At 29.0% G+C, this 57,671-nt stretch carries 49 protein-coding genes (1 of these 49 running past the window's edge); 32 read left to right on the top strand and 17 right to left on the bottom strand.

The genetic code is table 11. The features are described 5' to 3' along the window. The 3 genes in view from ABJG40_RS05045 to ABJG40_RS05035 are tightly spaced (at most 60 nt apart) and all read left to right on the top strand, a layout consistent with a single transcriptional unit that may run on beyond the window. Nucleotides 1–343: the 3' end of an MBL fold metallo-hydrolase gene (locus ABJG40_RS05045; RefSeq protein ID WP_348023483.1), read on the top strand. The gene continues 503 nt to the left of window position 1, outside the view; only the last 343 of its 846 coding nucleotides appear in the window; its start codon lies beyond the left edge, outside the window; it ends in the stop codon at nt 341–343. Nucleotides 344–356: 13 nt separating this feature from the next. Continuing rightward, nucleotides 357–2,024, top strand: a complete 1,668-nt coding sequence (locus ABJG40_RS05040; RefSeq protein WP_348023482.1) for a S8 family serine peptidase — start codon at nt 357–359, stop codon at nt 2,022–2,024. A gap of 60 nt (nt 2,025–2,084) precedes the next feature. After that, entirely contained in the window at nt 2,085–3,911 is a 1,827-nt protein-coding gene (locus tag ABJG40_RS05035) for a M1 family metallopeptidase (RefSeq protein ID WP_348023481.1), read from the top strand. 56 nt (nt 3,912–3,967) lie between these two features. Here ABJG40_RS05035 and ABJG40_RS05030 read toward each other — a convergent pair whose 3' ends face one another. The 6 genes from ABJG40_RS05030 to pflB all read right to left on the bottom strand — a co-directional run bounded on the left by ABJG40_RS05030 (nt 3,968) and on the right by pflB (nt 11,723). After that, complete coding sequence (locus ABJG40_RS05030) at nt 3,968–4,633, bottom strand: LysE family transporter (RefSeq protein WP_348023480.1); 666 nt, start codon at nt 4,631–4,633, stop codon at nt 3,968–3,970. A 98-nt stretch (nt 4,634–4,731) separates the two neighbouring features. Next, the gene (locus ABJG40_RS05025; protein WP_348023479.1) at nt 4,732–5,778 is read right to left on the bottom strand and encodes a ferredoxin--NADP reductase; all 1,047 of its coding nucleotides are present in this window, start codon (nt 5,776–5,778) and stop codon (nt 4,732–4,734) included. 10 nt (nt 5,779–5,788) lie between these two features. Next, nucleotides 5,789–6,778 (bottom strand): aspartate-semialdehyde dehydrogenase, encoded by a 990-nt coding sequence (locus ABJG40_RS05020; protein WP_348023478.1) that lies wholly within the window; start codon nt 6,776–6,778, stop codon nt 5,789–5,791. Between the two features lie 254 nt (nt 6,779–7,032). After that, a complete protein-coding gene (locus tag ABJG40_RS05015) occupies nt 7,033–8,535 on the bottom strand; it encodes a DUF3360 family protein (RefSeq protein ID WP_348023477.1) in 1,503 nt (500 codons plus the stop codon). A 60-nt stretch (nt 8,536–8,595) separates the two neighbouring features. Further along, entirely contained in the window at nt 8,596–9,309 is a 714-nt protein-coding gene (pflA, locus tag ABJG40_RS05010; protein WP_348023492.1) for a pyruvate formate-lyase-activating protein, read from the bottom strand. Between the two features lie 158 nt (nt 9,310–9,467). After that, a complete protein-coding gene (gene pflB / locus ABJG40_RS05005) occupies nt 9,468–11,723 on the bottom strand; it encodes a formate C-acetyltransferase (RefSeq protein ID WP_348023476.1) in 2,256 nt (751 codons plus the stop codon). A gap of 229 nt (nt 11,724–11,952) precedes the next feature. On the opposite strand from pflB, the gene ABJG40_RS05000 reads away from it, so the two are divergent. The 11 genes from ABJG40_RS05000 to ABJG40_RS04950 all read left to right on the top strand — a co-directional run bounded on the left by ABJG40_RS05000 (nt 11,953) and on the right by ABJG40_RS04950 (nt 24,300). Further along, nucleotides 11,953–12,984, top strand: coding sequence for a rhodanese-related sulfurtransferase (locus tag ABJG40_RS05000; RefSeq protein WP_348023475.1), 1,032 nt, complete (start codon nt 11,953–11,955; stop codon nt 12,982–12,984). A 4-nt stretch (nt 12,985–12,988) separates the two neighbouring features. Further along, nucleotides 12,989–14,236, top strand: coding sequence for a peptidase U32 family protein (locus ABJG40_RS04995; protein ID WP_348023474.1), 1,248 nt, complete (start codon nt 12,989–12,991; stop codon nt 14,234–14,236). Next, nucleotides 14,236–14,466, top strand: a complete 231-nt coding sequence (locus ABJG40_RS04990) for a ferredoxin (RefSeq protein ID WP_348023473.1) — start codon at nt 14,236–14,238, stop codon at nt 14,464–14,466. Before ABJG40_RS04995 ends, ABJG40_RS04990 begins: the two co-directional genes overlap by 1 nt. A 281-nt stretch (nt 14,467–14,747) precedes the next feature. Then, nucleotides 14,748–16,214, top strand: a complete 1,467-nt coding sequence (ricT, locus tag ABJG40_RS04985) for a regulatory iron-sulfur-containing complex subunit RicT (RefSeq protein ID WP_348023472.1) — start codon at nt 14,748–14,750, stop codon at nt 16,212–16,214. Continuing rightward, nucleotides 16,189–16,689 carry a gliding motility lipoprotein GldH gene (locus ABJG40_RS04980; RefSeq protein ID WP_348023471.1) on the top strand — a complete coding sequence of 167 codons (501 nt, stop codon included), beginning with the start codon at nt 16,189–16,191 and terminating at the stop codon, nt 16,687–16,689. Before ricT ends, ABJG40_RS04980 begins: the two co-directional genes overlap by 26 nt. 1 nt (nt 16,690) lies before the next feature. Beyond that, nucleotides 16,691–18,970: a transglycosylase domain-containing protein gene (locus ABJG40_RS04975; RefSeq protein ID WP_348023470.1), complete on the top strand. Its 2,280-nt coding sequence runs from the start codon at nt 16,691–16,693 to the stop codon at nt 18,968–18,970. A gap of 16 nt (nt 18,971–18,986) precedes the next feature. After that, on the top strand, nt 18,987–20,789 hold the full coding sequence (locus ABJG40_RS04970) for an AMP-binding protein (protein ID WP_348023469.1): 1,803 nt from the start codon (nt 18,987–18,989) through the stop codon (nt 20,787–20,789). Beyond that, the gene (locus ABJG40_RS04965) at nt 20,786–21,547 is read left to right on the top strand and encodes an exodeoxyribonuclease III (protein ID WP_348023468.1); all 762 of its coding nucleotides are present in this window, start codon (nt 20,786–20,788) and stop codon (nt 21,545–21,547) included. Before ABJG40_RS04970 ends, ABJG40_RS04965 begins: the two co-directional genes overlap by 4 nt. Nucleotides 21,548–21,591: 44 nt before the next feature. Next, on the top strand, nt 21,592–21,795 hold the full coding sequence (locus ABJG40_RS04960) for a hypothetical protein (RefSeq protein WP_348023467.1): 204 nt from the start codon (nt 21,592–21,594) through the stop codon (nt 21,793–21,795). Between the two features lie 2 nt (nt 21,796–21,797). Next, entirely contained in the window at nt 21,798–23,315 is a 1,518-nt protein-coding gene (locus ABJG40_RS04955; RefSeq protein WP_348023466.1) for a LysM peptidoglycan-binding domain-containing protein, read from the top strand. A gap of 4 nt (nt 23,316–23,319) precedes the next feature. Then, nucleotides 23,320–24,300 carry a DUF4837 family protein gene (locus ABJG40_RS04950; protein ID WP_348023465.1) on the top strand — a complete coding sequence of 327 codons (981 nt, stop codon included), beginning with the start codon at nt 23,320–23,322 and terminating at the stop codon, nt 24,298–24,300. 124 nt (nt 24,301–24,424) lie between these two features. Here ABJG40_RS04950 and trpS read toward each other — a convergent pair whose 3' ends face one another. Beyond that, nucleotides 24,425–25,393, bottom strand: a complete 969-nt coding sequence (gene trpS, locus ABJG40_RS04945; protein ID WP_348023464.1) for a tryptophan--tRNA ligase — start codon at nt 25,391–25,393, stop codon at nt 24,425–24,427. A 276-nt stretch (nt 25,394–25,669) separates the two neighbouring features. On the opposite strand from trpS, the gene ABJG40_RS04940 reads away from it, so the two are divergent. Together ABJG40_RS04940 and ABJG40_RS04935 are read left to right on the top strand one after the other, a co-directional pair. Then, nucleotides 25,670–26,356 carry a lysophospholipid acyltransferase family protein gene (locus ABJG40_RS04940; RefSeq protein WP_348023463.1) on the top strand — a complete coding sequence of 229 codons (687 nt, stop codon included), beginning with the start codon at nt 25,670–25,672 and terminating at the stop codon, nt 26,354–26,356. After that, nucleotides 26,353–26,991: a hemolysin III family protein gene (locus ABJG40_RS04935; RefSeq protein WP_348023462.1), complete on the top strand. Its 639-nt coding sequence runs from the start codon at nt 26,353–26,355 to the stop codon at nt 26,989–26,991. Before ABJG40_RS04940 ends, ABJG40_RS04935 begins: the two co-directional genes overlap by 4 nt. Before the next feature lie 172 nt (nt 26,992–27,163). Here the strand turns inward: ABJG40_RS04935 and ABJG40_RS04930 are convergent, their stop codons facing one another. Beyond that, complete coding sequence (locus ABJG40_RS04930; RefSeq protein ID WP_348023461.1) at nt 27,164–27,637, bottom strand: CYTH domain-containing protein; 474 nt, start codon at nt 27,635–27,637, stop codon at nt 27,164–27,166. An 86-nt stretch (nt 27,638–27,723) separates the two neighbouring features. Here ABJG40_RS04930 and ABJG40_RS04925 point away from each other — a divergent pair, with 86 nt between their 5' ends. Genes ABJG40_RS04925 through ABJG40_RS04915 form a run of 3 tightly spaced genes read left to right on the top strand, consistent with a single transcriptional unit; the run spans nt 27,724 to nt 33,265 of the window. After that, nucleotides 27,724–30,057, top strand: coding sequence for a hypothetical protein (locus tag ABJG40_RS04925; protein WP_348023460.1), 2,334 nt, complete (start codon nt 27,724–27,726; stop codon nt 30,055–30,057). Next, complete coding sequence (gene recO, locus ABJG40_RS04920) at nt 30,057–30,779, top strand: DNA repair protein RecO (RefSeq protein WP_348023459.1); 723 nt, start codon at nt 30,057–30,059, stop codon at nt 30,777–30,779. Before ABJG40_RS04925 ends, recO begins: the two co-directional genes overlap by 1 nt. After that, nucleotides 30,779–33,265: a TonB-dependent receptor gene (locus ABJG40_RS04915; RefSeq protein WP_348023458.1), complete on the top strand. Its 2,487-nt coding sequence runs from the start codon at nt 30,779–30,781 to the stop codon at nt 33,263–33,265. The genes recO and ABJG40_RS04915 overlap by 1 nt, the downstream gene beginning before the upstream one ends. Here the strand turns inward: ABJG40_RS04915 and ABJG40_RS04910 are convergent. From ABJG40_RS04910 to ABJG40_RS04895, 4 genes are read right to left on the bottom strand one after another with little or no spacing between them, the layout of a single operon-like run. Further along, nucleotides 33,262–33,612 carry an SdpI family protein gene (locus ABJG40_RS04910; protein ID WP_348023457.1) on the bottom strand — a complete coding sequence of 117 codons (351 nt, stop codon included), beginning with the start codon at nt 33,610–33,612 and terminating at the stop codon, nt 33,262–33,264. The genes ABJG40_RS04915 and ABJG40_RS04910 overlap by 4 nt on opposite strands. Nucleotides 33,613–33,614: 2 nt before the next feature. After that, nucleotides 33,615–34,481: an acyl-CoA thioesterase II gene (locus ABJG40_RS04905; RefSeq protein ID WP_348023456.1), complete on the bottom strand. Its 867-nt coding sequence runs from the start codon at nt 34,479–34,481 to the stop codon at nt 33,615–33,617. Beyond that, complete coding sequence (locus ABJG40_RS04900) at nt 34,471–35,658, bottom strand: peptidogalycan biosysnthesis protein (protein ID WP_348023455.1); 1,188 nt, start codon at nt 35,656–35,658, stop codon at nt 34,471–34,473. The genes ABJG40_RS04905 and ABJG40_RS04900 overlap by 11 nt, the downstream gene beginning before the upstream one ends. 1 nt (nt 35,659) lies before the next feature. Continuing rightward, on the bottom strand, nt 35,660–36,553 hold the full coding sequence (locus ABJG40_RS04895; RefSeq protein ID WP_348023454.1) for a metallophosphoesterase: 894 nt from the start codon (nt 36,551–36,553) through the stop codon (nt 35,660–35,662). Between the two features lie 122 nt (nt 36,554–36,675). Between ABJG40_RS04895 and ABJG40_RS04890 the strand changes: the two genes are divergently transcribed. The 8 genes from ABJG40_RS04890 (at nt 36,676) to trxA (ending at nt 45,078) form a co-directional block, all read left to right on the top strand. Next, nucleotides 36,676–37,140, top strand: a complete 465-nt coding sequence (locus ABJG40_RS04890) for a MarR family transcriptional regulator (protein WP_348023453.1) — start codon at nt 36,676–36,678, stop codon at nt 37,138–37,140. Nucleotides 37,141–37,150: 10 nt separating this feature from the next. Next, the gene (locus ABJG40_RS04885; RefSeq protein WP_348023452.1) at nt 37,151–38,260 is read left to right on the top strand and encodes an HlyD family efflux transporter periplasmic adaptor subunit; all 1,110 of its coding nucleotides are present in this window, start codon (nt 37,151–37,153) and stop codon (nt 38,258–38,260) included. A gap of 7 nt (nt 38,261–38,267) precedes the next feature. Further along, the gene (locus tag ABJG40_RS04880; RefSeq protein ID WP_348023451.1) at nt 38,268–41,468 is read left to right on the top strand and encodes an efflux RND transporter permease subunit; all 3,201 of its coding nucleotides are present in this window, start codon (nt 38,268–38,270) and stop codon (nt 41,466–41,468) included. Continuing rightward, nucleotides 41,455–42,774: a TolC family protein gene (locus ABJG40_RS04875; protein WP_348023450.1), complete on the top strand. Its 1,320-nt coding sequence runs from the start codon at nt 41,455–41,457 to the stop codon at nt 42,772–42,774. The genes ABJG40_RS04880 and ABJG40_RS04875 overlap by 14 nt, the downstream gene beginning before the upstream one ends. Nucleotides 42,775–42,841: 67 nt before the next feature. Continuing rightward, entirely contained in the window at nt 42,842–42,976 is a 135-nt protein-coding gene (locus tag ABJG40_RS04870) for a hypothetical protein (RefSeq protein WP_348023449.1), read from the top strand. A gap of 109 nt (nt 42,977–43,085) precedes the next feature. Continuing rightward, complete coding sequence (locus ABJG40_RS04865; RefSeq protein ID WP_348023448.1) at nt 43,086–43,727, top strand: Crp/Fnr family transcriptional regulator; 642 nt, start codon at nt 43,086–43,088, stop codon at nt 43,725–43,727. Nucleotides 43,728–43,818: 91 nt separating this feature from the next. Further along, nucleotides 43,819–44,772 (top strand): DUF3365 domain-containing protein, encoded by a 954-nt coding sequence (locus ABJG40_RS04860; protein WP_348023447.1) that lies wholly within the window; start codon nt 43,819–43,821, stop codon nt 44,770–44,772. Nucleotides 44,773–44,781: 9 nt separating this feature from the next. Next, entirely contained in the window at nt 44,782–45,078 is a 297-nt protein-coding gene (gene trxA, locus ABJG40_RS04855; protein WP_348023446.1) for a thioredoxin, read from the top strand. Between the two features lie 55 nt (nt 45,079–45,133). On the opposite strand, the gene nadB is transcribed toward trxA, so the two are convergent. From nadB to ABJG40_RS04840, 3 genes are all read right to left on the bottom strand, one after another. Next, complete coding sequence (gene nadB / locus ABJG40_RS04850; protein WP_348023445.1) at nt 45,134–46,717, bottom strand: L-aspartate oxidase; 1,584 nt, start codon at nt 46,715–46,717, stop codon at nt 45,134–45,136. Between the two features lie 11 nt (nt 46,718–46,728). Next, the gene (gene nadA / locus ABJG40_RS04845; RefSeq protein ID WP_348023444.1) at nt 46,729–47,721 is read right to left on the bottom strand and encodes a quinolinate synthase NadA; all 993 of its coding nucleotides are present in this window, start codon (nt 47,719–47,721) and stop codon (nt 46,729–46,731) included. A 161-nt stretch (nt 47,722–47,882) separates the two neighbouring features. Further along, a complete protein-coding gene (locus ABJG40_RS04840) occupies nt 47,883–50,621 on the bottom strand; it encodes an outer membrane beta-barrel protein (protein ID WP_348023443.1) in 2,739 nt (912 codons plus the stop codon). A 188-nt stretch (nt 50,622–50,809) separates the two neighbouring features. Between ABJG40_RS04840 and ABJG40_RS04835 the strand changes: the two genes are divergently transcribed. Next, nucleotides 50,810–51,391 carry a methyltransferase domain-containing protein gene (locus ABJG40_RS04835; protein WP_348023442.1) on the top strand — a complete coding sequence of 194 codons (582 nt, stop codon included), beginning with the start codon at nt 50,810–50,812 and terminating at the stop codon, nt 51,389–51,391. Nucleotides 51,392–51,431: 40 nt separating this feature from the next. On the opposite strand, the gene ABJG40_RS04830 is transcribed toward ABJG40_RS04835, so the two are convergent. Continuing rightward, entirely contained in the window at nt 51,432–53,534 is a 2,103-nt protein-coding gene (locus ABJG40_RS04830) for a TonB-dependent receptor (RefSeq protein ID WP_348023441.1), read from the bottom strand. Nucleotides 53,535–53,597: 63 nt separating this feature from the next. Further along, nucleotides 53,598–53,906 (bottom strand): hypothetical protein, encoded by a 309-nt coding sequence (locus tag ABJG40_RS04825; protein WP_348023440.1) that lies wholly within the window; start codon nt 53,904–53,906, stop codon nt 53,598–53,600. A 281-nt stretch (nt 53,907–54,187) separates the two neighbouring features. On the opposite strand from ABJG40_RS04825, the gene ABJG40_RS04820 reads away from it, so the two are divergent. From ABJG40_RS04820 to ABJG40_RS04805, 4 genes are all read left to right on the top strand, one after another. Continuing rightward, entirely contained in the window at nt 54,188–54,916 is a 729-nt protein-coding gene (locus ABJG40_RS04820; RefSeq protein ID WP_348023439.1) for a peroxiredoxin, read from the top strand. Between the two features lie 110 nt (nt 54,917–55,026). Then, complete coding sequence (locus ABJG40_RS04815) at nt 55,027–56,358, top strand: cytochrome ubiquinol oxidase subunit I (protein ID WP_348023438.1); 1,332 nt, start codon at nt 55,027–55,029, stop codon at nt 56,356–56,358. Between the two features lie 5 nt (nt 56,359–56,363). Further along, nucleotides 56,364–57,440: a cytochrome d ubiquinol oxidase subunit II gene (gene cydB / locus ABJG40_RS04810; RefSeq protein WP_348023437.1), complete on the top strand. Its 1,077-nt coding sequence runs from the start codon at nt 56,364–56,366 to the stop codon at nt 57,438–57,440. A gap of 20 nt (nt 57,441–57,460) precedes the next feature. Then, nucleotides 57,461–57,671: hypothetical protein (locus ABJG40_RS04805; RefSeq protein ID WP_348023436.1), on the top strand; the 211-nt coding region annotated here is incomplete at its 3' end.

Genomic DNA, 57,671 nt, shown 5'->3' with positions numbered 1-57,671 from the left:
TTATAGCAATTATAAAGATCAAATAGGTTTTGATATACTTTTTATGGATGGTCATACAGAAAAACAAATGTTACCAATGATAAACTATCAAGGTAAAACAATTGTTTTTATGGCAGATTTGCTACCAACTATTGGGCATATACCTTTGCCTTATGTTATGGGGTATGATACAAGACCACTAATAACAATAAAAGAAAAAGCTGCATTTTTAAATCAAGCTGCAGATAAAGAATACTATCTTTTTTTAGAACACGATGCGTACAATGAACTTTGTACTGTTAAGCATACAGAAAAAGGAGTAAGATTAAAAAACACACACAAATTTATAGATATATTTAATTAAGATAAGAGAGATTATGAAGATTTTAAAACCTATTTTTTATACAGCAGTTGCAGGTTTATTTTTAACTAGTTGTAAGTCAATTTCTAACATTCCTGTTCCTGTTGGTTCAGATATTGTTATTAATGCAACAGCTAAAAAAGCAAAATTAACAGATATAGAAAAAGATAACTGGCAACATTTAGATTTAATTAAAGACTCTATTCCTGGAATGAGTGTAGATAAAGCTTACGAGTTTTTAAAAGGAAAAATAGGAGTAGAAGTAGTTGTTGGAGTTGTGGATTCTGGTACAGATTTAAAGCACGAAGATTTAATAGATGTTGCTTGGGTTAATAAAGAAGAAGTTGCTGGAAACGGAATTGATGATGATAAAAACGGTTATGTTGATGATATTAATGGATGGAACTTTTTAGGAAGCTCATATAAAGAACATTTAGAATATGAACGTATTTTAATGAATCCTTCAATTACAGATGCAGAAACTTTAGCAGAAGTAAAAAAATACCATAAAGAAAAAGTTGACGGTGCTAAAAAAGCAAATGAAAATTTAATGCAAAATAAAGTAAGATATGAGCAATTATTGCAAGGAGTAAATAATGCTGATGCTGCTTTTACCAAGCATTTTGGTAAAAAAGATTATACTACAGCAGAAGTAATGTCTTTAAAAACTGAAGATGCAGAATTGTTAAAGAACATACAAGTGGCTAAGACTATTTTTGGTTTTGGTTTACCATCTTTAACTGTTGCAAAACAAGAAATAGAAAAAGGTGTTAATTATTTTATCAAACAATTAGCAAATAATAAAAAACTAATTGATGGAGATAATTTAAAAACTGATTATAGACTTGAAGTTGGTGATAATGCATATGATATAAATGATAAACCAGGTTCTGGTGATGCAAACACAGGGCATTCAACTAAAGATGAAGCTCATGGTTCTCATGTGTCAGGTATTATTGGTGCAACAAGAAACAATGGAAAAGGAATGAATGGAGTTGCAAATAATGTAAAAATTATGGCAGTACGTTCTGTTTCTGATGGAGATGAGTATGATAAAGATGTAGCTTTAGGAATAAGATATGCTGTTGATAATGGAGCAAAAGTGATTAATACAAGTTTCGGAAAAGCGTTTTCACCAAATAAAGAATGGGTTTATGAAGCAATTAAATATGCAGCAAAAAATGATGTTTTAATTGTAAATGCTGCTGGTAATGATGGTAAGAACATAGATATAGAAAAAACGTTTCCAAACGATTCTGAAGATTTAACAACAGAAATTTCTGATAATGTTTTAACAATTGGTGCAATGAGCGCTAATTATAATGAAAAATTACCTGCAAGTTTTTCTAACTATGGTAAAATAAATGTAGATGTTTTTGCTCCTGGAGTACAGGTAAATTCTACAACACCAGAAAATGGATATGCTAAATTTAGTGGTACTTCTATGGCTGCTCCAGCTACAGCTGGTGTTGCAGCTTTAATCCGTTCTTATTATCCTAAATTGTCTGCAAGTCAAGTAAAACATATTTTAATGAATTCTGGTACTAAAATTAATTTTGATGTAATTAAACCAGGCACAAAAGATGAAAAAGTTCCTTTTTCAGAACTATCAGTTTCTGGTAGGGTTGTAAATGCTTACAATGCCTTAAAGATGGCAGACAGAATGGTAAATGGGAAAAAATAATTATTAATAAAAACAGCAATTTTTAATTGCTGTTTTTTATAACTTTAAAATAAAAAATAAATGAGAAAAATTTATTTATTTGGATTGTCTTTAATTGTGTTAACTTCTTGTAAGGTTATAAAAGACACTACTTACGTAGCAAAAGATACTTATTGGCAACAACATGTAGATTATACTATGGATGTAGATGTAGATGTTAATAAGTATCAATACAAAGGAAAACAAACATTGATTTACACTAATAATTCTCCTGATGATTTAAATAAAGTATTTTATCATTTGTATTTTAATGCATTTCAACCTGGTTCTCAAATGGACGTTAGATCTTTAAATATTAAAGATCCAGATAAAAGAGTAAGAGATAGAATTAGTAAATTAAAACCAGAAGAAATAGGTTATATTAAAGTAAACTCTTTAAAACAAAACGGAGTTGCTGTTTCTCATGAAACTGTTGGTACAATTTTAGAAGTAGTATTAAATAAACCAATAAAATCTGGAGAATCTGTAACTTTTGAAATGGATTTTGATGCACAAGTTCCATTGCAAGTTCGTAGATCTGGTAGAACAAATAAAGAAGGTATAGCGTTATCTATGTCGCAATGGTATCCTAAATTAGCAGAATACGATTTTCAGGGTTGGCATACGCCTCCTTACATTGCAAGAGAATTTCAAGGTGTTTGGGGAGATTTTGATGTAACAATTCATATTGATAAGAACTATACAGTTGGTGGTACAGGATATCTACAAAACCCACAAGAAGTTGGTCATGGTTATGAAGACGCTGCTAAAGAAATCAATTTACCTAAAGGTGATAAATTAACTTGGCATTTTAAAGCACCAAGAGTTCATGATTTTATGTGGGCTGCAGATAATGAGTACGCTCATGATATTTTTAAAATGGAAAATGGAATAGATTTACATTTCTTATACAAAAAAACTTTAGATGCTAAATATCTAAAAAGTTGGAAAGATGTTCAGCCAAAAACAGCTGAGTTAATGACGTATTTTAGCGAAAATGTAGGTCAATACCCATATAAACAATATTCTGTAATTCAAGGAGGAGATGGAGGAATGGAATATGCAATGTCTACTTTAGTTACTGGTAAAAGAAGTTTTGGCAGTTTATTTGGCGTTACAGCTCATGAGATGGCACATACTTGGTTTCAGTTTTTATTAGCATCAAATGAAAGTCTACACCCTTGGATGGATGAAGGTTTTACAACTTATATTTCTACAAAAGCTTCTTATGATATTCTTAAGGCTGGTGATAAAAATCCAAATACTGGTCCTTATAAAGGATATAACAAAATGGTAAAATCAGGGGCAGAAGAAGTGCTTACAACACATGCAGATAGATATCATACAAATAGAGGTTATAGTTTTGGTAGTTATGGAAAAGGAAGTATGTTTTTATCTCAATTAGAATATGTAATTGGTGCAGAAAATACTGCAAAAGGATTAAAAAAATACTTTAAAGATTTTAGTTTTAAACATCCAACACCAAATGATGTTAAACGTTCTATGGAAAAAGTTTCTAGTATTCATTTAGGTTGGTATTTAAACGAATGGACACAAACTTTACATACTATAGATTATGGAATTAAATCTGTAGAAGGAAATAAAATTACTTTAGAAAGAATTGGTCAAATGCCAATGCCAATTGATGTAGAGGTTACTTTTACAGACGGAAGTAAAGAAAGTTTTAATATACCTTTAGAACTAATGAGAGGTAGTAAACCAACAGATGCAACTGTATTAAAAGATTGGGGTTGGGCATACCCAACATATTCTTTTACTACATCTAAAACTATTAAAACAGTAGCAATAGATAAAAGCTTATTAATGGCTGATGTTAATTTAGAAAACAATGTGTTTGAAGTGAAATAATCTTAAATATACAGTAATAAAAAAGCGAGGTTTTTACCTCGCTTTTTTATTACTTTTTAATGAATCAATTCATTAATACTTTCATTTGGGATTAAACCTTTTAGTATTAAAAAAACACCACAGATTAAAAGGATTATCCCCATTATTCTTTTTAAACGATAAATAACAATTGGTGTCATTTTATTTTTCAATTGCTTAGCAAGAAGAATTTTACCTAAATCTGTAACTGCATATCCTAAAATGATTGTGGAAAAATACCAAAAAATGGCACTTTCATTCATTTTTAAAGTGGGTCCAATTACTAAAACTGTACCTAACCAAAAAGCTAACACACCTACATTTATAAAGTTTAAGAAATAGCCTTTAAAAAATAGTTTGAGGTAATTATTTTTAATTGGAACTTCTGTAATTTTTGCAGATTCTAAAGCTTCTTTTTTATTCTGTTTATCAAAGTAGGTGATAAGGCCATAAATGATAAGAACGAGACCGCCAATAAAGAATAAACGTGGATCATCTTTAATTTTTTCTAATAAAGATCTACTTCCATAATAAGCAATTAAGATAAAAGTAATATCACCTAAAATAACACCTAAATCAAATGCAATTGCAGCTCTAGCTCCTTTTAAAATACTGGTTTGAATCAGCATAAAAAAAACAGGTCCAATCATAAAAGCCATGAAAAAACCTATAAGAAAAGCATTTTTAAAGTCGTAAAAATCCATAGTATAAAAATACTCTTTTTAATTTAAGGGCAAAAAAGAAAGGATGGAAAAACCATCCTTTCAAAATAATATATATTGTTTTTATTTAGATTTAAAATCTAAACATCATCAAAATCTATAGAAATTTTTGCTGTTGTAGGATATGCTTGACACGCTAAAACGAGACCTTCTTCAATTTCTTCATCAGATAAAATAGAGTTTTTAACCATAACAGCTTTTCCTTCTGTTACTTTACATAAACATGAGCTACAAACTCCACCTTGACAAGAGTAAGGAGCATCTAAATTATTACGTAAACTAGCAGCTAAAATATCATCTGTTTGTTGCATTGTAAAGGTAGTTTCTTCATCATCTAACAAAACAGTTACTTCAGTTGTGCCTTCTTTAATTTCTGATGCAGCTTCTTCATCAATAGACGCTGTAAACAATTCGAAATGAATATTTTCTTTACTAATTTTATTACTTTCTAAAGTTTTAGAAACCAATTGAATCATTTCTTCTGGTCCACATAAAAAAGCTTCATTAAAAGAAGTTTCTTTGTACATGTTTTTCACAAAATAATTGGTGACATTTTCGTCAATTCTACCTCGTAATTGATTTTTTACATTTTCTCTACTAAAGATAAAATGTAAATTAAAATTATTTGAATAAGTTTCTTTTAAAGACTTTAATTGGTCAAGAAAAATAGTGTCATCTTCAGATTTATTACCATAAACTAAAGTAAAAGTAGATGTAGGTTCAGTTTTTAAAACTGTTTTTACCATTGATAAAATTGGCGTAATACCAGAACCAGCTGCAAAACCAATATAGTTTTTGTTTTTATCAGGATTTAAAATAAAACGACCTTCTGGAATAGTAATTTCTATTTCATCACCAGCCTTTAATTTAGATGTTGCAAAAACAGAAAAAGTTCCGTTTTCTACTGCTTTTATTGCCACTCTTATATCCCCACTTTTTGGAGTAGAACAAATTGAATATGCTCTTCTTATTTCTTCTCCATTAATTTCTTTTTGAAGAGTGATGTATTGACCAGCAGTAAAATTAAATTCTGAATTTAAATTTTTGGGTATGTCAAATAAAACAGAAACCGCATTAGCGGTTTCTTGTTTTATTTCTTTTATGGTTACTTTATGAAATGTTGCCATTAAATATGTTTTATACCAAATTATTTTCTACTAAATATTCGGCAATTTGAACTGTGTTTGTAGCTGCACCTTTACGCAAGTTATCTGCAACTATCCACAAATTTAATGTATTTTCTTGAGATTCGTCTCTTCTAATTCTACCAACAAACACTTCATCTTTATTATGTGCATTTACAGGCATAGGATAAACGTTGTTTGCTAAATCATCTTCAACAATAACACCTGGAGTATCGTTTAATATTTGACGAACTTCAGTTAAATCAAAATCATTTTTAAACTGAACATTTACAGCTTCAGAATGCCCACCAGCTGTAGGAATTCTAACCGCAGTTGCAGTTACAGAAAAAGAATCGTCACTTAAAATTTTCTTTGGTTCTTTAACCAATTTCATTTCTTCTTTAGTGTAACCGTTTTCTAAGAAAACATCGCAATGAGGTAAAGCATTTCTACCAATTTTATGAGGATACGCCATTTCGCCTTCTATTCCAGCTTCTTCATTATCTAGTTGCTGAACTGCTTTTACACCTGTTCCAGAAACTGATTGATAGGTAGAAATTACTACGCGTTTCATGTTATATTTAGAATGTAATGGTGCTAAAGCCATTACTAACTGAATTGTAGAGCAGTTAGGGTTTGCAATAATTTTATCATCGGCAGTTAAAACATCGCCATTAATTTCTGGCACGACCAATTTTTTAGTTGGATCCATTCTCCAAGCAGAAGAATTATCTATAACAGTTGTACCAGTTTTTGCAAATTTTGGTGCCCATTCTAAAGAAGTATCTCCACCAGCAGAAAATAAAGCTACATCTGGTTTCATTTTTACTGCATCTTCTAAGGTAACTACTGTGTAGTCGTTTCCTTTGTATGATAATTTTTTACCAGCAGATCTTGCAGATGCAACAGGTATTAATTCTGTTATCGGTAAATTACGTTCTTCTAAAACTTGTAACATTACTGTTCCAACCATTCCAGTTGCTCCAACTACAGCTATTTTCATCAGTATTTATATTTAATGATTTTTATTATGCTGCAAAGATGCTAAAAAAAAGGGTGAAATAAATTACATAAAGTCTTCTAAGTCAATCAAAGTTTAAAAATTTAGCAAATAAAATTCTAATGTTTAAAATTAAACTAGTTGATATAATTTTAAATAAAAAAGAAAAACCACCCAGTTTTTAAATACTGAATGGTTTAATTATAGTTAATTGTTTATTGTTATTAAGGTGTTGTATTTTGTTGAAATTTAATGTTTTATAGGTATGGTAAAATTCCGTAACTAGATTCTAGCATTCCAACAGCAAGCATTGCTATAATGCAAATTACAAGAATACTAAGAGGAATTACCCATTTATCTATAAAAGATAATGTTTTTGGTCTTTCTTTATCTCCAATTAATCCATTATTATCTAAAAACATAGCCAAAGCCCAGGCTAAAACAGGGTTTGTAACCATTGCTGTAAAAATACATATACCTGCTGCTTGTGAACAAGAACTTTTTTTAACCATTTGTATACCAGCTTCAATCATAGGAAGAAAAACCCCTACTAATAGCGCTATAGCCCTAACTGGTGGCCAAACAGCAATATCCATTGGGCTACCTAAAATTGCTACAGCTATTACCATTAAACCTAATAAAATTGCACCAGCAGGAATTGGTCTTTTGGCAATTGCAGCAGGAATCATGTATGTACCCCAAGAGGATGTAATATTACCTCCACCAACAGCTGTACCAACCATTTGTCTAATAGAACACATGGTCATGGTATCATCAACATCCATTAAAACTTTTTCAGATTTTTTTGGATAATTCATTTCCTGAAAAATTCTATGCCCTAAAAAATCAGGAGACCACATAGCAACAGCTAATATTGCAAATGGTAAAGAAGCAATAAAATGTTGAGAATTTGGTAGTCCAAGCATCCAACCTTCTTCAGTGCTACCCCACCAATAAGCAGGGTTTAAGTTTGGTAAACCGAATTCTGTAGTAAATTGTAAATCAAAACTAGCACCTCCTATTAAGGCAACAATTAATGCTGTAATTGCACAAGCAGGTATTGCTAGCCAGCGTTTTTCAACTCTAGCAAGATAACTATATAGAATAACAGTAATTGCTAAAATTATTAGTCCTAAGTATCCCATAGATCCAGCTTCAACAGAAGTAGACTCTAAACCCATACTCCAATTTTGAATGGTTTTTATTTGAACTAAAGCACCAGAAAAACCTAAGAATATTAACAAACCACCAGCTACACCTTTACTAGTTAGGTTTACTAAACGAGATCCTCCTTTAACAATACTAAGTATAAGTCCAAAAACACCTATTAAAATTGCTAAGGCTAATGGATGAGCACCTGCAAGTGCAATACTTGCAATTAAAGGAATCATAGGTCCATGATTACCTGCTAAGTTAGCTCTAGGATTAAAAAAACCTGATGCCAAAATAACAAATAAGAATGCTGGTATTATCATTTCTACTCTAGAAACTTCAATTGCAAATTCTTTACCAAGTGTAATGTGATCCCAAGCTTCAGTTAAACCTTCTGCCCACGCCATCATTACAGAAGAATACATTGCAATAATACCTAATGTTCCAGCAAAAGCTGGGACTAAATCTTCCCATTCAAATCTAAAATCTCTTCCAGGAAGGTTTAATTTATATCTTCGAGGTTTCATGATTTGTAATTCATGATCTAAATATTCTGATCTACTTTCAAATTCTGAAGCCGGTTTGTGATTTTCTTTATAAGTTTTCATGCTTTAACATTTTTCTGCTTTTTAATAATTTTTAGATTGCAGAATTTTAGACAAAGTGATTTAATTTATTTTTACTTTTTTAAAGTATGTGCTTAAAATTTTAGAAGCATTTTCTAGTTCTTCTTTTGTATTTTCTCTTGCATCTTTCAATTCATACTCCCAACCTAAAGCATCCCATTTATGGATACCTAATTTATGGTAAGGTTGTAACTCTATTTGTTCTATGGTTTTATAATCTTTGAAATAGTTTCCTAATTCGTGTAATAGTTCTGGTGTATTGGTAATTTCTGGAATTAAAACATAACGTAACCACATTTTTTTACCTGAAGATTCTCTATGTTTTGCAAAATTAAAGGTAGTTTCTTTGTTTCTCTTACCTGTAATTTTTTGAAAACCTTCTTCTCTCATGTGTTTGATATCTAGCATGACTAAATCTGCATAGTTATCTAATAATTTAATTGTTGGGTGATTTAACAAACGACCATTAGTATCTAAATTGGTGTGAATTCCTTCTTCTTTTAGTCTTTTAAAGAAAGGTATTAGGTTATGAGCTTGTAACAATGGTTCTCCTCCAGAAACAGTAACACCTCCTTTATCTCCAAAATAAGATTTCATTTTAATAGCTCTTTTTACTAAATCTTCTATGTGGTATTCTTTACCTCCATGTGTATCTATAGTATCTGGATTGTGGCAATATTGACATTTTAATTTACATCCTTGTAAAAAAATAACCAATCTAATTCCTGGTCCATCATGAGTACCAAAAGACTCTATGGAGTGTACGTTTAATATGTTTTCTTTAGTTTTAATAACAAATAAATTTTAATGAATAAAAAAAGGGATTCGAAAAATAAAATTAATACTTTATTAAAAAGTAGGCTCTAAAAAGAGTCAATTTTATTTTTGAATCCCTTATTAATACATAAAAAGGACTACATAGATTCGTGGAAAGAACGCGAAATAACTTCCATTTGTTGTTCTTTAGTTAATCTAATGAAGTTAACTGCATAACCAGAAACTCTTATAGTTAATTGAGGGTGATTTTCTGGATGCGCCATTGCATCTAATAAAGTTTCTTTGTCTAATACATTTACATTTAAATGTTGTGCACCATGCTCAAAGTATCCGTTTAAAGTTGCTACTAAGTTGTCTATTCTGTCTTCTTGAGTAGAACCTAAAGATTTAGGAACAATAGAGAAAGTATTAGAGATTCCATCTTGTGAATCTTTATAATCTATTTTTGCTACAGAGTTTAAAGAAGCAATTGCGCCATTTGTGTCACGCCCATGCATTGGGTTTGCACCAGGAGCAAAAGGTACACCTTTAGCTCTACCATCTGGAGTTGCACCTGTTTTTTTACCATATACAACGTTAGATGTAATTGTTAATACAGACATTGTTGGTTCTGCATCTTTATACACTTTTAATTTCTTTAATTCATTGTTAAAGTCTTCTACACCATCGTGAGCAAAAATATCTACTCTATCATCATCGTTTCCGTATTTAGGGAAATCTCCTTCAATTTTAAAATCTACAGTTAATCCTTCTTCGTTTCTAATAGGTTTAACTTTTGCATATTTAATTGCTGATAAAGAATCTGCTAAAATTGATAAACCAGCAATACCATAAGCAATGTTAATTTGTGGATTTGTATCAATTAAAGCCATTTGCGCTTTTTCGTAGTAATATTTATCATGCATGTAGTGAATAATATTCATTGCATCATTATAAACTTTTGCTACTTGTTTCATGGCAATTTTATAGTTAGCCATTACTTTATCAAAGTCTAAATATTCACTATCATCAGCTTCAATACCATCAACCATTTGAGTACCTGTGATTTCGCATTTACCACCGTTAACCGCTAATAATAATGTTTTAGCTAAGTTAGTTCTTGCGCCAAAAAATTGAATTTGTTTACCGATTTCTTGGTAAGAAACACAACAAGCAATTCCGTAATCATCAGAACCTCTTAAGTTTCTCATTAAATCATCATTTTCAAACTGAATAGATGAAGTATCAATAGAAACTTTTGCACAGAAATTTTTAAAATTTTGTGGTAATAATGGAGACCATAAAACTGTAATGTTTGGTTCTGGTGATGGACCTAAGTTGTATAATGTATGTAAGAAACGGTAAGCAGTTTTGGTAACTTTTGTTCTTCCATCATTTAACATACCACCAATTGCTTCAGTTACCCAGGTTGGATCTCCAGCAAAAATTTCATCATAAGCAGCCATACGTAAGTGACGTACCATTCTTAGTTTCATCACAAACTGATCAATGTATTCTTGTGCTTCTATTTCTGTTATTGTTCCGTTTTTTAAATCTCTTTCAATAAAAATATCTAAAAAAGTAGAAACATTACCTAAAGACATAGCAGCACCATCTTGTTCTTTTACAGCAGCTAAGTAAGCCATATAAGTCCATTGTACAGCTTCTTGAGCATTTTGAGCAGGTCTGTTTAATTCTAAGTTGTAATGGTTACCCATAACAATCATATCTTTTAAAGCTTTAATTTGTTCAGAAACTTCTTCTCTTAAACGAATAACAGCATCAGACATTGGTCCTTCAATATTTTCTAAATCTGCTTTTTTAACTTCAATTAATTTATCTATACCATATAAAGCAACACGTCTGTAATCACCAATAATTCTACCACGTGCATAATTGTCTGGTAAACCTGTTAAAAATCCTAAAGAACGAAATTTTCTAATTTCTGCATTGTAGGCATCAAAAACACCATCATTATGAGTTTTTACGTATTTAGAAAATAATTCGTTAATTTCTTCACTTGGTTTTAAACCATGTTCTTGTAAAGCTTTTTGAACAACTTTGTAACCACCAAAGGGTTTCATTGCTCTTTTTAATAAACCATCAGTTTGTAAACCAACAATTGTTTCATTTTCTTTATCTATATAACCAGCACCAAAGCTAGCAACTCCAGAAATAGTATCAGTATCAACAGAGTGTACACCATTATTCTGTCTTTCCTGTTTCATTCCTTCTTTACATACCTCCCAAAGTTTTTGAGTTTTTTCACTTGCTCCAACTAAAAATTCTGCATCTCCATAATAAGAAACTATATTTTTTACAACAAAATCTCTTACATTAATTGATGTGTTCCAAACTCCTTGTTTAAAGTTTTCACTTTGTGGTTTTTCTAAAATTAATTCTTCTAATTCCATTAGTTTATATATTTAAAGTTTTTATGTATTCTTTTTATGTACTACAAATTTATGGTAGAAGTAATTTTCAAAATATGATATTAGTTAGGTTTTTGAATTATTTAAGAAAACGTTGTAGTTGTTTTTTTGCTGATAATCAGTTAAGTAAAATACTTATTGTTAAAAATGAGAATCTCAAATAAATAACTACATTTGCAAAAAAATATTTGTTTAACTAAATTAGTATAGCATGCAACTGTACAATAAGTTAAGCGCAAAAGAACGCGCTGCATTAATAGATGAGGCAGGTAAAGACCGCCTTACAATTTCTTTTTATCAATATTATAAGATAGAAAACCCACAATTATTAAGAGATAAATTATTTTTAGAATGGAATGATTTAGATGTTTTAGGAAGAATTTATGTTTCTTTCGAAGGCATAAATGCTCAATTATCTGTTCCGTCAGAAAACTTTTACGCTTTAAAAGATCAATTAGATAGTATTTCTTTTTTAAAGGATATCCGTTTAAATGTGGCTGTTGAACAAGATAACAAGTCTTTTTTAAAGTTAAAAGTAAAAGTTAGAAATAAAATTGTTGCAGATGGTTTAAATGATGAAACTTTTGATGTTACCAACAAAGGTGTACACTTAAATGCCAAAGAATTTAATGAAATGTTGGCAAATCCAGATACGGTTTGTGTAGATATGCGTAATCATTATGAAAGTGAAATTGGTCATTTTGATGGTGCTGTAACTCCAGATGTAGATACCTTTAGAGATTCTTTAGATATTATTGAAGAAGATTTAAAAGACAACAAAGAAGATAAAAATTTACTGATGTATTGTACTGGCGGAATTCGTTGTGAAAAAGCATCTGCTTATTACAAACACAAAGGATTTAAAAATGTTTTTCAACTTGAAGGCGGAATTATAGAATACACACGTCAAGTAAAATCAGAAGGAATAGAAAATAAATTTGTAGGTAAAAATTTCGTATTCGATCACAGAAGAGCAGAACGTATTACAAACGATGTAGTTTCTAATTGTCATCAATGTGGAAAAGCTTGCGATACACACACAAACTGTGCAAATGAAGCTTGTCATTTATTGTTTATTCAATGTGATGAATGTTCAGAAAAGATGGAAAACACCTGTTCTACAGACTGCCAAGAAATTATAAAACTTTCTTACGAAGAGCAAAAAGAGTTAAGAAAAGGTAAAGGGAACAGTAATAAAATCTTTAAAAAAGGACGTTCTGAAGTTCTAAAATTCAAAAAATAAGAGCATGCAAAAAATCGAATTAATGGCGCCAGCTGGTAATTTTGAATCTCTGCAAGCTGCGCTAGATAATGGTTGTGACTCTATTTATTTTGGAGTAGAGCAACTAAATATGAGAGCAAGAGCATCTATCAATTTTACTTTAGATGATTTAGAGGAAATTGAACAAAGATGTTCAGAGAAAAATGTGAGAACGTATCTTACATTAAATACTATTGTTTATGATCATGATTTATCAATTGTAAAAACATTGATAAAAAGAGCAAAAGAAGCAAATATTACTGCTGTAATTGCTATGGATCAAGCAGTAATTTCGATGGCAAGAGAATTTCAAATGGAGGTTCATATTTCAACACAAATCAATATTACAAATATAGAAACGGTTAAGTTTTATGCACTATTTGCTGATACAATTGTGTTGAGTAGAGAGTTGAGTTTGCGTCAAGTAAAAAAGATTACAGAAGCGATTGAAAAGAACGAAATAAAAGGGCCTTCTGGAAGATTGGTTGAGGTTGAAATTTTTGGTCATGGAGCTTTATGTATGGCAGTTTCTGGTAAATGTTATATGAGTTTACATGCTCATAATTCATCAGCAAATAGAGGTGCATGCAAGCAAAATTGTAGAAAAAAATATACAGTTATCGATCAAGAAACTGGTTTTGAAATGGAGTTAGATAATGAATATATTATGTCTCCAAAAGATTTATGCACCATCGATTTTTTAGATCAAGTTGCAGATGCAGGAATCAAAGTTTTAAAAATTGAAGGTAGAGGTAGAGCACCAGAATACGTTGCAAAAGTAATTAAATGTTACAGAGATGCAATTGATAGTTTGGCAAACGGAACGTACGATAAAGAAAAAGTAATTTCTTGGATGCAAGAATTAGAAAAAGTCTACAATCGTGGTTTTTGGAATGGCTATTATTTAGGTCAAAAATTAGGAGAATGGAGTAAAGAATCTGGTTCTCATGCAACACAAAAGAAAGTGTATTTGGGTAAAGGAGAACATTATTTTGACAAAGCTAAAATTGGTCAGTTTAAAATTGATGCTTACGATGTCAATGTTGGTGATACAATTCTAATTACAGGCCCAACAACAGGAGCTCAAGAAATGGATTTGAAGCAAATGTTTGTTAATGACAAACCTTCAGAAAAAGCAACAAAAGGTGACGAAGTTACAATGAAGTTAGACTTCAAAATTAGAAGATCTGATAAGTTGTATAAAATTGTAAAAACGGAATTTTCAGAAAATTAATGGTTGTAATTACGTTACAAAGAAATAAATGTATTGGCTGTAATTATTGTGTAGAGTTGGCGCCAAATCAGTTTCAAATGTCTAAAAAAGACGGAAAATCTGTGCTACTTTATTCTACAGAAAAGAAAGGTTTTTTTACCATAAAATCGTTTGATGAATCTATTTACGATTGCTCTGTAGAAGCAAAAAAAGCCTGTCCTGTAAATATTATTGCAGTGAAACAGGTATAGTTTTTTACGAATTCTAATTGAATAATTACAAATTCTAAATAGCTTAAATATGAACTGATTATTTAAGCTATTTTTGAAGTAAAATCTAAATAAATGTAGTTCTAAGAACTTTAATTTTGATGTTTTTTCATTCTACGAGAATGCTTATATTTACAGATTAGAGAAGATTAGGTTTCTTTTTTGTAGAATCCTGATAATCAATTTATGAATCATACGTTTTTTATTTTTTAGAGTTTGTTTTTAACAAGCCAAATCATAAAAACTATATAATATATACTTACATGGCATGTGGAAGTTGTGGTACAACAGAAAACGGAGTACCAAAAGGTTGTAAGAGTAATGGAAATTGTGGCACAGGAACCTGTGGTAGTGGTAGTAATAAACTCGCGGTTTTTGATTGGTTGTCTAATATGACATTACCTTCTGGTCAAGAAAAATTTAATATTTTCGAAGTCCGTTTTAAAAACGGAAGAAAGCATTTTTATAAAAACCCTGATAATTTACCTGTAACAATGGGAGATATTGTTGCTGTTGAAGGAAATCCGGGGCATGATATTGGAACTGTTTCTTTATCTGGAGAGTTGGTGAAAGTGCAAATGAAGAAAAGAAAAATTACTGCAGATCATGAAGATGTAAAGAAAATTTATAGAAAAGCAAGTCAAAGAGATATAGATATTTGGCAACAATCTAGAGCTAAAGAAGAAGAAACCCAAAGAAGAGGAAGAGAAATCTTAGGTCGTTTAGGTTTGCAAATGAAATTATCTGATGTAGAATATCAAGGTGATGGAAATAAAGCTACTTTTTATTACACTGCTGATGCACGTGTAGATTTTAGACAATTAATTAGAGATTTGGCAAGTGCTTTTTCTATTCGTGTAGAAATGAAACAAGTAGGAGCCAGACAAGAAGCTGCACGTTTAGGAGGAGTAGGTTCTTGTGGTAGAGAATTATGTTGTTCTACTTGGTTAACAGATTTTAGAAAAGTAACAACTTCTGCTGCTCGTTATCAGCAATTATCTTTAAATCCGTTAAAATTAGCGGGGCAATGTGGTAAACTAAAATGTTGTTTAAACTTTGAATTAGATACCTATTTAGATGCTTTAAAATCTTTTCCAAAACAAGATGTTGTTTTAAAAACAGAAAAAGGTGATGCTGTTTTTGTAAAAATGGATATTTTTAAAAATCACCTTTGGTATACTTATAAAGAAGAACGTTTTAAATGGTTTAGATTAACATTAGAACAGGTTTTAGAAATTATTGACTTGAATAAAAATAATGAAAAATCTATTTCGTTAGAAGAATATGAAGCAGATGTTGTTATTCCAGAAAAAGTAGATTTCGAAGATGCTGTTGGGCAAGATAGCTTAACACGATTTGATGCTCCTAAAACAAGTAAACGTAAAAGAAATAACAGAAATAAGAATAGAAAAAAAGCTACTGGATCAGCTGTTGCTAATAATCAAAAACCAAATTTAAAGCAGAAGCCAAAGCAGAATTCTAATCAAAGAAGGAAACCACAGGCAAAAAAACAGTCTAATAATTCCCCTAATCAAAAGTCTAAAGTTAAACAAAAACCTCAACAAAAACCAAAAGTTCAGACTAAGCAGAAACCTAAATCACAAGGGCAAAACCAAGGAAATGCTAATCAGCCAAAGGGTGAAGAGAAAAAGATAAATAAACCAAGAAGAAATAATAGAAATCGTAAAAATAATAATCCAAAAAATGACAACAATTCTGAAAAAAAATAGTTTTTTAATTATTTTATTTTCTCTTTTCTTAATACTTTCTTGTAATGATAAAATTGATTTTAACGCATATAAATCAATAGATAATAAAGGATGGAAAGCAAATGAAAAAATATTGTTTGAGTTTGATGTAAAAGATACCCTTTCTCCTAAAAATCTGTTTATTAACATTAGAAATAATAACTATTACCAGTATAGTAATTTATACATCATTACAGAATTAATTTTTCCAAATGAAACAAAAGTTATAGATACTTTGCAGTATGAAATGGCTGATGAAACAGGTAAGTTTTTAGGTACTGGTTTTCCAGAAATTAAAGAAAATAAATTATTTTATAAAGAAAAAAAGACGTTTCCAAATTCAGGAAAATACATGTTTAATGTGCGTCATGCAATGAGAAAAAATGGAGATGTAAAACCAATAGAATTTTTAAAAGGTATTCAAGAAGTTGGTTTTAGTATCGAAAAAATAAAATAAAATGGCAACAAAAAAAGTAACAGGTTTTAAAAAATATATCAAATGGTTTTGGGGAATCGTTCTAGGAGGATTTTCTACACTGATATTAATATTTTTATTTGCTTCATGGGGTTTTTTAGGAGTTTTACCTACGTTTGAAGAATTAGAAAACCCAGAAAATAACTTAGCAACAGAAGTTATTTCTGCAGATGGAAAAACTTTAGGGAAATATGCAAAAGAAAATAGAACTCCTATAAAATATAAAGATTTACCACAAAATATAGTTAATGCATTAGTAGCAACAGAAGACGAACGTTTTTACGAACATTCTGGCATCGATTTTTATAGTACTGCAAGAGCAGTTTTAAAACCAGGAAGTGGTGGTGCAAGTACAATTACCCAGCAATTAGCAAAAATGTTATTTACAGGTAGAGCATCTAGAAATATTTTTTTAAGATTAGGTCAGAAAGTAAAAGAATGGGTAGTTGCTACTAAATTAGAAAGACAGTATACCAAAAATGAAATTTTAACAATGTATTTAAATAAGTACGATTTTTTAAATCAAGCAGTTGGTATTCGTTCTGCGGCACGTATTTATTTTGGTAAAGAACCTAAAGATTTAGATGTAGAAGAATCTGCAATGTTGGTTGGGATGTTAAAAAATTCTTCATTATACAACCCTTTACGTAGAGCAAAAAGAGTACAACAACGTAGAAATGTAGTTTTAAAACAAATGAATAGAAGTGAATTTATTACACTTCAAGAAAAAGATTCTTTACAAAAATTAGATCTTGGTTTAGACATTCATAAAGAAGGACATAGTGATGGTTCTGCAACTTATTTTAGAACACATTTACAAAAAGTTCTTAGAAAGTGGGTAAAAGAAAATCCAAAACCAAATGGAGAACAATATAATATTTTTAGAGATGGTTTAAAGATTTATGTAACTATAGATTCACGTATGCAAAAGTATGCAGAAGAAGCCATACAAGAACATATGTCTAATTTACAATCGTACTTTTTTAAAGAACAAAAAAGAAATAAAACGGCCCCTTTTTATGATTTAGAAAGAGCAGATATTAAAAAAATATTAGAAAGAGCTAAGAAAAACTCTGAAAGATATAAACGCTTAAAAAATCTTGGAAAATCTACAAAATATATAGACAAGGTTTTCAACACAAAAACAAAAATGAGTGTGTTTTCTTGGCAAGGAAATAAAGACACAATTATGTCTCCAAACGATTCTATAAGGTATTATAAGTACTTTTTGAGATCTGGATTATTGTCTATAGAACCTCAATCTGGTCATATCAAAGCTTGGGTTGGTGGTATAGATAATAAACATTTTAAATATGATGCAGTAGCACAACAAAAAAGACAAGTAGGTTCTACTTTTAAACCTTTTGTTTATGCAACTGCAATTAATCAATTAAAATTATCTCCTTGTGATGAGTTTCCAAACATCCCATATACTATACCTAAAGGAAAATATGGAATCCCAGAAGAATGGACCCCTAAAAACTCTGATGATAAATATGGTGGAATGTTATCATTAAAAGACGGTTTAGCAGGTTCTGTAAATACAATGTCTGCTAGATTGGTAGATATGGTTTCTCCAGAAAATGTTACACGTTTAGCAAAATCTGCAGGTATTGAGAGTAAAATTCAAGCAAATCCATCAATTGCTCTTGGAGCTGTAGATTTATCATTAATAGAAATGGTTGGTGCTTACGCTACTTTTGCTAATAAAGGTTTACGTGTTGAGCCTATGATTTTAACAAGAATAGAAGACAAAAACGGAACTGTTTTACAAGAATTTGTACCAAAAACAAAAGAAGTTTTAAGTGAAGAGTCTGCATATGTTGTATTAGATTTATTAAAAGGAGTTACGCTTTCTGGTTCTGGAGTTCGTTTACGTTTACCGTGGGCAAAACCTAAATACGTTACTGGGCATCCTTATAAATTTACAAATCCAATTGCTGGAAAAACAGGAACAACTCAAAATCAATCTGATGGTTGGTTTATGGGAATTGTACCAAATTTAGCAACAGGAGTTTGGACTGGTGGAGAAGATAGAGCAACCCATTTTGCAGGTATTACAAAAGGACAAGGAGCAACAATGTCTTTACCTTCTTGGGCTTTATATATGCAAAAATGTTATGCAGATAAAACACTTAATATTAGTTTAGAAGATTTTGAAAAACCAGAAAATTTATCAATAAATATAGATTGTGTAGATACATCAGAAAAAAAGGATGATGAAAAAATAGAAGTTACTCCAGAAGAAGATACAGACTTTTAAACCGAAAAACATAAATATGGGTTGGCGTCCAACAGAAGAAATTATTAATAATTCTAACATTGGTAAAATGATGCATAAGCATTCTTTTACCAATTTTAATGATTTTTGGAAATGGACTGTTACTAATAAAACTGAATTTTGGGCAGAAACTATTCAGGATTTAAATATTATTCAAAGTGAAAAATATTATCAAATTTTGAATATTGAAAACGGTGTAGAAAATGCAAAGTGGCTTGTTGGCGCAAAACTAAATATAGTTGATTCTTGTTTTCAAAATGATGAGAATGCAATTGCAATCGTTTTTAAAAAAACGAATGAAGAAATTCAGAGAATAACTCAACAAGAATTATTAAACTTAGTAAATAGAATAGCCAATAGTTTTTGTGATTTTAATGTAAAAAAAGGAGATACAATTGCTGTAGATTTACCAATGACGCTAGAGGCTGTAGCAATTTATTTGGCAGCAATTAAAGCAGGAGTTAAAGTAGCTACAATAGTAGATAGTTTTTCAGCAAAAGAAATTGCAGTTAGATTTAAAATTACAAAACCGAAGTTGGTTTTTACTCAAGATGTTATAAAAAGAGGAGACAAAAGAATTCCTCTTTATACTAAAGTTTTAGAAGCAAATCCAGAGAGAATAATTGTTATTACTATTGATGAGACTAAGATTCCTTTAAAAGAAGGAGATCTTTTTTGGGATGATTTTCTATCAAAAAACAACAATTTTGAATCTGTAAAACAATCGCCACAAGAAATTGCCACCATTTTGTTTTCTTCAGGAACAACAGGAGAACCAAAAGCAATTCCTTGGAATCATACAACTCCAATAAAAGCTGCTTCAGATGGGTATTATCATCATAATATTCAGCAAAATGATGTGGTTTGTTGGCCAACAAATTTAGGTTGGATGATGGGACCTTGGCTCGTATTTGCGTCCTTAATTAATAAAGCTACAATTGCATTGTATTATGATTCGCCTATAACTGCTGGTTTTGGAGAATTTATTCAAAATGCAAAGGTTTCTATGTTAGGTATTGTACCAAGTATTGTAAAACAGTGGAAAAATAACAAGAATATGGAGTCATTTAATTGGAATTCAATTAAATGTTTTAGCTCTACAGGCGAAGTTTCTAATCCAACAGAAATGGAATATTTAATGCAGTTAGCCAATAACAAGCCAGTAATTGAATATTGTGGAGGAACAGAAATTGGTGGAGGTTATATTACAAGTACACTTGTGCAAGAAAATATAGCAAGTACATTTTCTACAAAAGCTTTAGGAGGGGATTTTGTAATGTTAGATGAAAACTGTAAAGAATCTAACAAAGGAGAAGTTTTTATGATTCCTCCAATAATGGGATTATCTACAGAACTACTAAACAAAGATCATCATAAAGTATATTACAAAAATACTCCAGATTTTAAAGTTCAATTAAGACGTCATGGAGATGAAGTTATTCAACTTAAAAATGGACATTATAAAGTTTTAGGTCGCGTTGATGACGCTATGAATTTAGGTGGAATAAAAGTAAGTGCAATACAAATTGAAGAAATAGTACAACAACTTTCTTTTGTGAAAGAATGTGCAGCAATTGCTGTTTCTCCCGAAGATGGAGGGCCTAGTAAATTAGTCGTTTTTTATGTTGAAAATGATCTAAAAATTAAAGAATTAGAAAGATTACAACAAGCAAAACAAATAATAAGAAAAGAGTTAAACCCTTTATTTAAAGTTTCGGAATTAGTAAAGATTGCTATTTTACCAAGAACAGCATCAAACAAAATAATGAGACGTAAATTAAGAGACATATATAGTACATGAAAATAATATCATACAATGTAAACGGAATTAGAGCTGCATTAAAAAAAGGATTTTTAGAATGGTTAGAAGCTGCAAATCCAGATGTAATTTGCATACAAGAAACTAAAGCACATAAAGAACAATTAGATTTGTCTTTGTTTGAAAATGCAGGTTATCCTCACCATTATTGGTTTTCTGCACAGAAAAAAGGGTATTCTTCTGTAGCTGTTTTTTGTAAAGAAAAACCTAATCATATAGAATATGGAACAGGAATAGAAACAATGGATTTTGAAGGTAGAAATCTTCGTGTAGATTTTGATGAGGTTTCTGTAATGAGTATGTATTTACCTTCTGGAACAAATTCTGAAAGATTGAATTTTAAGTTCAAGTATATGGATGAAATTCTAGAATATGCTTCAGAATTAAGAAAAACAATACCAAATTTAGTAATCTGTGGAGATTATAATATTTGTCATGAAGCTATAGATATTCATAATCCAAAAATGAAAGGAGTTTCTGGATTTTTACCAGAAGAAAGAGAATGGTTAACTAAATTTGTAGATAGTGGTTTTACAGATAGTTTCCGTTTTTTAAATCCAGAAAGACAAGAATATTCTTGGTGGAGTTACAGAGCAAATTCTAGAGCCAATAATAAAGGTTGGCGTTTAGATTATGCAATGGTTTCTGAGCCATTAAAAGAAAAAATTTCTAGAGCTTATATTTTGCCAGAAGCAAAACACTCAGATCATTGCCCAATTGTAGTAGAGTTAGATATTTAAGATAAATGATGAATAAAATTAAACTTACTCTTATATTTTTTCTGTTGATTTCTTTAGAGTCTTTTGCCCATTCTGAAGTAAAACAATCTATTTATAAAAATGGAATTGGAATGGGAAGTGTAATTTCGATAGTGATTTCTTGGAGTAAAAATAAATCAGTTCTATACGCAATTCTTCACGGGATTTTAAGTTGGCTTTATGTGATTTATTACCTTATTAATCGTGAAGACAAAGAAAAGAATTATTAAAAATGAAGAAACTAATTATATTCCTTCTATTAACTAGTACTGTTTTTTCTCAACAGAAAAAAGACAGCATTTTTAATGTAGAAAAAGATACTTTATTTATAGCCAAAGATTCTGTTATAAAGCCTTTTAAAGAATTGTTTTTTTCTGATGATGATTTAAATACAATTGATAGTTTATTAGTTGAACAAAAATTTAACTCTTCTTTGGTAGACTCTTTAAGCTATGTAATAAATGATAAAGATATTATTGGTAATGTTAAAATTGCTGTAACTACAGATTTGTTAAAAGTTCGTTTATCTAATTTAAACGATAATACACCTTTTAATTTAGCATATAATCCGTCTTTAGAGAAGGTTATTAATAGTTACTTATTGTACCGCAAAAAGTATTATCCTGCTTTAATGGCAAAAGCAAAATATTACTTTCCTATGTTTGAGCAATATTTAGATCAGTATGATATTCCTTTAGAAATGAAATATTTAGCAATTGTAGAATCTGCTTTAAGACCAAAGATAAAATCTAGAGTTGGTGCAACAGGTTTGTGGCAATTTATGTATGGAACAGGGAAACAGTTCGATTTAAAAGTGAGTTCTTATGTAGATGAGCGTCAAGACCCTGTAAAAGCAACCATTGCAGCATGTAAATATTTAAGTCAATTATTTACCATTTTTGGAGATTGGGATTTGGCTTTAGCAGCTTATAATTCTGGACCAGGAAATGTAAGAAAAGCCATAAAACGTTCTGGAGGATATAAAAATTATTGGAATATTAGACCTTATTTACCAAGAGAAACAGCTGGTTATGTCCCTGCATTTTATGCTACCATGTATATTTTTGAATATGCAAATGAACATAATATTTATGCTGAAATTCCAAGGTTTTTTAATTTTCAAACAGATACAATTCAAGTAAAAAGAGCCATTAGTTTCGATCAAATTTCAGAAAAAATAGATGTAGAAGAAGAAGTTTTAACGCACTTAAACCCTTCTTATAAATTAGATATTATTCCTTTTGTAAAAGATAGAAATTACGCTGTAAGATTGCCAAGTAACAAAATTGTTTCTTTTTTAGATAAAGAAAAAGAAATTTATGCTTTGGCAGATGCAGATGATGCACAAAGAGAAAAACCGCTTCCAAAATATTTCGAAATGGACAAGCGTATCCGTTATTATGTTAAAAACGGAGATTTTTTAGGAAAAATAGCAAATAAATTTGGTGTTAGAGTAAGCGATTTAAAACGTTGGAATAGTTTAAAAACGAGTCGCTTAAAAATAGGACAAAGATTATATGTTTACCCTAAAAAGCTTGCATTTTCTATAGATAAACCAACTAAAAAGAAAGAACTAAAAACAACAATAAAAGGAAACTATAAAATCTATACTGTAAAGAAAGGAGACTCTCTTTGGAGCATTTCACAAAAATTTAAAAATGTTTCTGTTGATAATATTAAAAAATGGAACAATATTTGGAGTGCTAAAGGTTTAAAGCCCGGAACTAAACTTAAAATATTTAAAAGCTAAAATCATGAAAAAATTATTAAGCCTTTTTACAATTGCAATGTTGTTAACTTCATGTGGAGGTAAAGATAAAATTGTTTTACGAAAATCAATTGGTAAAGTAAATAAGGTAATGGTTGTTACCAAATCTAGTGATTGGAATGGAGAAATTGGTAAAACAATAAGAAATTCTTTTGGAGAATTAATGGTAGGCTTACCACAACCAGAATCACTTTTATCTGTATCTCAAGTTCCGCCAAATGGATTTGGAACAATGATGAAAGTTAGTAGAAATATTTTGGTAATTGGTAATGGAGATAAAGAAGAGTATTTTGTAAGACACAATGTTTATGCAGAACCTCAAACTATTGTTTATGTATATGCAAAAGATGATGCAGGTGTTGTAAAAATGTTTAACAAACACCAAAAAGAAATTATTAAAGAATTTAAAAATTCTGATGTAAAAATGGTTCTTAATTTGTTTAAGACCAAAAAAATAGATGAAACTCAATTTAAAACGCTTCAAAATTTAGGTATTTCATTAACAATTCCTAATAAATTTAATACAGTAGACGATACAGGAGAGTTCTTGTGGTTACGTAATCACTTATCAAGTGGAATTGCAAAAACCGGCAGCAATAATATTTTAGTGTATTCAGTTCCGTTAGAAGACGGAACTAAAGTGTCAGATAGTATTGTAGCTGTAAGAAATAAAATAGGTAAAAAATACATACCTGGTTCTCAAGAAGGTATGTATATGATTACAGAAGAAGCGTATACACCTTTTACTTTTGATGCAACTATAGATGGCAAAAAAGCTTATGAAACACGTGGTAAATGGGAAGTAAAAAACGATTTTATGGCAGGTCCATTTTTAAATTATACAGTCATAGATAAAAAGAATAATAGACTCGTAATTTTTGAAGGATTTACATATGCACCATCAGTAAATAAAAGAGCATTTTTGTTTGAATTAGAAGCAATAGCTAAGTCTATGAAGATTAATTAAAAAATTTTAAAACTAAATGTTAAAAACCGAAAGTAATTGCTTTCGGTTTTTTTATGAATTTGATTTTCAGTTTCTTATGTTTGGTAATCAACCAAAATCCCTTTTTTATGTTTTAAAAATAGGTTTAGTAACCTATTTTTGCTCTAACTCTTTTTAAAACAACATTAGCTACATCAGATGCTTTTAAAGCCCCAATTTCTAAAGCAGCATCAATTTCATGTTTATTTTTCATAAAATGATTATACCTTTCTCTTATTGTTGCAAACTGTTCAATAATCAACTCATATAATGCTTGTTTTGCATGACCATAACCATAGTTTCCTCCTTCATAATTTGCTCTCATTTTTGCAATTTGAGCTTCTGAAGCTAGTAATTTATATAAAGCAAAAACATTATCAGAATCTGGGTTTTTAGGTTCTTCTAAACCTTTACTATCCGTTTTAATACTCATTATTTGTTTTCTCAACTTTTTATCTGCTAAGAAAATATTAATAATATTATTTCTAGATTTACTCATCTTTTCTCCATCAGTACCAGGTACTAATTTTGTGTGTTCTTGAATTTTAGCTTTTGGTGGTACTAAAGTTTCACCAACAATATTGTTAAATCTATTGGCAACATCACGTGTCATTTCTAAATGTTGTAATTGATCTTTACCAACAGGTACAACTTCTGCATCATATAATAATATATCTGCAGCCATTAGCATTGGGTATGTAAATAAACCTGTATTTACATCACCTAATCTGTCTGCTTTATCTTTAAAACTATGCGCTAATGTTAGTCTTTGGTATGGAAAAAAACAGCTTAAATACCAAGTTAACTCAGTAGTTTGAGGTACATCACTCTGTCTGTAAAAAACGGTTTTACTAATATCTAAACCACAAGCTAACCAAGTAGCTGCAGTACTATAGGTATTTTCTCTTAATTCACTTCCGTCTTTAATTTGAGTTAAAGAATGCATATCTGCAATAAAAAGAAAAGCTTCGTTTTCTGGGTTATTTGCCATTTCTATGGCAGGTAAAATGGCTCCTAATAAATTTCCTAAATGTGGTGTTCCTGTACTTTGAACACCTGTTAAAATTCTTGACATTAATTCGTTTTTATCTTTTTTAAAAAAGAATGAGTTACTTGTTTCCTCTAAGCTCGCAAAAATAAGGTTTTATAGGCTAAAAAAGAACAACAAAAAGATTATTACTACATTTACCCAATAAGTAGAATTTAGTGACTTCACTTTATTCTTTTTTTTAAAGTAGATAATTAAAATTCTATATAAACGTTTATAATTATTGTGAAGTATATTAAAATTCCTTTTCTTTTAATTTGGCGATTATGGTTCTACATTTTAATGTTTGCAACCATTATTATAATGTCTCCATTATTATTGATTTTTACTTTAAAAGAAGCGTATTATCATTTATTATGGAAACTGGTTAGAATTTGGTCTAGAGTTCTAATTTATGGAATGGGTTTTGGATTGAAATTTCAGTTAGATGAAAAAATAGAACCCAATAAAAGTTATATGTTTTGTCCAAATCATGCTTCTTTTATGGATCCATTTATATTGATTATTTCTAGTAAAAATCCTATTGTTTTTGTTGGTAAGAAAGAGTTAGCAAAAATTCCTGTTTTTGGTTTTTTCTATAAGAGAGTTGTTATAATGGTTGATAGGAGCAATCCAGAAAGTAGAAAAAGAGTTTTTGAAATGGCTAAAAAGAGATTGCAAAATGGAGTTAGTATGGCTATTTTTCCTGAAGGATTAGTCCCTGCAGAAGATGTTGTTTTAGCACCGTTTAAAAAAGGAGCTTTTAGTTTAGCAATAGAATTTAACGTGCCAATTGTACCACAAGTTTATTATGATTGTAAGCGTTTGTTTTCTTGGAATTTTTTTAAAGGAGGTTTTGGTGTTTTTAGAGTGAGACAACATCAATTTATTTCTACAGATAGATTAACTTTAAAAGATGTAGACCAATTAAAAGAAGAAACTTTTAATATTATATACAGAGACTTAGTTAACGACAAAAAATATATGAAAGACACCAATAGAAAAATATGAAAGAGCAATTAAACACAACGTATTCTAACTCTGAAGAAAAACTTAATATTTGGTCACATGGTTTAGGTTTGGTTGCCGCTGTTTTTGTATTTCCTTTTTTGGTTATAAAGGCATTTACATTCTCAACCTTTTGGGATATTTCTGGTTTTATTATTTACGGTTTAAGTTTAATTATTCTTTATGCAGCGTCAACATTTTACCATGCTGCAAAAAATCCTACAAAAAGAAGAAAATTAAATATTTTTGATCATGCTGCTATTTATGTATTAATAGCTGGTAGTTACACGCCTTTTTGTTTAGTTGGTTTAGATTCTAAATTGGGTTGGTATATGTTTATAGCAGTTTGGGTTTTTGCCTTAACAGGTGTAATTTTAAAACTTTTTTTTACAGGTAAGTTTGATAAAATTTCTACAGTAATGTATCTTTTAATGGGATGGCAAGTTGTTTTTTTTATCAAACCCTTAATAACTGAGTTGACTAGTTATAGTTTAAATTTATTATTTGCAGGTGGTTTTTTTTATACAATAGGAGCTATTTTGTATTCAATAAAAAAGATGCCTTACAATCATGCTATTTTTCATTTTTTTGTGCTATTAGGTAGCATTAGCCATTTTTTAGCCATTTATAGTCTGTAAGTTTTTAACTAGTACAAATACCTCATTACTAATAAATTTAAACTAAAATTTGACAATAACATAAAAAAAAATTACTTTTGCGAAGCTTGATAAATTTAAACTTGTTAAGTTTTATAAATCTTATTTAGGGGGTAGGATTATTAAATTTCCTCGAACTTTTGTTCGAGGTTTTTTATTTCCAATTTTTAAATGGGTTTTTACTTATACTAGAGTTGTAATATTTAACATTACCTGTAACCTCTTTACCTAACCAATTAGGTCTTAAAAACGCTTCATTTTCAGAAGATAATTCTACTTCTGCAATAACTAAATTTTGGTTATCTCCAAAAAACTCATCAACCTCAAAAGTATGTTTATTTACAGTAATTAGGTGTCTTTTTTTTTCAATTATAGAAGGTTCACAGAGTAAAAATAAACTTTCAGCTTCTTCTTTTTTTATTTCTTTTTCCCATTCAAACCTAGTTGTACCAGTAGCATTAGATTTTCCTTTAATAGTAATAAATGCTTTTTCATCTGCAATTCTTATTCTAACAGTTCTATTTTTATCAGAATTTAAATAACCCTGTTTTATATATTTTTTAGAAGAACTATCTTTTTTGTAATCTTCATTTTTTACTAAAAATTTTCTTTCAATTTCTAAGCTCATAAAATCTTTTGATTTTTGTACTAATGTAAGGTGTTTTATCGTTATTGTAACAATAAATAAATATCTTTGATAATCAAATAAAAATAATGAAAAAACTTTTTTCTATATACCTTTTATTCTTTTCATTACTATTTTCTGCACAAACTGATTATAGTAATTCTTGGGAAGATTTTTATTCTTATAACAAAGTAAAAGATTTTGTAAAAGTAAATGACGTTATTTATGCTTTAGCTGATAATGCCGTTTTTACTTATGATATTATCTCTAAAGAGATAAGTAAATTATCATCTGTACAAGGATTATCTGGAGAAACTACAACATCTATTCATTACAGTTCTAGCTATAAAAGATTAGTTATTGGTTACCAAAACGGTTTGATAGAAGTTGTAGATGATAATGGTATAATTACTATTTCATCAGACATTGTAAGTTTTACCCAATCAGGAGAAAAAAGTATAAATCACATTAAAGAAAGTAACAATAATCTTTATTTATCAACACCATTTGGAATTGTAGTATATGACATAGAAAATTTAGAATTTGGAGATACTTTTTTTATAGGAAACAATTCTAGTTCAATAGAAGTTAATCAAACAGAAGTCTTTAATGGACAAATTTATGCAGCTACTGAACAAGGAATTTTTTCTGCCGATATTTCGAGTAATTTATTAATAGACTTTAATAATTGGGAAGAACAGTTTTCTGGAAGAAATTTTACCGAAATAACACTATTTGATAATCAATTATATTGTACAGAAGGTACTGTTTTATATAGTTTTGATGGCATTACGTTAAATTCAGTCAGAAACTTTTCTCAACAAATTTTGGCAATTAAACCATCTGTTTCTAATATATCTGTTACGTTAAATACATCTGCAATAGTTTTAGATTCTTCAATGAATCAGGTGTTACAACTTTCTCCAAATTCAGATTTTAATTTCACATTAAATAATGCTTATTTTGAAAATAATACAGTTTTTTTGGCAAGTAATGAATTCGGAATTTTAAATACAACAACAAATCAATTTACCAGTTATATAGAGATTCATCCAGAAGGACCACTTTCTAATGATGTTTTTTCTTTAGCATCAAATAATAATAATGTTTGGGTAGTTTATGGTGGTTATGATGATACTTATACACCCATCAATAATAAAAAAGGATTTAGTCATTATAATGGAGAAAATTGGATTAATACAAAATTTGATCTTAATTTCCCAGTTACAGATTTAATTCATATTTCTATAGATCCTAATGCCGAAAATAGAGTTTATATTAGTTCTTTTGGAGGAACAACAAATGTAAACAGTGTGTCTACAGGAGGAATATTAGTGGTAGAAGATGATGAAATAAAAAATTTTTACAACCATACAAACAGTCCTTTAGAAGATATAGAAGCTACAGACCCTAATTATGTAACAATAAGAGTAGGAGGAACAGCTTTTGATTCTTTTGGTAATTTGTGGGTAGCAAATATTGGTTTAGGAGAAGAATTAAAAAAACTATCAACTTCAGAACAATGGTCTAGTGTGGATATGAGATCTGTAGAAACAAGTCCTGCATTTGGTTTAAATGATCCTTTTGTGGATAAGAACAATACAATTTGGTATGGATCTAGGGGTAATGGAGTATATGCCTATAATGAAAATGGAGATAGAAAAAAAGCTCTAATAGCAACACCTAATTTAGGGAATTTACCAGATTTAAATGTAAGAACTGTTGCTGTAGACGCAAGTAATAGAGTTTGGTTAGGTACAAAATCTGGTTTAGTAGTCTATGCTAATGCATCTGGTGTTTTTGATGATACTACGCCAAATGCTAGTAATGTAGTTATTAATGGAAATGAAGACGGATTTGGAGAACGACTTTTAGGTGATCAAACAGTAAATTCTATTGTGGTAGATGGTGCAGAAAATAAATGGTTTGGTACAGATAACGGAGGTGTAATTTATACAAATCCTAATGGGCAAACAACTTTGGCTAATTTTAGCATGCAAAACTCTCCTTTACCTTCTAATAAAATTGTAAAAATTGCTGTAGATAAAAGTACTGGTAAAGTTTATTTTGCAACCAATAAAGGAATTGTAGCTTACAATAGTAAAGTAGCACCTTTTGGAGATGTTTTAGGAGATGTATATGCCTATCCAAACCCTGCATTAAGTAATCACGAAACTGTTACTGTTGATGGTAGAAATGGAACACATCTGCCTAAAGGAACAAATGTAAAAATTATAGATGTTGCTGGTAATCTAGTTTTTGAAACAAATGTTGTAGAAGGACAAGAATTACAAGGAGGAAAAGTTGTTTGGGATAAGAAAAACCTTGCAGGCATAAAAGTAGCTTCTGGTATCTATATTGTTTTAATGTCTAATGATGATGCTTCAGAAACAGCCGTAACTAAAATTGCAATTGTAAACTAATGGCTGTAATTAGAACAAAAGCTATCGTTCTAAGTTCACTAAAATTTGGTGATTCTAGTTTAATAGTAAAATGTTATACAGAAGAAGAAGGTTTAAAATCATATTTAATTAGAGGAATTCTTAAAGCTAAAAAAGGAGGGTTAAAAGTTGCTTATTTTCAACCATTAACACAATTATCTATTGTTGCAAAACACAATAATAAAGGGGCATTAAATTCTATAAAAGAAGTACAAATTTCTAACCCATATCAAACTATTTATAAAGATATTGTTAAACAATCTGTAGTAATGTTTTTGTCTGAAGTTTTGTCTTTTTCAATCAAAGAAGAAGAGAAAAATAGGGCACTTTTCGAATATCTAGAAACCGGACTTGTTTGGTTAGATTTGCATGATAAAATTGCGAATTTTCATTTGTTATTTTTATTAAATTTAACTCGTTTTCTTGGTTTTTATCCAGATATAACTGAAAAAGATAAATTAGGTTTTGATTTAGTTGAAGGAAATTTCTCAGATTTAACACTACAAAAGAATTTAATAAAAGGAAATAATTTTTATCAATTTAAAAAGCTGTTAGGCATAAATTTTGATGCAATAGAAAAGGTGTCTTTTAATAAAAGTGAAAGACAGATAGTTTTAAAAATAATAATTCGATATTTTGAACTACATTTGGACGGTTTTAAGAAACCAAAATCATTGCAAATTTTAGAAACTGTTTTTAGTTAATGAAGTATATAGTTTTCATATTCGTTTTTCTAGTAAGTAGCGTTGCTTTTACTCAAAAAGTAAAAATTGTAGACAAACAAACTGGTAAAATAGTAAGAAACGTAACTGTTTTTAATGAGGCCTTAACTATTAATTTATCTTCAGATAAAAATGGTTTTGTTGAGGTTTCGCAATTTAAAGAGAAAGAAGTTATTGTTTTTTCTCATATTTCATATGCTTTATTAAAGATTAAAAAATCAACACTTAAAAAACAGAAATTTACAGTTAGTTTAGCTAAACAATCAGAACAATTAGATGAAGTTGTTTTGTCTGTTTTTAAAAAAGCAGAAAAAACAAATAGAATTGCAGAACAGATTGCTGTTATTTCAACAAAAGATATTCAAAAAATTTCACCTCAAACTTCAGCAGATTTATTAGCAACAATACCAGGTATAAAAGTACAGAAATCTCAATTTGGTGGAGGAAGCCCTGTAATTCGTGGAATGGAATCTAACCGTGTTTTATTAGTTGTAGATGGTGTTAGAATGAATAATGCCATTTACAGAAAAGGACATTTGCAAAACTCTATTAGTGTTGCACCAAATATGTTAGATAAAACCGAAATTGTTTTTGGGCCTTCTTCTGTATTATATGGTTCAGATGCTTTAGGTGGTGTAATTCATTATTACACAAAAACACCAACATTATCAGAAAAAAACGAAGTGAAAAGCCAATTTTTTTCGCGTTTTTCAACAGTTAATCAAGAAATAACAACCAATGCTTCTGCAGAATTAAGTTTTAAGAATTGGGCATCTTTTACTAGTATTTCTTACAGTGATTTTAACGATTTAAAATCGGGTTCTAACAGAAGTCATGGTTTTGATGATTGGGGAAAAGTTTTTTATTATTCAGAAAATTTAAATGGAAACTATAATGAAGAACCAACCGTAAATTCAGATCCAGATGTATTAAGAAATACAGGTTATACTCAAACAGATGTTTTACAAAAATTCTTTATTCCACTTTCTAAAAACACAGATTTAAAAGTAAATTTACAATATTCTACTTCTTCAGATATACCAAGATTTGATAGATTAACAGAATTAAATGATGAAACAGATGTGTCTGATTTAAAGTTTGCAGAATGGTATTATGGACCCCAAAATAGATTGTTAATTTCTTCTCAATTATTAATAAATCCCAATAAAAATTGGATAGAAAACGGAACAATTACTGCAGCTTATCAAAATATTAAAGAAAGCAGAATTCAAAGAAAATTTGGAAGTTTAGATCGGTCATATAGAGAAGAAACTGTAAATGTGTTTAGTTTAAATGGAGATTTTTCTGTTTCTTTAACTGAAGATAAAAAAAGAGCACTTTCTTATGGTTTTGAGTTTGCTTATAATGATGTTAACTCTAATTCTTATGGAAAAACATTAAATATTGTTAATGGAGAAATAAATGGTTTTTCTAATGATTTTAATGTGCAATCTCGTTATCCAGATGGAGGTAGTAATTATATGAGTACAGCCCTTTATTTAGATTACAGACAAGATCTAAATAGTAAGTCTACTTTAAATACGGGTATTCGTTTTACAAACACAAATTTAAATGCAACATGGATAGATCAAACATTTATTCAATTGGCAGACACAGATATTAGTGCAAACAATTCTGCTATTACTGCTACTTTAGGTTATGTATATAGACCTAGTAAAAATTGGCAATTAAATGGAGTTATTTCTTCTGGATTTAGATCTCCAAATATAGATGATGTTGGGCGTGTTAGAGAAAAAAGTGGTAATGTAACAATACCAAATATTAATGTAACACCAGAATTTGCATACAATGCAGAAATTGGAATTCAGAAGTATTTTAATGATAAAAAATTTAGATTAGGTACAAATTTATACTATACTTTATTAGATAGTTATATTCAAAGAGATTATGTGTACGAGTCTGATGGAAGTATAAAACAAGTAGAATTCGATAATGAATTTGGTAATGCTGTTTCAAATCAAAATAAAGAAACTGCATATATTTTAGGATATACTATAAACTATTTAGGAAAACTATCTTCAACAATTAATACAACTGGTTTTATTACGTATACAAAAGGAAGAACTAATGATACAAAAGAACCAATGTCTTCTATTCCTCCATTATTTGGGCAGTTTGAATTAAATTATAAAAAAGATAAAATAGAACTAGGTGCTAATATTCGATTCAATAGTAAAAAAGATATATCAGATTTTAACTTTACAGAAGGAATAGATAACCATGATTTAACACCAATTGTAGATGCAAATGCTACAAATGATGAAGACAAGTATTATGGTTCTCCAAGTTGGATGACTGTTGGTGTAAACGGTAGCTATCTTTTAAACGATAATTTTTCTGTACAAGCAAGATTAAATAATTTGTTTGATGAACATTATATTGAATTTGCTTCTGGTGTTTCTTCTCCTGGAAGAAACTTATCAGTTTCTGTAGTTGCTAATTTCTAATTTTTCTTCTTTTTCCCTTCTTCAGTAAAATTATCAGACAATGCTCTTTCTGTTTTTACAATACTTACAATAACGGAAAGAAAAATTAAAACCATTGGTTGCCAAGTTAATTCTGTGTTTGTAAAGTTTGCAAAAAATAAACCAGCAATAAGAGAAATACCAGCATAAATAAGTAAATTCTTATTAAAAACAGCATTTGCAAAGTCCCAAATTTTTTGATTTTGCATTGCTTTTGGAGTTTTGTAACCATAAATATGGTTGATTGTTTTAGGTGGAAATTTCCAAAAAACAATACTGATTAAGAATAGTAATCCATTGGTTGTTAAAACATATGTAAAAGCACTCATAATTATTTTTTTTTAGGTCTTAATAATCCTTCTTGCGCAAAAGAAGCAACTAATTTACCATCTCTGGTAAAAATATTTCCTTTAGCTAAACCTCTTGCTCCAAATGCATTTGGAGATTCTGCAGAAAATAACATCCAATCATCAAAATCAAAATCTCTAAAAAACCACATAGAATGATCTAAACTTGCAGTTTGAGTATTACCAAAATTATACTCACTTGCGTTCGGATTAAAGGCAGCATTTAATATATTATAATCAGATATATAAGTTAAAATTTCTTGTTTTGTTCTAAAATCCATTTTTTGAATTTCACCTTTTAAACGAAACCAAACTTGTTCTGTTGGTGGTAAATTTTCTGGTTGTAAAGGATTAGGAATTCTTACAGGCTTAAACTCTATGGGTCTTTCTACACTTAAAAAAGCTTTCATAGATTGTGGTAAAAAGGGACCAAATTGTTCTAACATATCATCCCAACTAAATAATTCTTCTGGTTGTTTTATAGCAGTGTCTAATTTGGTTTGATGCTCAAAACCATCTTCTTTTTTATGAAAAGAGGCTGCTAATATAAAAATGGTTTTATCATTTTGGCTTGCAGTAACTCTTCTTGTAGAAAAACTACCACCATTTCTCATTTCTGCAACATGGTATTTAATAGGAATTGTTAAATCTCCAGCTTCTAAAAAATACGAGTGCAAAGAATGTAATGTTCTATTTTTTGGTATGGTTCTGTAGGCTGCATTTACAGCTTGCGCTAAAACTTGGCCACCAAAAACATGTGGACTTCCAATAGTTACGCTATTACCACTAAAATTATGATTCCCTAAATCTTGTAAATTTAATAATGCTATTAATTCTTTATTACTTTTCATTTTTGATATCTAAATTTTTAAATGGAAATTTTTGTTGAAATGGTGTTGGTTCAACTCTTTGTAAAAATAGTTTTAAAATTTTATTTGTAATACTTTTTTTATGACGAAGATACATGGTTAAATTTTGTGGAATTGCTCCAACAGAACTTTTAATTTCGCTAGCTGTTCTGCCAAAATTAATGATTTTTAAATTTTTATCAATGGCAATTTTTATATATTCATAAAGCATTCTTTGATAAATTGCATATTCTCTATTTAGTTGATAATTGATACCAACAAAATGGGCGTCTAAAGAGTTTTGATTTATAACACCAGAAATAAACCCAACAATTTTATCTTCTAACCAATAGGTTTTTAGAATGTAATTGTCTTTAAATTTCTCTTTTAAATCTTTATAACTTTCCAAGTTAAAATTACCTAAATTAAAATCTGCATTCGAGGCTACTTTCTCATATAAAGCTGTCATTTTAGGCAGCATTTGTTCAATGTTTTCTAAAGTAACATCTTCTATTTTTATAGAGTTACTTTGTTTAAAAGCTTTTTTAGCTTTTACTCTAAACTTCGTTTTCATTGCAGCCAAATAATCATTTAAATTATGCCAGTTTTCTTGTAACTGAAGTTGCATATTTGGTTCTACTAAGAAAGGATGATATTTAAAGTCTTTTAATTCATCAGTGATAAAAAGAGATTCTTTTGCAAAGTCTTTTATTAGAAAAGCATCTATTTGTTTTTTTAGTTTTTTATCAGAATTTATAAAATGATTTATACTCTCTGCAAGTTCTTTTACAATTGCCTTTTTATCTTGGTTTTTTTTAATAAAAACACCATGCTCACCACTAACAAATGTATTACCACAGATTAGTAATTGTAGTGGTTTTTTATCTGGGAATACACGTAATTTTCTTCCAATGTTTTTTAAAAATTCAAAATCATTTTTAATAGTGTTTAAATGAAATTCAATCATTTTTAAACTAGCAAATGCAGTTGGTTTGTTCATTTTATCAACTAAAACAATATATGAAAAGGTAATTTCTGGGTGATTTTTTTCAATTGATTTTAAAAAATCAGGATTAAAATAAAAATTATCTGTACAGTCTAAATCTTCCCATATTTGGGAAGGAATTTTATCTATAGTAGAGAAAAATAGTGCTGTATTTGTATTTGAACAACAAATCAAATTAATTCATGTAATGTGTTAAGTTTTCTGGACCTTCTAAAATCGTTTTTTTTACTTGCATAGTTCCATTTTCTTTAGTGATAATATGCCATTTTATAAGCGTAATTTCGTTTTTTTCAATTTCTATTCCTGTAATCGATCTTGGGTGTACACAGCTTCCGTCATTAAAAAAAGGAATTTCATTTTTGGCAGGAAAACGTGGTCTATGTGTATGACCAGTTATCATCATTTGATTGTTGTTTTCTTCAATCCATTTTTCTAATTTATGTTCTACTTTTATACGTTCTTTAAAGTTTTGTGCAGGACTTGTTGGGTCTGAAAAACCTAAAATTTGTAAAGGTTTCCATAATATTTTCACTAAAAAACTACTTAGTCTCCAAAATACATAATTAAACCAATCTGCTTGATGACCATGCAATAAAAATATTTTTTTATTGGTATTTTCATCTTCTAAGACAATTGCTTCAGAAAAAGAAGCACCTATTAATAATTCTTTTTTGTTATCAGTTACAGAGTCGTAATAATAGTGTAAGTTCTTACGAATTGTTGTCGGATTTTTGTATTTCATATCATGATTTCCCCAAATGAAGTGCAATCTGTTTTTATCATGAAACTTTTTGAGTAACAAATAAACATGTTTGTTTGCTCTAAAAATGGTTGAAAAGTTTCTGTTCTCCCATAATTCATCACCATCACCCAACTCTATATATGTAAAATCGTTGTTGTAATAATGCTCTAAAGCATGTTTAAACATGTTTCTATTATGTGCAAAATCATCTGCAAAACCATTATTTCCTCTATGAGAATCACTAAAAAGTATGAATTTAGAATCTTTATTAAAACAGATTCTTTTTGCATTTTTAAAAGCACGAGAAATTCTAAAATTAGATGACATTTATTTTTTTTAGAATTATAAAGATGCTAAAAAAATATGAATCAATAAAATTATGATTTTATTAAGAAAACTTTAATTAGTTGCACGTGCAACTAATTAAAGTTTTCTGTTACATTTGCATCGTGAAAAATGAAAAAACACATATAGATTTTGAAAATTCTATAGGACCTTGGTTGGGGAAAACAGGGAAATTGGTTGATTTTTTTTTTCAAGAATCATTCAATTCAAAAAATTTAGACCTTACAAAAGAACAAATGATTGTGTTAAAAAGATTGCATGATCAAGATGGTTTAAATCAACACGATTTGGCTTTTTTAACCTTAAGAAACAAATCTTCATTAACTCGTTTGTTAATTAAAATGGAGAAGAAAAATTACATTTTTAGAAAACAAAATAAAGAAGATAAACGCATTAAAAATGTTTATTTAACAAATTTTGGAAAAGAAATGTTCGAAAAAACAAAACCCGTTATTAGGGATTTAATATCAACTATGGAGAAAAATATATCTCTAGAAGAAAAACAACAAATCATTAACATATTTAAAAAAATACAAACCAATTTCTGTTCTAAAGCAGAACATATTTAATAACCAATATATGAGAAAAATTATACTAGCTGTTCTTGGAGTTTTAACTATTGTTGGAGCTATAATTTTGGGTAATTATTTAATTGATAAAAACCAAAAACCCAAACCAAAATATAAAAAACAAATTAAAACTGTTTATGTAAAAAATGTAGAGAACGCTAATATTCCTATTACTTTATCTGCTAATGGTAGTTTAATAGCAAAAAATAAAATAGAAATTTATTCTGAAGTTTCTGGTGTTTTAAAACCTTCTAGTAAGTTGTTTAAAGCTGGTACAAATTATCATCGAAATGAAATATTATTGAGTGTTAATAGTGATGAGTTTTATGCAAGTTTACAATCTCAAAAAAGCAATTTAAATAATTTAATAACTTCAATTTTGCCAGATTTACGTTTAGATTTTCCTAAAGAATTTAGCAAATGGGAAACGTATTTAAAAGGCTTTAGTATAAATAAACCTACACCAAAATTACCAGAATTTTCTTCAGATAAAGAAAAGTATTTTATTAATGGCAGAGGTATAGTTACTGCATACTATAATGTTAAAAATTTAGAAGTACGTTTGTCTAAACATCAAATTAAAGCACCATTTAAAGGAATTCTAACAGAAGCTTTAGTAAGTCCTGGATCGTTAGTTAGAGTAGGACAAAAATTAGGAGAATTTATAGATCCAAGTGTTTATGAAATGGAAGTGTCTATAAAATCAGAATTTGCAGATTTATTAAAAGTAGGAAATACAGTTGCTTTAACAAATTTACAAAAAAATAAAAATTACACAGGAAAAGTGGTTCGTGTAAACGGTAAAGTAGATCAAGTTTCGCAAACGATAAAAGTGTTTATTGATGTAAAACATCCAGATTTAAAAGAAGGGATGTTTTTAGAGGCAGTTTTGGTTGCAAAATCAGAAGCTAATGCAATTGAAATCTCTAGAAAATTATTGGTAAATAACAAAGCAGTATATACAGTTAAAAATGATAGTATTTTAACGCTAACCACTATTAAACCTGTTTATTTTAATGCAGAAACTGTAGTTGTAAAAGGGTTAGAAAATAACCAAAAAATGCTAACACAAGTTTTATCAGGTGCATTTAACGGTATGATTGTAAAAATTAATAAATAGTAATTGTATGAAGAAAATAATTACATATTTTATTAAATATCCGGTTGCAGTAAACATATTTATTATTGCTTTTATTGTATTTGGGTTAGTGGGAGCATTAAGTATGAAATCTTCTTTTTTTCCATTAACAGATTCTGAATTAATAAATATCTCATTAGCATATCCAGGAGCTTCACCACAAGAAATGGAAGAAGGTGTTGTATTAAAAATAGAAGATAATTTAAAAGGTATTGTTGGTGTAGAACGAGTAACATCTGTTTCTAGAGAAAATTCTGCAACAGTAAATATAGAAGTAGAAAAAGGTAAAAATATAGATGTTGTTTTATCTGATGTTAAAAATGCTGTAGATAGAGTTCCTTCTTTTCCTTCTGGAATGGAACCTGCAGTAATTGCAAAAGTAGAAAACATTAGACCAACTATTAGTTTTACAGTTAGTGGAAACAATCTTAGTCTTAAATCAATAAAACAATACGCTAGAAATGTAGAAAATGATATTAGAGGAATAGATGGTATTTCTCAAGTTTCATTGTCTGGGTTTCCAGATGAAGAAATAGAAATAGCAGTAAGAGAAAACGATTTATTAGCCTATAATATGTCTTTTTCTGAAGTTGCAACAGCAATACAAAATTCTAACCTTTTAATTACTGGTGGTAATATTAAAACCCAACAAGAAGATTATTTAATAAGAGCTAGCAATCGTGTTTATTATGGTAGCGAGCTTCAAAATTTAATTGTTAGAACAGAAACTAACGGAAACATTATCCGTTTAAAAGATGTTGCACAAGTTAGAGATAGTTGGTCAGAAACACCAGACAGATTATACTATAATGAAAATTTAGCAATAGATATTACAGTAAGTAATACCAATAATGAAGATTTAATTTCTTCTGCAGATAGAATAAAAGAATATATACATAAATATAACCAAGAAAATCAAAATGTACAACTAAACATTACAAGTGATAGAAGTACAACATTAAATGGCAGAACAAAATTATTAATAGAAAATGGTGTTGTAGGTATTTTGTTAGTGCTTTTCTTTTTAGCATTATTCTTAAATCTTCGTTTGGCAATTTGGGTAGCTTTTGGTTTGCCAATTGCATTTTTCGGAATGTTTATTTTTGCAGCTCAGTTTGATGTAACTATAAACGTATTATCACTTTTTGGAATGATAATCGTTATTGGTATTTTGGTAGATGATGGTATTGTAATTGGTGAAAATATTTATCATCATTATTATGATTTAGGAAAAACTAAAATTCAAGCAGCAATAGATGGTACAATGGAGGTAATTCCGCCAATTGTTTCTGCAATTCTAACAACAATTATAGCTTTTTCTACCTTCTTTTTTGTTGATGGAAGAATTGGAAATTTCTTTGGAGAAGTATCTACAATTGTATTATTAACACTTTCAGTATCATTAATAGAAGCTTTAATTATTTTACCAGCACACATTGCACATTCTAAAGCTTTAGATAGAAAACGTTTAGAAAACGGAAAAGAAGTTAAAAAGAATGCTATAGATACTTTTTTTAATAAAGTAAATAATGCTGCAGATGCTGGTTTGGGTAAACTAAGAGACAGATACTATGTGCCCTTTTTAGAATTTTCTTTAAAAAATAAAATTTTTGCATTTTCTATACCAATTGCTTTTGTAATTTTTAGCTTCATGGCAATGAATGCAGGTATTGTAAAACAATCATTTTTTCCAAGAGTAGCAAGTGATAGTGTTAAAATTACATTAACAATGCCACAGGGTACAAACGAACAAATTACAGATTCTATTATTTCATCTATAGAACAAAAAGTTTGGTTGGTAAATGAACAGTATACCAAAAAGCAGACAGGTAATGTACAAGTTGTAGAAAATGTAATTAAAAGAATAGGCCCTGGAAGTGCAAATGCAACCTTAACAGTAAATTTATTGCCAGGTGAAGCAAGAGATTTTTCATCACCAGAAATAACAAATACAATTAGTGATAAAGTTGGTAAAATTACAGGTGTAGAGAGTTTAGTTTTTGGTTCTGGTGGTAATTTTGGAGGAAGTCCTATAGCTGTTTCTTTATTAGGAAATAATATTGAAGAATTAAAAGCAGCTAAAGAAGAATTAAAACAAGAGTTAGAAAATAACTCGCTTTTAAAAGATATTTCAGACAATGATCCAGCAGGAATTAAAGAAGTAAAAATAACGTTAAAAGATAATGCGTACTTATTAGGTTTAAACTTACAATCTATTATGGCGCAAGTTAGGTACGGTTTTTTTGGTTTTCAGGCACAACGTTTTCAAAGAGGACAAGATGAAATTAAAGTTTGGGTACGTTATGATAGAAAAGATAGGTCTTCTATAAAAGATCTAGATGATATGCGCATTATAACGCCAACAGGAACAAGAGTTCCGTTTTCTGAAATAGCAAATTATACAATAGAAAGAGGAGATATTGCTATTAATCATTTAGATGGTAAAAGAGAAATTCAGATTACTGCAGATTTAAAAGATCTTGAAACCAGTGCAACAGAAGTTTTAGATGATATTAAGTTAAAAGTAATGCCAGAAATACTTTCTAAATATCATAGTGTAACTCCTTTATATGAAGGTCAAAATAGAGAAGCAAATAAAACTACAGATTCTGTTAAACTTATTGGTCCTATAATTTTATTATTAATTTATATTGTAATAGCATTTACATTCCGTTCTTACAGTCAGCCAATTTTGTTAATAATTATGATTCCTTTTAGTATGATTGGCGTTGTTTGGGGTCATTATTTTCATAATTTTTCAATAGGAATTCTATCATTTCTAGGAATTATTGCTTTAGTTGGTATCATGGTTAATGATGGTTTGGTTTTAATAGGGAAATTCAATAATTACTTAAAAGAAGGCATGAAATATGATGAAGCACTAGTTAGAGCTGGTCAATCTCGTTTTAGAGCAATTTTTTTAACATCTTTAACAACTATTGCAGGTTTAGCACCTTTATTATTAGAAAAAAGTAGACAAGCACAATTTTTAATACCAATGGCAATATCTATTTCTTACGGAATAGCAATTGCAACAGTATTAACATTAGTAATGTTACCATTATTATTGTCTGTTTCTAATTCTTTTAAAGTAGGAATTAAATGGCTAAAAACAGGAGAAAAAATTACTAAAGAAGAAGTAGAAAGAGCAATTATAGAATCTAAATTTGAAGAAAATGAAGATCATTAAAAACATATTATTTTTAGTCGTTTTATTATCGACTTTACAAGGTTTTTCGCAAGAAATATTAACCAAAAAAGAAGCTTTAGAAATAGCTTTAGAAAATAATTTTGGAGTTAAAATAGCAAAGAATAATTTAGAGGTAGCAAAAAATAATAAAAGTATTTACAATACTGGTTTTTTGCCAACAGCTTCTATTTCTTCTGGTGCAAATTACAGTAATAACAATCAAACAATAGATAGACAAGATGGAACTTCTACTAGTATAGATGGAGCAATAACTCAATCTTATAATGCTTCTTTAAATGTAAATTATACCATTTTTGATGGTTTAGGCAGAAAGTATAATTATCAGCAATTAAAAGAAACTTATAATTTAACAGAGTTAGAAGCAAAAGAAACTATTGAAAACACTTATTTACAGTTGTTTACAAATTATTTTCAAATTGCTAAATTAACTAAGAATAAAGAAAACTTAAATGAAGCTTTATCAATCTCTAAAAAAAGATTGTTGCGTGCAAAATATCAATATGAATATGGACAATCTACAAAATTAGAACTTCTAAATGCAGAAGTAGACGTAAATAATGATAGCATTACTTTAATTAATGCTAATCAATTATTAAGTAATGCCAAACGTGGTTTAAATTTAGTTTTAGGTATAGAAAAAGAAGTAAATTATACTGTAGAAACTAATGTAGATTTTACCAATATTTTAAATTTTGATGAACTACATCAAAAAATGATTACTAATAATACGACATTAAAACAAAACGAAAAGAATATAGCAATTAGCGAGTTTAATATAAAAGTAAACAAGTCTAATTACTTACCATCTTTAGGTTTAAGTACTTCTTATGGATGGAATAAAAGCCAAAATCCGGCAACTTCTTTTTTAGCAGCTTCTTCTTCTAATGGATTAAATGCAGGTTTAAGTTTATCTTGGAGTTTATTTGATGGAGGTAGCACAAAAACAAATATTGCAAACTCTAAAATTGCATTAGAAAATCAACAAATATTATTAGAACAACAAAAGATAACCATAGATAACACGTTAAAAAATACTTGGGAAAATTATCAAAGTCAATTGTTTATTATCAATGCTCAAAATAAAAATGTTATTACTACACAAAATAATTTTGATAGAAGCAAAGAACGATTTAAGTTAGGGCAAATTACATCTATAGAATTTAGACAAGCTCAAATTAACTTAATAAATTCTAAAACAGCTTTAAATAATGCAAAGTTTGATGCAAAATTAACTGAATTACAACTTTTACAACTAAGTGGAGATATTTTAAATGTAGAATTTTAAAAAACTGATTTATATCATAAATTAAATTTATAATTGGTTTTACTTTTACACCATAATAATAAAATAAATGAGTTATTTAAGTTTACCTCAAGTTTCTTGGATTAACGGTACCATTATGATTGGTGTTTTTGCCTTAGTTGTTGTAGGCTTAGTTATTGCGGTATTTCTTTTAATGAATAACGACAAGAAACGAAAAGAGTAAATAGTGTATTGGTTTAGTAGATAGAAATCCGAGTTTTTACTCGGATTTTTTGTTTTAATTAACGTCTATTTTACTAAATTTATACCAACCAATCAAACCCACATTTTAAATGCTAGAAATCGAAAATAAATTAACAACCAATTTTGGTTACCTTTTTGAAGATAATTTAATTTCTGAAATTAAAGAATTAGGTGTAACCAAGTGTTTTGATGAAGACGCTACTATTATAGATGTTGGAGAGTATATAAAATCTATGCCTTTATTAGTTTCTGGAGCTATTAAAATTCTTCGAGAAGATGAAAATGGAGAAGAATTGGTTTTATATTATTTAGAAAAAGGAGATACATGTGCAATGACACTTTCTTGTTGTATGGGGCAAACAAAAAGTAAAATTAGAGCAGTTGCAGAAACCAATGTAGAATTAATTATGTTGCCAAAAGAAAAAATGGCAGATTGGTTAGGTAAATACAAATCTTGGCAAGCTTATATTTTACAAACATATCATCTTAGAATGGATGAGCTTTTAGAGGCCTTAGATACTATTGCGTTTTTAAAAATGGATGAACGCCTTTTTAAATATCTTAAGGATAAAGCAATGGTTACTCATAATGATCTCTTACATGTTACTCACAAACAAATTTCTGAAGATTTGCATACTTCTAGAGTAGTTGTATCTAGGTTGTTAAAAAAGTTAGAAAACGAAAACAAAATTCAACTTTTTAGAAACAGTATAAAAGTTTTAGAACTGTAACAATTGTTACTGTTTACTCTCTGTTTCTACCTTATTTTTGTAATAAAAAAGGATGAAACCATTTGCATTTTTTTTAGTATTTATTTTAATATTGAGTTGTAAAAACTCAGAAAGACCTTCTTATTCTAAGAAAAATCTAACATCAAAAGAACATGTAGGTAAAAGGTTAATGGAAACAAATTGTTATATATGTCATAACCCTACAGCAACAGAAGATAATAGGATTGGACCTCCAATGATTGCAATTAAAAGGCATTACAAAAAAGATAATACTACAAAAGAAGAGTTTATAAATGCCATGCAAACTTGGATTAAAAATCCAACAAATGAAAATGCAAAAATGTTTGGTGCTGTTAAAAGGTTTGGGTTAATGCCAAAACAGATTTTTCCAAAAGAAACCATAGAACAAATTGCTGATTATATGTTTGATAATGAAATTGAACAACCAGAATGGTTTGAAGAGCATTATAACAAAGAAAGAGGAAATAGTAAAGGTAAAGGGATGGGGAATCGAAAAGGAATGAAAAGGCACTTACAAGGAAATAACTTAGAAAATTTAACAGATACTGAAAGAGGTTTAAAATATGCACTTTCTACAAAATCAATTTTAGGTAAAAACTTAATGGGTACAATACAAAAAAAAGGAACTTTAGCAGCTTTAAAATTTTGTAATGTAAAAGCTTATCCTTTAACAGATAGTATGGCTATTGTTAACAATGCCACTATAAAAAGAGTTTCTGATAAACCTAGAAATGCAAAAAATTTAGCTAGTAAAATTGAAAAAGGATACATAAATCTATTCAAAGAAAATATTAAATTAAATAAAGAGTTAGAACCAATAATTGTTGAATCTGGTAAAAATGTAAATTTTTATTATCCAATTAAAACAAATAGTATGTGTTTACAATGTCATGGAAATAAAACTTCAGACATCAAATCAAACACATTAATGCATATAAATGAGTTATACCCAAAAGATTTAGCAACTGGTTATAGCGAGAACCAAGTAAGAGGAATTTGGAGTATCACTTTTAATAAAAAGTAATTCTTAGACATGAGCAATTTTTTAGACATCATCAATCAAGATAAACCTGTTTTAGTAGATTTTTTTGCTGAGTGGTGTGGACCTTGTAAAATGATGAATCCAATTTTAAAAGAAGTAAAAGAAACTCTTGGAGAAAAAGTTTCAATTATTAAAATAGATGTAGACAAAAATCAGTCTTTAGCAGCTAAATACCAAGTTAGAGGTGTGCCTACACTAGTTTTATATAATTTTGGCAAACAGGTTTGGAGACAATCTGGTGCTGTGCAAAAAAATGAGTTAGTTTCTATTATTAATAATTTTGGTTGATTATTATAATAGTGTTGGTTGATAAGCACCTGAGGTTACTCAGGTGCTTATATTTTTAAATACAATCTAAACTATAAAAACCCCCACAATTTTCTGTTCTAGTTTTAGAAAATTGTGTAATTAAATAAGCAGTTGTAATTAGATTTCTTAATTCACATAAATCTACAGATAACTCAGAATGATCATATAAACGTTTATTATCTTCATAAAGTACACGTAGTTTTTTTTCTGCACGTTTTAAACGTTCATTAGAACGTACTATACCAACATAATTAGTCATAATAGTTTTTACTTCATTTCTATCATGCGTAATTAATATTTTTTCCATGTTTTTTATAACACCACCATCATTCCAAACAGGTATATCTTTTGGCATTTTAGCATTTTTATATTTTTTAGAAACATTTAAAAAAGCCTTGTGGGCATATACTAAACCTTCTAATAAGGAATTAGAAGCTAATCTATTTCCGCCATGTAATCCTGTTCTTGTAACTTCTCCACAAGCATATAGTTTTTTTATAGAGGTCTTAGCATTCTTATTTACATTTACACCTCCGCAAATGTAATGAGAGGCAGGTACAACAGGTATATAATCTTTACTGATGTCTATATTTAATGAAGCACATTTTTCTGTAATATTAGGAAAATGTTCTATAAATTTTTCTTTATTTAGGTTTGTACAATCTAAATAAACATGTGGTTTTCCACTCTTTTTTAATTCATTATCTATAGCTCTAGCAACAATATCTCTAGAGGCTAATTCTTGTCTTTCATCATAATTATGCATAAAGAAATTACCATTGTAATCTCTTAATTTAGCTCCAAAACCTCTAACGGCTTCAGAAACTAAAAATGCAGGATATTCTCCAGGATTATATAAGGCTGTTGGATGAAATTGAATAAATTCCATTTCAGAAATTTCTGCTTTTGCTCTGTAGGCAATTCCAATTCCATCTCCTGTAGCAACTACTGGGTTTGTAGTAGTTTCATATACTTGTCCATTTCCACCAGAAGCTAAAACTGTAAATTTGCTAATAAAAGTTTTTACTTTAGCATTTTTTTCATCTAAAACATAAGCACCATAACAAGATATTTTACCATTACGTTTTGTTTTTCTTTTTTTAACTTGATGTTCTGTAATTAAGTCAATTGCGTAATGATAAGTTAAAAAATCAATATTTGGTTGTGCATTTACTTGTGCTAATAAAGCACGTTCAATTTCTGCACCAGTAATATCTGTATGGTGTAAAATTCTGTTTTGAGAATGACCACCTTCTCTACCTAAATCGTAATGACCATTTTCATTTTTATCAAACTGTGTTCCCCATTCAATTAATTCTTGTAATCTGTCAGGAGCATCTTTAACCACCATTCTAACAACATCTTCATCACACAAACCATCGCCAGCAACTAAAGTATCTTGTATATGTTGCTCAAAAGTATCAACAGATTTGTTATATACAGTAGCAATACCTCCTTGTGCATATTTTGTGTTAGACTCATTTTGTTGATCTTTAGTTACAATAACAATTTTAGCGTCTTTATGTTTAATAGCTACTTTTAGAGCAAAAGTTAAACCAGAAACTCCAGAACCAATTACTAAAAAATCGGTTTCTATTATTTTTTTTTCACTAATCATTTTAATTGTTATTAAGAAAGTTCTAACATTCTGTTGATAGGAATAATTGCTTTTTTTGCTAATTCTTTTTCAACTTCAATATTAGGCAATTCGTGTTTTAAACATAAATACAATTTTTTCATTGTATTCATTTTCATATAAGCACACTCGCTACATGCGCAAGTATTGTCTTCTTTTGCAGGTGCAGGAATAATAATTTTATCAGGATTTTCTTGTAACATTTCAAATAAAATACCTGCTTCTGTAGCAACAATAAATTTCTTTTTGTCGCTATTTTTCACGTAATTTAAAAGTCCGGATGTAGAGCCAATATATTTGGCAACTTTAAGCATATGTGCTTCAGACTCTGGATGCGCAATTAATTCTGCATCTGGATGTTCTTTATATAAATCAATCAATTTTTCCATAGAGAAAGCTTCATGTACCATACAAGCACCATCCCAAAGCAACATTTCTCTACCTGTTTCTTTGTTTAAATAATCTCCTAAATTTCTATCTGGAGCAAAAATAATAGGTTGATCTTCTGGGAAAGAATCAATTATTTTTTTTGCATTAGAAGAAGTACAAACAATATCACTTAAAGCCTTAATTTCTGCAGAACAGTTAATATAAGTAACTACTTTATGATCTGGATGTTGTTTTTTAAATGCAGAAAATTCTTCTGGTGGACAAGAGTCTGCCAAAGAGCAACCTGCTAACAAATCTGGTAATAAAACTTTTTTTGTTGGATTTAAAATTTTAGCAGTTTCTGCCATAAAATGAACACCTGCAAAAACTATTACATCTGCATCTGTTTTAGCTGCTTGTTGCGCTAAAGCCAAACTATCACCAACAAAATCTGCAATTTCTTGAATTTCATCTATTTGATAATAATGCGCTAAAAGAACTGCATTTTTTTCTTTTTTAAGCCTCAAAATCTCCTCTACATAATCAATATCAGTAGTTTCTATATCTAAAAATCCTTTTTCGTTAAGATTCTTCTTTGCAGTTTCTAAAGTTTCCATAAAAAGTGTTTATTTTGATCTTTAATGCAAATATAAACTCTATTTTTTTGGTAGGGAAATGATTCATGTTATTCTATTAAATTATAACTATAATACAAGGAATGTTGAATTTATCTTAATAAAATGGGTTTTTATACTTCTTGTTTGTTTAAAATGAAATGCTAATGACGTCTTCTTCTTTTTGAAGGTTCAAATTTTTTGCCAGCACTACCTAAGCTGTTAAATTTCCATGTAAATGATAACATTGCATATTGGTTTAAAACAGTACTAGATGAATCTTGAATGTAATCTGCAGAAGCTATTCTTCTCGCATTTGTATTTTGGTTTAAAAGATCATAGATTCTTAAACTAATTGCACCTTGTTCTTTTAAGATAGCATAACGTAATGAGGTATTCCAAAACCAAGCACTTTTTTGAAAACCATCGGCAATATTAGGATTGTAATTATATTTTAGGTCATTTCTCCATTCAAATTTCTTCGGAAGAAAAGTAGCTGTTCTAATAGTTATATCATGACTTATAAAATTTCTGTTTTCAAATTGATCAATATCATAAATAGTATTGCTAAAAGAAACTGAATATTGTGGTCTAATTTGTAACACATCATCCCAATTAAAATCAAACCCAATTCTAGGAGAAATAGCTGTTTTTTTACTTGAATACTGTACTCCATTATTAAAGTTGATGTTTTTGTCATACGTACCAAAAAGAGTAAATTCAGTTTTTAAACTACCAAAGTCTTCCCATTTTTTTGATGAACTGTAACTTCCACCAACTTTAAAGTTAAAGAAGCCATCTACATTTGCATAGGTTGTTTCTCTAATTAAAGTATTTGTATCAATAATAGTTTTAGATACTACTCTATCATTTGTAAAAGAGAAGTTTGCAAAAGACCAAAAACCGGTTCTTTTTTGCCAATTAAAATCAGAACCACCAAAACGAAAGTTGTGTGTTTTAGAAGGTGTTAAAGCTGGGTTTCCTGTAACAATGTTAAGAGGGTTAGATTCATCTCTAAAGGGTTGTAATTGATTTAAATTAGGCGTACTGTTTCTAAAGTTATATCGCATTCTAAAGCTACTACTTTTGCTTTTTCTAAATCGGACTCTAAATCCGTATTCTAAATTGTTAAAATCTCTTTCAAGGTTTGTTTCTGGTCTTAAAAAATCTTTATTTTCTAAAGTTCTGTTAACGTATGCAATTTCGGCAGAAGCAGACCATTTATCATTTCTAAACTCAAGTTCTGCACTTGGTCTTTTTGTTTTGTTTAAATACTCGAAGTCTGTACTTAACAAGCTACTGAAATCTGTATAATCGTTTGTAGTTGTATTAAAATCGAAGGTGTTACGTACTGTTTTTGTTTTTGTATTTCCATACTCATAGGCGATATCAAAATATAATTTATGAGCTAAAAGCGGTAAACGATACGTAATTTCACTACCAATTTGTTCTCTATCAGAACTACCATCAGAATATTGATCTCTTATAATTTGATCTGGATCTGTACCATAAATATTAGTTTCAGAATTTACAAAATCTTCCGTTTCACTTTGCCTAAAATTAGCGGTAATTTCTGCTCTAATAAACGCGCCTCTATTCCCAATTTTTTTAGAAATATTTATCTCATTATCAAATTGGTTTTTCTCTGAGTCTGCAATAGAATTTGTTTTAGAATCATTAGTAAGCGATTTATCATTATTTAAACTTTCTGAAGCACTATTATAAGTATTTCTGTTTACATCTCTATTAAAGTCAGTTTCTATATCAATTCTAAAAGTACTATCTATTTCTATTTCAAAATCTACGCTTGCATCATGGCTATCACTTTCGTTAAATGAGCTGCTTTTAGAGTTTCTAAAAAAACTATCTCCGTCAGATAAAAAGGTTTCTCTGTTGCTAGTAGATGTATTTTCTGATTCACTATTTTTGTAGAAATAATCTCCAGAAAACTCAAATATTTTTTTAAATGTATTAATATAATTCACCCCATAATTGTTAGAAGTAACAATTCCTTGTCCACCACCAAAACTTCTATTGTTTCCGCCAAACTGTAATCTTTGGTTTCCAAAACTAAAACCTGGTGAATTAACATTGTTTCCTCCGGCAAGTAAGCCAATTCTTTCGCTTTGTTTAAAACGAGTTGCTAAACCAGCATATTCATATCTATCATCTGTTCCTATTCCTGCAGCTACTTTACCAAAATATCCTTTATTATTTTCTTTTTTAATAGTTAAGTTTATCGTTTTATTTTCTCCATCAGAATCTTCACCTGCAAAAGCTTGTGCATTCGTTTTTGTATCTAAAATTTGTACTTTTTCAATAATATCTTTAGTTAAATTTCTTGTTGTAATTGTAGGGTCATTTCCAAAAAAAGGTTTTCCGTTTACTAAAATTTTATTTACAGGTTTTCCATTTACGGTAATAGCACCTTCAGCATCAACTTCTAATCCGGGTAATTTTTTAAGTAAATCTTCAACATTTGCATCTGCTTTTGTTTTAAAAGATTTTACATTAAATTCTACAGTATCTTTTTTAATGGTGATTGGTGCAGAAGATCGAATAACAATAGCGTCTAATCTGTTTGCTGTTTTTAAATATAAGGAGCCAATATTTTGGCTTTTTGCTGTTATAATTTTAGAATATGGTTTAAAGCCGATAAAAGAAACAATTAGTTTTGTTTTAGAATCTGAAGTATTAGCCGCAATTTCAAAATTCCCTTTTGCATCAGTAATTGTATATGCTACAATGCTGCTATCTTTTAATCTTTCTAAATGAACAGTTGCAGATTCTAGGATTTCTTTATCGTCCTCAGATTTAATGCTTCCTGTTATTGTAAAATCTTTTGTTTGAGAATAGATAAAAGAGGTTAAAGAAAAACTAATTAGAATTAAAATTTTTTTCATTTGATTTTTTTGGGAATTAATTTTTCTGTAAAAAATTAAGACTAATGTAGATTGTAAAGGTTTAATTTTAAAACACAATAAGTTGCCTTTTTAACAAAATTTTAAGATAATGAGAGGCAGCGATTTTTTAAAACTTCAAAAAAATATTAAATGTATTTTTGTAATGAAACAAAAGAAGAATAATTTAAATGAATTTATCCGAAGAATTTTGGGAAAACAAGTATAAAGCAAATAAAATTGGTTGGGATTTAGGTGAAGTTTCTCCGCCTTTAAAATCTTATTTTGATCAACTTACAAACAAAGACCTAAAAATATTAATTCCTGGAGGAGGAAATTCTTACGAAGCTGAATATCTTTTTAATAAAGGTTTTAAAAATGTTTATGTTGTAGATCTTTGTCATAATCCGCTAGAAAATTTAAAAGCTAGAGTTCTAGGTTTTCCGGAAAAACAATTAATTCATGCTGATTTTTTTGATTTGAACCATACTTTTGATTTGGTGATAGAACAAACTTTTTTCTGTGCAATTGATCCTAAATTAAGAGAAAAATATGCTTTAAAAATGAAAGATTTGTTAAGTAGTAATGGTAAATTAATCGGGTTGCTTTTTGATGCAAAACTGAATGAAGATCATCCACCTTTTGGTGGAAATACAGAAGAGTATATTTCTTATTTTGAAACCCATTTTACAATGGATATTTTTACAAAATGTTATAATTCATTTCATAATAGACGAGAAATGGAGTTGTTTGTAAAGTTTATAAAGAAATAAAAAAAGAGCGTATTACAATTGTAATACGCTCTTTTTTAAATTAAAATTTATACTGTAAAAAAGCAGAGAAATTACGTCCTGGTTCTGTAACAGGCGTTCTTCCAAAATCTGCTTGATTTGTAAAAGAGAAATTTAAATGACTGTTATAGCCTTTATCAAAAACATTTAAAACAGCTAAACCTAAAGTTACATTTTTAAGAGGTTTTCCTCCAAAACGTAGGTCTAAAGTTTGATAACCACTTGTAGAAGTTTCTCCATAACTTTCAGAAATATTATCTTGTTTAGAAACTAGATTATATTGTGCATTTGCCCACAGTTTTTCCTTTTCAAATCCAACCGTAAATTTGGTTGTAAAAGGTGGCGTTAAAGGTAAAGATTCATCTAAATCGTTGTTCTTTGTGTACACATAAGAAAACTCAGATTTAAAATTATAAAAATCTAAAAAGTTTACTTGTGCCATTGCTTCAAAACCTGTTTTGTATGCTTCATCTAAATTCTGAAACACTTTTACATTTGTAGGTGATGATGTAGGATTGAATTTTCTAGTAATAGTTGGATCTACAATACCAACAATATAATTTTCGAAGAAAGAGTAATAAACAGACGTTTGAAATTGAAAACTATTAAAACCATTTTTAAGTGCTTCAATACCTTTAATTCCTATTTCAAATTGATTATTTACTTCTGCTTTTAAATCAGGGTTACCAATATATTCATAAGGATCTTGACCTACATTAAAATGATTTATAAAACGTTCTATCATATTTGCAGTTCTAACTCCACGACCATAAGCTGCTTCTAAAATATAATTTTTTGAAAGCTCTTTTTTTACTGAAACTGTTCCGCTAAAAGTATGTTCTGTACGTTTTTCTAAATCATACATTGCAGCAAAATCTGCTTCAGGATCTTGTATATCAGACGTTACATTGTCATAACGAACACCTGCTGTTAGCATCGTACTGTTATTTAAATTATACTTTGCTTCTGTAAAAAAACCAAGATCTGTAATGTAAGAATCTTGCCAAACTTTATCGTTAAAAGTTACTGGGGTTGCAAGTGTATTTCCATTCATAATTTTTACAAGCCTTGTTCTTTCACCGTCTCTTGCAATATTCATTACATCAATTCCAGAAAAAAGATTTACATCTTTCGCTGGTTTCCAATTCATTTCTATTTTACCACCAATTGTTGTCGCTTCAACTCCAGAAGCAGCTTCCATCATCATAAAAGAAGGTCTGTTATCATTTGTCATTAAATGATCTACATAACTATGGTATGCTTTTGCAGAAACAGATTTTACAACCTCTCCAATATTTTCAATTTTATAGTCAATAGAAAGAATACTACTATTATCGAACTCAGTATCCATAGGTAAAGCAGCGTGTAAAACATCGCGTCCAAAAGATTGTCTCCAATCAATTTTTAAACGTTGATCTTTAGTAAAATTATAACCTAATTTAACTCCATAATCAGAACTTTTAAAAGACGAAGGAATTGTTGTTCCAAATCCATCTTTATAATTCCCAAAATCTCTGTAACCAGCATTGGCAACAATATCAAATTTCTCATTTATATATTGTAATTCAGCTAAATTTACCAAAGAGTTTCCGTTGCTTTCAAAACCAGCAGAAACTTTACCATGAAAACCGGAATCTTCGTAATCTGGTTTTTGCGTAACAAGATTTATAATTCCGCCAAAAGTTGTTCCGTATCTTACTGTATAAGGACCTTTTATAATTTCAATTTTAGAAACTTCTTCAGGAATAATATGTGTTGTTACAGGGTCCATTCTGTTTGGGCAAGCATGCATTGCTTTTGTACCACCATCATATTGAATGTTTAATTGCTCGTATTGAGCACCTCTAAAAGAAGGGTCTATTGCGTAATTTCCTCTTTTAATTACCGAGAAACCATTGATGTTGTTAAATAGATCAGCAATGTTTTTGGGTTGTACAATTTTTTTAGCATAGTTATTAGAAGAAGAACTAAAAACAGGATCTTTTTTTAATTTACCTGTAACAATTACTTCATCTAATTTTACTGTTTTTTGTTGAATAGTATCTTTTTTGGGCTTTTTAGTTTTTTGACTATAAGATGTAGCAGATACTAGCGTGCATAAAAGCACACTGTAAAATATTTTCATTTTTAATTGTTTTTATTTTAAGTATATATATGTTTTATAGTAGACTATAAAAAGAAAAAACAACTATGTATTTGGAGGATGAAAATAAGAACCTAATAACTTAAAATCATACAGATTTAAATAGTAGAAATTAGATTTTTTAAGAAGTGTATTTGTGTTTATTTGATGTGAAGAAATGCTTTGGTTATATAGTAAAATATCTTTAAAATCTATAAGTTGTATGGGTTTATTCTGTTCTTTATTAGTAGTTTGTGTAATTTTTTTTAAATGACATTTACCATTACAAGCCAATTCTGGTTTGTCTTTGTTTTCACAAAAAGCCTCAATAAAACCTATAGTATCTACATTGTAATATATATACGTAATAGACACTCTTAAACTGTTATATAGAATAAGAAAGCTAAAAAATATAGATAAAAGTAGTTTATAGTTTTTCACTAGTACAAAAGTACTAACTACTTTTTTTAAAAAGCAGTTTTAAAGGAAAATCTATTTAACGTAATTTAATGTAGTAAACTTCTTCTAAAGCTTATGTATATATAGGAAAAAACTATAGGTAGATAAAAATTTGCTATTACTTAAGTAACTAATGTTACCAATAAAAAAAGCATTCTAAACTAATTTTATACCATATAAATTAAATTTTTACAGAAATGAATAATAAAGATATAACACAACAAGAACAAGAAACATTTGCAATGCCAAGAATTGGAGATAAAGCTCCTCAATTTACAGCAGTAACTACACAAGGAGACATAAATTACCCATCAGATTATAAAGGAAAATGGTCTATTTTATTTAGTCATCCAGCAGATTTTACGCCAGTATGTACCTCAGAATTTATGACGTTTGCACATTTAGAAGAGAAATTTGAAAAAGCCAACTGTAGTTTAATAGGTTTATCTATTGATGGTTTATACAGCCACATTGCATGGTTAAGAACTATTAAAGATAAAATTGAATTTAACGGAATGAAAGACATTGAAGTAAAGTTTCCTCTAATAGAAGATATTTCTATGGAAGTTGCTAAAAAATACGGAATGATTCAGCCAGGAGAAAGCAAAACGCAAGCAGTAAGAGCTGTATTTTTTGTAGATCCTAACGAAATTGTAAGAGCGATTATTTATTACCCATTAAGTTTAGGTCGTAATTTTGATGAGTTGTACAGAGCTTTAATTGCGATGCAAACTTCAGATAAATTTAACGTAGCAACTCCTGCAGATTGGAATCCTGGAGATGATGTAATTGTATCCCCAGCAGGTTCTTGTGGTGTTGCAGAAGAAAGAATGACATCTACAGAAGAATTAGATTGTAAGGACTGGTTTTTCTGTACTAAAAAACTAGATAAAGATTTAGTTTTAGATACTATCTTAAAAAAATAAATCTACAGTATAAATTTATAAAAGAGCCTCAATTTAGAGGCTCTTTTTTACAATACAAATCATCATTAACTATAATAAGATTTGTATTTTTATAGTTTAAAAACAAGATAATGGAAGACATGCTGTTTTACGATAGAATGCAATTTGCATTTACTATTACATTTCACTACCTATTTCCACAATTAACAATGGGATTATCTCTGTTAATTGTTTATTTTAAATGGAAATTTATAAGATCAAAAATTGAAAAATACAACGATGCTGCAAAATTTTGGATGAAAATTTTTGCACTTAATTTTGCAATGGGTGTTGTAACTGGTATTCCTATGGAATTTCAGTTTGGTACAAATTGGGCAAAATTTTCTGAACTTACAGGAGGAATTATCGGTCAAACTTTAGCAATGGAAGGCATGTTTTCTTTCTTTTTAGAATCGTCCTTTTTAGGGCTTTTTCTTTTTGGTGAAAAGTTACTAGGACATAAACTCCATTTTCTCACTGGTTTTTTGGTTTTTTTAGGTTCTTGGGCAAGTGGATATTTAATTATTGCAACACATTCTTGGATGCAATATCCTGTAGGTTATGAAATTTTAGAAAACGGAAAATTTGTTTTAAATAATTTTGGGGCTTTATTTTCTAATCCTTGGTTATTGCCATCTTATTTACACAATCAAGCTGCGTCTTTAGTAACGTCGTCTTTTGTAGTTGCTGCAATTGGAGCCTTTTATTTGTTGAATAATAAACACCACGAATTCGGAAAATTATTTGTAAAAACAGGGGTTGTTTTTGGATTGATTTCTAGTTTATTAGTGGCTTTTCCAACAGGAGATTTAGTGGCTAAAAATGTGGTAAAATATCAACCAGCAACATTTGCAGCTATGGAAGGTGTTTTTGAAACAGAAGAAGGTGGTTCTGAAATTGTGTTGATTGGGCAACCCAATATGTTAGAAAAGAAGTTAGATAACAAAATTGCAGTTCCAAATATTCTAAGTTTTTTAACCTATCAAGATTGGGAAGCTCAAATAAAAGGTTTAAATGAGTTTGATGAAAGTGTACATCCAACAAATATTCCTGGTTTGTATTATTCTTACCATATAATGGTTGGTTTAGGAACCATTTTTATTGGATTGATGTTATTGGCAGCAATTCAACTTTTTAGAAGAAGGTTGTACAAAACCAAATGGATTTTATGGTCGCTTATGTTTATGTTGCCATTTCCATATATTGCAAATACAACAGGTTGGTACACAGCAGAATTGGGTAGACAGCCATGGTTAGTTTACAATTTATTAAAGACTGCAGATGGAGCTTCTCCAACTGTATCTTCAGGAAACACATTATTTACTTTATTAGGTTTTATTGGTTTGTATCTTCTTTTAGGGATGTTGTTTTTAATGTTAGCAGGAAAAATTATTAATAAAGGTCCAGAACCAGAAACACATTAAGAATTATGGAATTATTTTGGTATATTGTTTTAATGACAATGTTAGCTGTTTATGTAATATTAGATGGTTATGATTTTGGAGCAGGAATTATTCATTTATTTTTTGCAAAAAAAGAAAAAGATAAAAAAGCAATTACAAATGCAATTGGCCCGTTTTGGGATGCAAATGAGGTTTGGTTGATTGCTTCTGGAGGTGTTTTATTCTTTGCTTTTCCTACTTTATATGCTTCTTCTTTTAGTGGTTTTTATTTGCCATTAATGATGATTTTATGGCTACTTATTTTTAGAGCTATTGGTTTAGAATTAAGAGGGCAAATACACAACAAAATGTGGGAATCTATTTGGGATAAGGCTTTTGGCATCTCTAGTTTATTGTTAGCTTTATTTTTTGGAGTTGCTTTAGGTAATGTTGTTAGAGGTGTAAATTTAGGAAATGTAGTTAACGGAGTTTCTACACAAGAAGCACATTATTTCTTTTTACCACTTTGGAATCCTACTTTTAGTCCGCAAACAGAACAATTAGGTATTATTGATTGGTTTACGTTATTGTTAGGAATTATTGGTGTAATTTCTTTAACAATTCACGGTGCAAACTGGATAATTTTTAAAACCAATTCTGATATCAATGAAAAATTAAAAAAAGTAGTTTTTAGTTTAAATTTTGTCTTGTTAGGTTTGGTAATTATATCGCTTTTAGTTTGGCATATTATAGAACCTAAACCTTTTCATAATTTTTTAGACAAACCTTGGTTGTTTGTTTTTCCAATTATCACTTTTACAGGTTTATTTGGCTTGTTTAAGATTAGATCTTTTAAAAAACACGGAAAAGGATTTTTATTTTCATCCTTATTTCTCTTTGGTGGATTAACATCAACAGTTGCTTCAATCTTTCCTAAAGTTTTACCATCAACAAATAATATCAATCCAGATTTAACTTTGTACAATGTTGCTGCTCATGAATACGGATTATCTGTAGGTGTGTATTGGTTTGCTATTGCAGCGGTTTTAGTGGCGGCTTATATGGTAATACAGTACAAAGTTTTTAAAGGGAAAATGGATAATGTGGGTTATGGAGAGCATTAACTTACGTAATATTTTAGGTGATGACAGACACACTTATTTCAATTATTAGCATTTTTATAGGAATGATTGGGGCGAATATTTTAGCATTTTTTTTTAATAAATATTCATTACAATTTATAGGGAATACAATTGTAGGTATTTTTGGTAGTATTTTTTTTATCAAAATATTTAGCACACTTGGTTTTGATCCGGTGACAATTATGAAAACAGGAAATGTAAATATAGTTTTGT

Source organism: Polaribacter sp., from assembly GCF_039939415.1.
Lineage (GTDB): Bacteria > Bacteroidota > Bacteroidia > Flavobacteriales > Flavobacteriaceae > Polaribacter.
The sequence above is the reverse complement of the archived record's forward strand: the minus strand, read 5'-3'. Positions and strand labels throughout refer to the sequence as shown.

Excerpts from the sequence above, each read along its gene's own strand:
- ABJG40_RS04820 (WP_348023439.1), top strand. The coding sequence starts at position 54,188 with ATGAATAATAAAGATATAACACAACAAGAACAAGAAACATTTGCAATG.
- cydB (WP_348023437.1), top strand. The coding sequence starts at position 56,364 with ATGGAATTATTTTGGTATATTGTTTTAATGACAATGTTAGCTGTTTAT.
- ABJG40_RS04815 (WP_348023438.1), top strand. The coding sequence starts at position 55,027 with ATGGAAGACATGCTGTTTTACGATAGAATGCAATTTGCATTTACTATT.
- ABJG40_RS04915 (WP_348023458.1), top strand. The coding sequence starts at position 30,779 with ATGAAGTATATAGTTTTCATATTCGTTTTTCTAGTAAGTAGCGTTGCT.
- ABJG40_RS05025 (WP_348023479.1), bottom strand. The coding sequence starts at position 5,778 with ATGGCAACATTTCATAAAGTAACCATAAAAGAAATAAAACAAGAAACC.
- trxA (WP_348023446.1), top strand. The coding sequence starts at position 44,782 with ATGAGCAATTTTTTAGACATCATCAATCAAGATAAACCTGTTTTAGTA.
- nadA (WP_348023444.1), bottom strand. The coding sequence starts at position 47,721 with ATGGAAACTTTAGAAACTGCAAAGAAGAATCTTAACGAAAAAGGATTT.
- ABJG40_RS04925 (WP_348023460.1), top strand. The coding sequence starts at position 27,724 with ATGAAAAAACTTTTTTCTATATACCTTTTATTCTTTTCATTACTATTT.
- ABJG40_RS05015 (WP_348023477.1), bottom strand. The coding sequence starts at position 8,535 with ATGAAAACTTATAAAGAAAATCACAAACCGGCTTCAGAATTTGAAAGT.
- ABJG40_RS04940 (WP_348023463.1), top strand. The coding sequence starts at position 25,670 with ATGTCTCCATTATTATTGATTTTTACTTTAAAAGAAGCGTATTATCAT.
- ABJG40_RS04885 (WP_348023452.1), top strand. The coding sequence starts at position 37,151 with ATGAGAAAAATTATACTAGCTGTTCTTGGAGTTTTAACTATTGTTGGA.
- ABJG40_RS04865 (WP_348023448.1), top strand. The coding sequence starts at position 43,086 with ATGCTAGAAATCGAAAATAAATTAACAACCAATTTTGGTTACCTTTTT.
- ABJG40_RS04875 (WP_348023450.1), top strand. The coding sequence starts at position 41,455 with ATGAAGATCATTAAAAACATATTATTTTTAGTCGTTTTATTATCGACT.
- ABJG40_RS04910 (WP_348023457.1), bottom strand. The coding sequence starts at position 33,612 with ATGAGTGCTTTTACATATGTTTTAACAACCAATGGATTACTATTCTTA.
- ABJG40_RS04995 (WP_348023474.1), top strand. The coding sequence starts at position 12,989 with ATGCAAAAAATCGAATTAATGGCGCCAGCTGGTAATTTTGAATCTCTG.
- ABJG40_RS04880 (WP_348023451.1), top strand. The coding sequence starts at position 38,268 with ATGAAGAAAATAATTACATATTTTATTAAATATCCGGTTGCAGTAAAC.
- ABJG40_RS04955 (WP_348023466.1), top strand. The coding sequence starts at position 21,798 with ATGAAGAAACTAATTATATTCCTTCTATTAACTAGTACTGTTTTTTCT.
- ABJG40_RS04830 (WP_348023441.1), bottom strand. The coding sequence starts at position 53,534 with ATGAAAATATTTTACAGTGTGCTTTTATGCACGCTAGTATCTGCTACA.
- ABJG40_RS04840 (WP_348023443.1), bottom strand. The coding sequence starts at position 50,621 with ATGAAAAAAATTTTAATTCTAATTAGTTTTTCTTTAACCTCTTTTATC.
- ABJG40_RS04930 (WP_348023461.1), bottom strand. The coding sequence starts at position 27,637 with ATGAGCTTAGAAATTGAAAGAAAATTTTTAGTAAAAAATGAAGATTAC.
- ABJG40_RS04895 (WP_348023454.1), bottom strand. The coding sequence starts at position 36,553 with ATGTCATCTAATTTTAGAATTTCTCGTGCTTTTAAAAATGCAAAAAGA.
- pflB (WP_348023476.1), bottom strand. The coding sequence starts at position 11,723 with ATGGAATTAGAAGAATTAATTTTAGAAAAACCACAAAGTGAAAACTTT.
- ABJG40_RS05030 (WP_348023480.1), bottom strand. The coding sequence starts at position 4,633 with ATGGATTTTTACGACTTTAAAAATGCTTTTCTTATAGGTTTTTTCATG.
- ABJG40_RS04990 (WP_348023473.1), top strand. The coding sequence starts at position 14,236 with ATGGTTGTAATTACGTTACAAAGAAATAAATGTATTGGCTGTAATTAT.
- nadB (WP_348023445.1), bottom strand. The coding sequence starts at position 46,717 with ATGATTAGTGAAAAAAAAATAATAGAAACCGATTTTTTAGTAATTGGT.
- trpS (WP_348023464.1), bottom strand. The coding sequence starts at position 25,393 with ATGTCAAGAATTTTAACAGGTGTTCAAAGTACAGGAACACCACATTTA.
- ABJG40_RS04965 (WP_348023468.1), top strand. The coding sequence starts at position 20,786 with ATGAAAATAATATCATACAATGTAAACGGAATTAGAGCTGCATTAAAA.
- recO (WP_348023459.1), top strand. The coding sequence starts at position 30,057 with ATGGCTGTAATTAGAACAAAAGCTATCGTTCTAAGTTCACTAAAATTT.
- ABJG40_RS05040 (WP_348023482.1), top strand. The coding sequence starts at position 357 with ATGAAGATTTTAAAACCTATTTTTTATACAGCAGTTGCAGGTTTATTT.
- ABJG40_RS04835 (WP_348023442.1), top strand. The coding sequence starts at position 50,810 with ATGAATTTATCCGAAGAATTTTGGGAAAACAAGTATAAAGCAAATAAA.
- ABJG40_RS04970 (WP_348023469.1), top strand. The coding sequence starts at position 18,987 with ATGGGTTGGCGTCCAACAGAAGAAATTATTAATAATTCTAACATTGGT.
- ABJG40_RS04950 (WP_348023465.1), top strand. The coding sequence starts at position 23,320 with ATGAAAAAATTATTAAGCCTTTTTACAATTGCAATGTTGTTAACTTCA.
- ABJG40_RS04935 (WP_348023462.1), top strand. The coding sequence starts at position 26,353 with ATGAAAGAGCAATTAAACACAACGTATTCTAACTCTGAAGAAAAACTT.
- ABJG40_RS05000 (WP_348023475.1), top strand. The coding sequence starts at position 11,953 with ATGCAACTGTACAATAAGTTAAGCGCAAAAGAACGCGCTGCATTAATA.
- ricT (WP_348023472.1), top strand. The coding sequence starts at position 14,748 with ATGGCATGTGGAAGTTGTGGTACAACAGAAAACGGAGTACCAAAAGGT.
- ABJG40_RS04975 (WP_348023470.1), top strand. The coding sequence starts at position 16,691 with ATGGCAACAAAAAAAGTAACAGGTTTTAAAAAATATATCAAATGGTTT.
- ABJG40_RS05020 (WP_348023478.1), bottom strand. The coding sequence starts at position 6,778 with ATGAAAATAGCTGTAGTTGGAGCAACTGGAATGGTTGGAACAGTAATG.
- ABJG40_RS04905 (WP_348023456.1), bottom strand. The coding sequence starts at position 34,481 with ATGAAAAGTAATAAAGAATTAATAGCATTATTAAATTTACAAGATTTA.
- ABJG40_RS04980 (WP_348023471.1), top strand. The coding sequence starts at position 16,189 with ATGACAACAATTCTGAAAAAAAATAGTTTTTTAATTATTTTATTTTCT.
- ABJG40_RS04870 (WP_348023449.1), top strand. The coding sequence starts at position 42,842 with ATGAGTTATTTAAGTTTACCTCAAGTTTCTTGGATTAACGGTACCATT.
- ABJG40_RS05035 (WP_348023481.1), top strand. The coding sequence starts at position 2,085 with ATGAGAAAAATTTATTTATTTGGATTGTCTTTAATTGTGTTAACTTCT.